This window comes from Streptomyces sp. NPDC048331, assembly GCF_043201215.1.
Taxonomy (GTDB): domain Bacteria; phylum Actinomycetota; class Actinomycetes; order Streptomycetales; family Streptomycetaceae; genus Streptomyces.
This window is the reverse complement of record NZ_JBICYT010000020.1, coordinates 110,174-160,271: the sequence shown is the minus strand read 5'-3', so window position 1 is coordinate 160,271 and position 50,098 is coordinate 110,174. Positions and strand designations below refer to the sequence as shown.

The following is a 50,098-nucleotide window of genomic DNA, read 5'->3' as shown; positions in this document are numbered from 1 at the left end:
CCGTGTACCGGACGTACTCGGGTGCCCCGACAACGCGGCGAGGTGCCGTGCCGGGCGGGCCGGGCCCGGCAAGATCCGGAAGAGACGGCCTAGCGCCAGCACCTGGTCACGACGCAGATCGGTGCGGTCGGTCAGATCGTGGAGGAGTTCGTCGGCGTAGTCCCGGTCGAGGCAGGTCCCCGCCTCCTCCAGCGCGCGCGTCAGCAATCGGTCGACCAGTTCGGACGGCAGCGCCGGATTGGCTGCCAGTCCGCACAGAAGATGGTTCAAGGGCGCTCTCCGGTCGGTGTGCGGGTCGTGGTGGCGGCAGCGGTCAGGGCTGCGGCCAACGTCCGGGTAGGGGGGTGTGGACGCCGCCGACGGGGGAGGACCAGCCCGATGTGCCGGGCGGGACGCGGGGGGTCGATGCGGACTGCGGTCGACTCCCCTGTCGTGGACAGCGAGACGTGCGGGACCAGGGAGACCCCGACGCCGGCCGCGACCAGGGTCTGCGCGAAGAAGTAGTCGGTGGTGGAGGCCGCCACCCGGAGGTCGAATCCTGCGAGCTCCGCGTACCGGCGCAGGTAGGCCTCCGTCCTGAGACAGCCCAGCACCCAGCGCTCGGCGCCCAGTTCGGCCAGTCCCACCGAGGCCCGGTCCGCGAGACGGTGACCACGCGGCAGCACCAGCCACAGCGGATCCTCCATCAGCGGAACCCAGTCGAGCCCCGGTCGCTCGTCCGGGCGCACCGGCGGCGGCCCGTCGAAGTGGTAGGCCAACGCGAGATCCGCCGTGCCGTCGCGCACCATCGCCACGGCGCCCTCGGGCTCGCTCTCCCGCACGGTCAGCTCCACCTCGGGGTGCTCCGCCACGAACCGGGCCAGCGCCGCGGGCAGCAGGTGCCGGCCCCCGCTGGTGAAGGTGGCGACGGTGAGGCGTGGTCGCTCCGCCGTGAGCCGGTCGATCGCGTGGCGGACCTGGTCCAGCTCGGCGGCGATCGACTCGGCCGCCTCCACCAGCAGCCGGCCGGGTTCGGTGAGGGTGACCCCGCGCGTGCTGCGCACCGCCACCGGGTGGCCGACCGTACGCTCCAGCGCCGCGATGTGCTGGGAGACGGCCGACGGGGTCAACAGCAGGGCGCCGGCGGCCCGGTTGAAGCTGCCGTGCTCGGCCACGGCCCGAAGGATGCGCAACCGATGCACATCGATCATCAGTTTTCCTTACGATGCGTTCAGCGGCTGGTCCGTTCCGCTGGGGACGATACAGCGGCACAGTCGCACGCATGAAGCGGATTCTTGTCATCGGCGGCAGCCGGTATTTCGGAAAGACCCTGGTCACCCGGGTGCGTGACGCGGGCGACGAGATCACCGTCCTCAACCGCGGCTCCGGTGCGCCACCGCCCGGCGTCGGCCGTCTCGTCGCCGACCGCGACGACGAGGCGGCACTGCGGGCGGCGCTCGGCGCGCGGGACTTCGACGTGGTCGTGGACCAGGTCTGCTACACACCGCTCCAGGCCGCCGTCGCCCGACGCGTCTTCGCCGGGCGGACCGGGCGCTACGTCATGACCTCGACGATGGAGGTCTACGACCCGGCCACGTTCCCCGCCGGTCCGGTGGACCGCGCCCCCGCCCCCGCCTCCCCCTCCGCACCCGCAACCGCCCCCGTGACCGAGGCGTCGCTCGACCCCGTCCGGCTGCCGCCCGCGGGCGCGGCGGGCCGCCCGCCCGGGCCCTGGCCCGCGTACGTCTACGCCGAGGGGAAGCGGCAGGCCGAAGCCGTCTTCCTGCGGGACCCGGCCTTCCCGTACGTCGGCGTGCGCGCCGCGCACGTGCTCGGCGGCGGCGCGGCGGAGTTCACCGGGCGGCTCGCGCACTACGTGCGGCGGATCGCCGCCGGTACCCCCGTCGACGTGCACGAAGCCCCGTACGCCACCTCGTTCATCCATCACCAGGAGATGGCCGAATTCCTGCACTGGACCGCGGAACAGACCTTCACCGGGCCGGTCAACGCGGCCTCGCACGGCGCGACGGACGTGACGGCGCTCTGCGAGGCGGTCGCGGCGCGGGTCGGGCGCGCCGTGCGGTACCGGGTGGTGGGGGAGGGCGCCGAGGCCTCGCCCTTCTCCTTCGACCGCGCCTACGCCATGGACAACGGCCGGGCCTCGGCCCTGGGCTTCGGCTTCGGCCACGTCGCCGACTGGCTGCCCGGGGCGATCGCCGAGACCCCGCGCGCCGAGGGTTGACCCGGTCACTGGTCTCCGACGCGCCGCTCCAAAGGAGTCGCTACCGACGAGTTGCTCACACTGAAGGTCACGCTGCCGGCCCGGTAGCGATCGTCGGACCACTCGATCGGGCGGCCGGTGGCCGATCGTGAGACGTGCCGCTGGCGCAACAGCGGGCTGCCGCGCCGGATCTGGAGCAGTCGGGCGTCCTCGCTGCCGGCCGGCAGGGCGTCGATGAGGTGCTCGCCGTAGTGGGCGGTGACCCCCGAGTCCTCGGCCAGGCTGTCCATGACGGAGCGGCAGTCCACCGGCAGCGCCTCGACGGCCGCCGCGACCCAGTCGGCGTAGGCGGTCCGCTCCACCATGGTGGGCTCCCCGTCGAGCAGCCGCAGCCGCAGTACGGCCAGGATCTCCGTACCCGACGCCAGCGCGAGCCGCTCCGCCTCCTCGGTCGTGGCGGGCCTGCGGGTGCGGGACAGGAAGCGGCCGGCGGCCCGGTGCCCGAGCCCCTCGGCCCACTGGGCGAAGCTGTTCAGCTCGGCGAAGCTGTGTCGGCGCTCGCGGCGCAGGACGATGCGCCGCGCGCCCTGGCGGGAGCCGATCAGCCCCTCCGCGGCGAGGGTGGCGACCGCTTGGCGGACCGTCCCGCGCGATGCGGACCATCGCGTGGCCAGGTCGCTCTCCGAGGGCAGGTGCGACCCCACCGGGAGCTCGCCCGAGAGGATCGCCCGCCGTAGTGCCTCGGCGATCTCCAGGTACCTGGCCGTGCCCGCGTCCCTGCTCATGTCCTTCGCCCCCTGATCGCCGTTCGCCGGTCTCCCATGATCATTCCAACAGGCTCTGTCACGGCTTCTTCCGGTCATTCTTCTCTCTTCTTCGAGTCGTGCTCCCGGGGACAGGCGCCGTTCACCGTCCGTACAGCGCGCCCGGGCGAACTGGAGCCAACTTGTTCAGACAAGTGAAACCACCCTCGTCTCCGGGAGAGACCGTGCTCAGTTCCTCCGCCCGTCGCGGTGCGGCCGTTCTGCTCAGCGCCGCCGTACTCACCACGCTCAGCGCGTGCGGTGCCGCCCCCGACCCGAAGTCCGGCGGCGCCGACGGCGCCAAGAACGCCGTGCGGCCGGGCGCCGCGACCTCGGTCGCCGACTTCGGCTCCTTGGAGGCCCTCACCGCCGCCGCGCGGAAGGAGGGCGAGCTCAACGTCATCGCGCTGCCGCCGGACTGGGCGAACTACGGCGAGATCATCAAGGCCTTCGAGGCCAAGTACAAGATCAAGGTCAACAGCGAGAACCCGGACGCCTCCAGCTCCGACGAGATAGCCGCCGTCAAGTCCCGCAAGGGCCAGAAGCGCGCCCCCGACGTCCTCGACCTCGGGATCGCCTTCGCCCGCAGCGGCGCGGCCGAGAACCTCTTCGCCCCGTACAAGGTCACCGGCTGGGACAAGATCCCCGCCGCCCAGAAGGACGCCGACGGCCGCTGGACCAACGACTACGGCGGCTACGTCTCCATCGGCTGCGACGCCGCCCGGATCCCCACATGCCCGCAGACCTTCGCCGACCTCCTCAAGCCCGAGTACAAGGGCAAGGTCGCCCTCAACGGCAACCCCACCAAGTCCGGCTCGGCCTTCGGCGGCGTCTACGCGGCCGCCCTCGCCAACAAGGGCTCCTTCGCCGACATCCAGCCCGGCATCGACTTCTTCGGACAGCTGAAGAAGAGCGGCAACTTCATCCCCGTCGAGTCCACCCCGGCCACCGTCGAGAAGGGCGAGACGCCCATCTCCATCGACTGGGACTACCTGAACGCCGGCTACGCCGACCAGTTCAAGGGCAAGGGCGTCGACTGGAAGGTCGCCGTCCCCACCGACGGCGTCTACGCCCAGTACTACTCGCAGGCCATCAACAAGGAGGCCCCGAACCCGGCCGCCGCCCGCCTGTGGCTGGAGTTCCTCTACAGCGCCGAGGGCCAGAACCTGTGGCTCAAGGGGTACGCCCGCCCGGTCCTGCTCCCCGGCATGACCCAGGACGGCACCGCCGAGGCGGCCGCCGTCGCCAAGCTCCCGCAGGTCCAGGGCACCCCGGCCTTCCCCGCCTCCGAGGAGCTCGACAAGGCCAAGGCCACCCTCGCCGAGAAGTGGGACAAGGCCCTCTCCTGATGCCCTCCACCACCGCCCTCCGCGCCGCCGACGGTACCCGCCGCCGGCGGCGCGGCCCGCGCACCTGGCTCGCCGCCCTCCCGCTGCTCACCTTCACCGGGCTGTGCTTCGGCATCCCGCTCGGCGCCATGGCCTACGGCGCGGTCACCCGCACCGACCCGGCGAGCGGCACCACCCGGGTGACCGGTGAGCACCTCGCCCGCTCCCTCCAGGGCCCCTACCTCGGCTCCCTCGTCGGCAGCGTCCAGCTCTCCGCCCTCACCGCACTCGTCGCCGGCGTCCTGGGCGTGGTGATCGCCCAGGCCGTGGTCACCTCCCGGTCGGCGGGACTGCGCGGCGCCGCGCTGACCGCCTCCGGGGTGCTCGCCAACTTCGGCGGCGTACCGCTCGCGTTCGCCTTCATCGCCACCGTCGGGATCTCCGGGGTCGTCACCCAGCTCGCCGACCTCACCGACCTCGGCTGGAACCTGTACTCCTTCACCGGTCTCACCGTGGTCTACCTGTACTTCCTGATCCCCCTGATGGTCCTGGTGATCGCCCCGGCGCTGGACGGACTGCGCCCGCAATGGCGCGAGGCCGCCCAGAACAGCGGGGCCACCGGTCGGCAGTTCTGGCGCCACGTCGGGCTGCCCGTGCTCGCGCCCTCCCTGCTCGGCGGGTTCGTCCTGCTCTTCGGAACCGCCTTCGCCGCCCACGCCACGGCCGCGGCCCTCGTCGGAGGTTCCGTCCCCCTGGTCACCCTCAAGATCGCGGACGCACTGTCCGGGAACGTGCTCACCGGCCAGGAGAACGTGGCGCTCGCCCTCGGCCTCGACATGATCCTGATCGCCGGCCTGGTCATGGCGGTCTACCTGCCCCTCCAGCGACGGAGCGCCCGATGGCTGCGATGACCCCGACCACCCGGTACCCCGACGGCGCCCCGGACACGCGGACTTCGGACACCGGCGCCCCCGCGCGGACCCCGGCCCGCCGGCCCCGCCCCCGGATCTGGCGCGGAGCCGTCCTCGGCCTCGCCGGCGCCTACTTCCTGATCCCGCTCGTCGCCTCCTTCGTCTTCACCGTGCACGTGCCCGGACAGGGCGTCACCTTCGAGGCGTACACCGAACTGCTCTCCGCCGACGGATTCACCGAGAGCCTGCTGCTCTCCCTCGGCCTCGCCGCCGCGACCATCACCCTGTCGCTGCTGCTCGCCGTGCCCGCACTGGTGGCCGTACGCATCGGCTCCCCGCGACTGCGCCCGATCGTCGAGGTCGTGTGCATGCTGCCGCTGGTGGTGCCGCCCATCGCGCTGGTCACCGGCATCACCACCGTGCTGCGCTGGGGCCCCGAACACCTGTCGCGGACACCGCTCTACCAGACCTTCATCGCCGTCCAGAACGAGAAGTTCCCCGTCGTCCTGGTCCTCGCCTACACGGTCCTGGCGCTCCCCTTCGTCCACCGCTCGCTCGACGCGGGCCTGCGCGCCGTCGACGTACCGACCCTCGTCGAGGCCGCCCGCAGCTGCGGCGCGGGCTGGCCCCACGTCGTCCTGCGCGTCCTGCTGCCGAACCTGCGTGCCTCCCTCGCCGGCGCCGCCTTCCTCACCCTGGCCCTGGTGCTCGGCGAGTTCACCATCGCATCCCTCCTCGGGTTCCAGCCCTTCGCGGTATGGATCGTCTCGATCTCCGGAGCGCAGGCCCGGATGTCGGTGGCCGTGTCCATCCTCAGCCTCCTGATCACCTGGCTGCTGCTGATCGCCCTCTCCCGGGCCGGGACCTCCCCCTCCACCACCGCGGCCGCACCCGCCACCACCTCCCGCAAGGAGCCCTGAGCCCATGTCCACCACGCCCACCACCCCGCCCGCGGCCAGGAAGCCGGCGGACCCCGCCCGGCCCGCGGGCGCGCGCGTCGAATTCAGAGGCCTGCGCCGGGCGTTCGGATCCACCGTCGCCCTCGACGGGCTCGACCTCACCGTCGAACCCGGTGAACTCCTCGCCCTGCTCGGCCCGTCCGGCTGCGGCAAGACCACCGCCCTGCGCGTCGTCGCCGGCTTCGAACAGCCCGACTCCGGCGAGGTCCTCGTCGACGGGGCGGACATCACCCGGGTCCCGGCCAACCGCCGCGACGCCGGCATGGTCTTCCAGTCGTACAGCCTCTTCCCGAACCTGAGCGCCCGCGACAACGTGGCCTTCGGCCTGCGCGTACGCAAGGTCGGCGCGGCCGAACGCCGCGAGCGCGCCGCAGAACTGCTCGACCTGGTCGGCCTGCCCGACCACGGCGACCGCTACCCGCACCAGATGTCCGGCGGCCAGCAGCAGCGCGTGGCCCTCGCCCGCGCGCTCGCCCTGCGCCCGCGCGTACTCCTGCTCGACGAGCCGCTCTCCGCGCTCGACGCCAAGGTACGGGCGAACCTGCGCGAGGAGATCCGCCGCCTCCAGCTCTCCCTCGGCATCACCACCGTCTTCGTCACCCACGACCAGGAGGAGGCCCTGTCGATGGCCGACCGGGTCGCCGTCCTGAACGCCGGCAAGCTGGAACAGTGTGCCGCCCCGGCCGAGCTGTACGACCGCCCGGCCACCCCCTTCGTCGCCGAGTTCGTCGGCACCATGAACCGGCTGCCGGGACGGCTCGCCGGATCCGGCCTCGTCGAGGTGGCGGGAGTCCGCCTGCCCGTCGACGGCCCGATCCCCACGACGCCGGAGGTACAGGTCCTCGTGCGCCCCGAGAACCTCACCGTCACCGCCGACACCGAGGGCGCGGCCACCGTGGTCTCGGCCTCCTTCCTCGGCTCCGTGACCCGGCTCCACCTGGAACTGCCGGACGGGGTGCGCGTCAAGGCGGACCTGCCCTCGCGGGACGCCGGAGCCCTGGGGCCGGGTGCGCGCGCCACCGTCGGACCGACCGAGCGACCCGTGCTCGTCGTGGCCGGGCCCGCGTGAGCGCCCTCGCCGCGGTCCTCTTCGACATGGACGGCACCCTCGTCGACACCGAGGTGCTGTGGTGGCGCGCCACCGAGGAGACAGCCGCCGGCCTCGGCCACCGGCTCACCGACGCCGACGCACCCGAGGTCGTCGGCCGGGCCGTCGAGGACACCGCCGCCCACCTCGTACGGGTCTCGGGAAGCGGAGACCCGTCCGCGGTGGCGGCGGCGCTCACCGAGCGCTTCTTCCGCCGGGTGGAGGCCGGCGCGCCGATGCGACCCGGCGCCCAGCGGCTGCTGACCGCACTGGAAGCGGAGGGCGTGCCCTTCGCCCTGGTCAGCGCGTCACCGCGGGTCGTCGTCGACTCGGTGGTCGGGGGCTCCCTGGCCCATGTCCCCTTCGCCTTCACCCTGTCCGCCGACGACACCGCCCGCACCAAGCCGCACCCGGACCCCTACCGGGCGGCCGCCGGGCGCCTCGGCCTCGCCCCACGGGCCTGCGTCGCGGTGGAGGACTCGCCGGACGGCGCCGCCTCCGCGGAGGCCGCCGGCTGCGCGGTCCTGGTGGTCCCGTCCCTGCTGGCGGTACCGGCGTCACCGCCGCGGACCTTCGCCGACTCCCTGGAGGACGTCACCGTGGCACGGCTGCGGAGCTGCCTGACCCCGGCGTGACCCCGGCCCGATCCCGGGGCGGACTCAGGCCGGTAGGCCGAGGATGTCCAGGATGCCCTCGGCATAGGCGGCGGTCCCGGAACCCGGGGCCGTGGCGACCTCACGTCGGAAGCCGTCCACACCCGTTCGGATGAAGGCGGCGCACTGCCCGTGCAGTCCGGCCTCGTGGGTGCCGCCGTCGTCCACCGTGCAGAGCAGGGCGAGCAACGTCCACAGCAGGGCCTCGCGGGTCGCCCGCCGGGGCGGGTGCGCGGCCCACACGGCCATCAGGACACCGCACACCGCCGGGGCGGGCGGCTTCAGGTGCTCCGCGAAGAAGACATGCCCCTCCAGCGCGTGGAACGCGGACGGATGCCCCTCGGCGGCATCCCGTACGGCGTCCATCAGATGGCCCGCCGACCGGCCGCAGCCGCACTCGATGGACTCCCAGTCGTGCCGCGCGATCTCCGCCGCCACGGCATCCGGAACCAGCGGGCTGCGCAGCACCGCGGACCGGCGCAGCAGAGCCTGCTGCCGCTTCTCGCTCCCCGTCATGGGGCACAGTATGAGGCCAGGTCGGAGTGGTCGGCGAGGGGGGTCGGAACCGGATCACAGGGGCCGTCGTCTGAGACCCCGTGTGGATGAAACGAAGAATTGTGGCACTGCTGTTCGCCCTGCTCGCGACCCAGCTGGGCGCACTGGTCAACCCCGCCTACGCATGCGGGTGCGGGGCCATGATCCCCGACGGGCAGTCCCGGATCGGAGTCGACCGGGAGACCTCCGTCGTGCGCTGGGACGGCCGTACGGAGCAGATCGTCATGCGGTTCTCCGTCGGCGGGGACGCCCACCGGGCCGCCTGGATCATGCCGGTACCGAGCCGGGCCACGGTGGAGCTGGGCGACGGCGCGATGTTCGACGAACTGGGCCGGCTCACCCTGCCCGAGCACAAGACCCGCGGCTACTTCTGGCCGCGCGAGCGCGACTGGCCCTTCTCCTCGAACAGCAGGGACAGTGCCGGCGCCCCGATGCCCGGCGCCGCGGCCCCGCCGGTCGGCGTCGTCGGCCGGGAACAGCTCGGCGACTTCGACGTCGCCCGGCTCACCGCCACCGACCCGGCCGCCCTGAGGAACTGGCTGGAGAGCAACGGCTTCAAGCTCCCCGACCGCCTCGCCACCGAGGTCAAGCCGTACGTGGACCAGAACTGGGAGTACGTGGCCGTCCGGCTCGCCCCGCGGGAACAGGGCAAACCGCTGCGCGGCGACCTGGACCCGCTGCGGATCCGCTTCGACAGCGACCGGCTGGTCTACCCGATGCGGCTCTCCCGGATGGCGAAGACCCCGCAGTCCCTCGGCCTGTACGTCCTCGCCGACCACCGCATGGAGCCCGCCTCCCCGATCGGCGGGTCCGCACCCGAGGTGACCTTCGCGGGAACCATCCACCCCGAGCGCGGCCCGCTCGCCGAACTGGCCGGGGCCGAGCCCGTCTTCCTCACCGCCATCGACCAGCGGTTCCCGGTACCGGAGCACATCGACGCCGACCACGAACTGCGCGCCACCGCCGAGGACACCCCGTACCGCCGGGCGATCTACCACGACAAGCTGCTCACGGTAGGCGGGATACCGGTCTGGCTGCTGACCCTGGGGGCCGTCGTGGTGGCCCTGACCGCCTCGGCCGTCGTGGTGCTCCGTATCCGAGGCCGCCGGCGGAACATCGCCGCGACGGCGGCCTGACCCGCACGGGTCACGTCGGACCGGGCGGGTACTCATGCCGAGGTGAGTACCCGCCCCGATGGGGCGGGCCGGCCGAGCCCGTACCGTCCGAACCATGCCTTCCGTACCGTCCTCCGCCTCCGCCCCGGCCTCCGCCCCTGCGGCGCCGCTCCGCCCGCGGCCGCGTCCACGCCCGCGCCCGCGGTACGTGGCACTGGTGATCGGCGCGGTCGCAGTCCTTCTGGCCACCGGCTGGGGTGCGTACCGCCTGTGGAACGGCGCACCGTACCCCGAGGTCGATCCCGCGATCGTCGCCACCCGGCTCGGCGCGGAGGCCGAACGCGTCCAGGACGATCTGGCCCTGCCCGCGGGGGCCGACGCGCCGCCCGATCGGCTGGAGACGGGTGCCTGCTCCTACCGGGGGCTGCGTTCCTTCGCCCACATCGACCAAGGCCGCCCGGACGTCAGCAGCTTCGCACTCACCTGGCAGACCACCGACGTTCCGGAGGAAACCGCCCGGTCCGGCCAGGAGCGCGTCCGCGCCCGCCTGTCGCAACAGGGCTGGAAACCCCTCCACGAGATCGTCTCCGACAGGGGCTTCCGGTACGAGGACCCGAGCACCGGCGACCAGGTCGACGTGCGCTGGTACGAACCCACCGGGACGCTTGCCGTCAGCATCTACGCTCCGTGCGGGAAGACCCCCGACGGCTACACCCCGTAGAAGCACGCCCCGACCCACCCGATCCGCGCACCCGCCGCCACCCTGACGGGGTTGACGCGCGAGCGCCGGGACACCAGCCTTGCACCGGAGTTACCGACAGGTAAGGGGAAAAGGGTGGTTTCCATGGCGGAGGACGGCGCACGACGGCGGGAACAGGACGAGGAGGACGCCGAGTTGATGTTCCAAGGGGTCGCACGCCAGGCCGAGCTGGTCCGCACCGGCAAGACCACCTCGCGCGCCCTCGTCGAGGCCGCGCTGCGCCGCATCGCGCGAACCGACCCCGCCCTCGGAGCCTTCCGCGTCGTCCTCGCCGAGCAGGCCCTCGCCGAGGCCGACGCCCGTGACGCGGCGCAGCCGACCGGTCCGCTCCACGGCGTCCCCGTCGCCGTCAAGGACGAGCTGGACCTCGCGGGTCAGGTCACCACCTTCGGCGGCTCCGCCAACCGGACCCCCGTCGCGGCGGACTCCGAAGCGGTACGCCGCCTGCGCGCCGCCGGAGCCGTCGTCATCGGCAAGACGACCATGCCCGAGTTCGGCCAGTGGCCCTTCACCGAATCCGCCGCCCACGGTCACACCCGCAACCCCTGGGACACCACCCGCACCCCCGGCGGCTCCAGCGGCGGCAGCGCCGCAGCCGTCGCGGCCGGACTGGTCGCAGCGGCTCTCGGCGGCGACGGCGGCGGATCCATCCGCATCCCGGCCGCCTGCTGCGGCCTGTTCGGCCTCAAGCCCCAGCGCGGCCGGGTCTCCACCGCCCCGAACGCGCACCTCTGGTACGCGCTCGGCACCGTGGGTCCGCTGACCCGCGGCGTGGGCGATGCCGCCCTGCTCTACGACGTCCTCGCCGGGACCACCCCGACGGACCGCTGGAGCGCCCGCCCCACGACCACCAGTTGGGTGGGGGCCCTGGAGACCCCGCCGGGCCGCCTGCGCATCGGCTACTCGGTCAAGCCCGCCGTGCCCGGGGTGCGCCCGCATCCGGAACACGTCGGGGCCGTGCTGGAGTCCGTACGGGCCCTGCGCGAACTGGGCCACGACGTACGGGAGGTCGACCCCCGCTACCCCGACGCGACGGCCCCGTTCGCCGCGCAGTTCTGCGGCGGCGTCCGCGCGGAGGCCGACGCCGTCGAACGTCCCGACCTGCTGGAACGGCGCACCCGGCGTACCCTCGCGCTCGCTCGACTGGTCCCCGAATCCGCCGTGGAGCGCGGAATCCTGGCGGGGGAGCGACTGGCGGAGCGCGCCGACCGCATGTTCACCACCATGGACGTGCTGCTGACCCCGGTCGTCGCCGAGCGCCCGCGCCCGGTGGGCGCACTGGACGGAGCCGGGCTGCTGACGGCGCTGGCACGCTCGCGCCCGATGGTCGCGTACACCGCACTGTGGAACGTCACGGGGCACCCGGCCGCCTCCGTACCGGCGGGCCTCGGCGAGGACGGTCTGCCGCTCGCCGTGCAACTGGTGGGCCGCCGGGACGACGAGGTGACCCTGCTCCGGGTGGCGGCCCAGCTGGAAGAGGTCCGGCCGTGGTCCCAGCGACGCCCTCGGCCGCCGGTCGCCTGACGGCAGGACGCCCCTGCCCGGATCCGGGCAGGGGGCGGAGCACGTGATGGGTCAGGGTTCCTGGGGGGTGAGCAGGCAGAAGGGATGGCCGACGGGGTCCGCGTAGACGCGGTAACCGATCGGCTTGTCCGAACCGTCCAGCAGGGTCGCGCCGAGGGCGAGCACCTGGGCCTCGGCCGTATCGAGGTTCGTGACCATCACGTCGAGGTGCATCTGCTGAGGACGCGCGGGATCCGTCCACCGCGGCGCGCGGTGGTCGTCCACCCGCTGGAAGGCGACCACCGGTGCGCCCGCCGCGTTCCGGAGCATGACGAACTCGCCGGTGTCGGCCTGCCGGGAAAGCGTCAGCAGCTTCTCGTAGAATCCGGCGAGTTCATCCGGGTCGGGGCAGTCGATGACAACGGTGCACAGGTGTCCGATCATGAGGCTCACTCTGCCACCGGCCCGCGAGCGCCCCCACAGGGGTCGTCCGGACCAGGGTCGGGCTTCGGACCCCGCCCCACCGGACGCACCACGAGAACGACAGACCGGGGCCCATGGACTCAGGACTCGCCGCACTGCTGGGTGCCGCCGTCGGCTCCGCCACAACCCTCGGGGCCGCGATCGTGAACGGCCGTGCCCAAGCCCGCTCCCAGCACGCCCCATGGAGCCGCCGGCACCGCCACGACGCGTACGCCGGCTGTCTCGACGCACTCCACCGCCGCGACATGGCCATGGACGCCGTCCTGGAAGCGCTTCGTCCGGAGCGACCCGATCTCCCCGACGTCGACGAGAAGATCGGCCGCTTCATCACTCTGGCCCGCGAGGTCCACCGCGCCGGCGAAATCGTCATCCTCGAAGGACCGGCAGCCGTCGCGGAGGTCGCGGAACGGGTCGGCCATGCCTCCAGCGATCTCTCACACGTCGTGCGACGCATGGCCGAGCGCGCCCACGCGGGAAACACCACCCACAAGGCCGAGGACACCGCCCTCGCCACCGAGCGCGAGCGAACCCTCTACCAGGCGGTCAAGGACTTCCGGCTCGCGGCCCGGCGCACGATCGGAAACACCGACTGACCTACCCAGGGGCCCTCGATCCAAGGGCACCCGGAGGGTCGCGGAGACCGAGGCGTTCGTCCATCCCGCGAGGGTGGCGCACGCCTCAGAGCGACCGGGGAGGCTGCGTCCGCCAGAACGCGCACTGGTGCTCCGCCGCGAACGAGGTCGTCGTCCGCGTCACCGCCGGATCGAGGGTGAGCACCGCGCCACCCCCGGCTCCGACACCCGTCGGCGGCCACGGGGTCTGGCCCGCCACCACCGGAGCGCCGAACCGGGCGAACGCGGCCCAGTAGCGCTTCATCCGGTTCCCGAGCGCGATCTGCACCGGGGTCAGCGGGCGTTCACCCATCGTGAAGTCGTGCAGGTAGGCCAGCTCCGCACTGTGGGCGTTGGACTCGTCCAGGCCCGGCACCTGCGCCCCCGCGAGCGTCGGCGACCGGGGGTCGTCGAACTCGTAGACGTACGTGGGGACCTGGGGCGCGAACAGCTGCGCCGTCCACGCCGTATGGCACGCGAAGGTCGAGTCCGTCATGACCGCCGACAGCGCCAGATACGGCGAGCCGTACCTCGCCACCGGGTAGCGCGCGAGCACCTCGGGACCCGCCGCCCCGTGACCCGCCAGGATCTGCGCCGTGTACTGCTCGGCGGTCAGGTACGGCTGCGTCAGGGCGACGAAGAAGCGGGCCTCGGAGCGGGTGCTCCCGATCAGCACCGGCACCTTGTTCCAGGCGCCGCTCGCGATGGCCCGCGCGGGAGCGACCGGTAGGAGCCCGTCACCCGAGGCCGGACCCCGCGTGGGCAGCGTACGGGCCGCCTCGACCAGCGCAGCTCCGGAGGCGCCGCGCAGGCAGGCGGCCACCTCGGCGGACACCGTGCAGCCCGCCGCGGCGGCGAAGGCCCGCGCCTGCCCCTCCGCTTCCGCACGGTCGGGCGTACCCAGCAGCGTGCACGGACCGCTCTGCAGCACGGCTCGGTGGAACAGGCCGGCGGCCGCCGGGGCGGTCAGCAGCGCGCAGACGGAACCGCTGCCCGCCGACTGCCCGGAGATCGTGACGCTGCCCGGATTCCCGCCGAACGCGGCGATGTTCGCCCGGGTCCAGCGCAGCGCTTCGAGCTGGTCCATCAGCCCGAAGGACCCGGAGTGCAGGGCGTTCTCCCGACCGAGCTCGGGCAGCTGGAGATAACCGAGCTGCCCCAGGCGGTAGTTGATGCTGACCACCACGCTCTGGGTGAGGTCGGCCATGGTCCGCCCGCCGAACTGGGTCCCCGTTCCCTGGCTGTACGCACCCCCATGCATCCAGACGATCACCGGGAGCCGGGCTCCGGGGCGGGCGGTCCGGGGCCGGTAGACGTCGAGGTACAGGCAGTCCTCGCCGACGGCCGCCGGATCGCTCAGGCCGAACGGCGAGAACTGCAGACACGCGGGGGACTGCCGGGTTGCCTCCCGTACGCCGGTCCACCGGGGCGGGGGCGCGGGGGCCCGTAGCCGAGCGTCCCCGACCGGGGGAGCGGCGTACGGGACGCCGAGGAACTCCTGCGCGCCGTCGTGGGACCTGCCGCGCAGGGCGCCCTGCGCGACGGTGACCACCGGGCGCGGCGATCCGGCGGGCGACGACGGCGGCGACGCGGTCGCGGGTGGTACGGAGGCGAGCAGCGCCACCAGGGCGAGTGCGGTACCGAACAGGGACCTTGCCGAGGGCAGCCGTTTGCCGGGCCTTCTCATCCGTCCTCCTGGAGTGTTGCCGGTGCGTGCCGATGGGGTGCCGATGCCGTGCGGGGGTGGAGCCGGGTGGGGCAGATGGCAGATGGCAGATGGTCCGGCCGGCGGCGGAGCGGGGTGCGGGCTCCGCCGCCGGCCGGGAGCTGTCAGGGGCGGAGCCCGGCGATCAGCGCGGAGGTCACGGCTTGGTCGACCGGGCCCGTGTTCCAGTTCGGGCTCATGGGACTCACGGCGATCCGGTCGGCGGTGACGGCCTCGATGTCACCGCCCTTGGCCGCGGGGCGCAGGTCCACCTTCACGGTCACCTTCCAGGTGCCGTCGCCCGCGTCGGTGAAGTCCGGTTCGAGCAGGGTCTGCGGATCCTGGAAGGTCGCGGCCACACCGGCGGCCCTTCCCTTGCCGTCCGCGCCGACCACCGGATGGTTGACGTTCAGGCCGACGCCCTTGGGCAGCAGTGGCCCGGACCGGGCCCGCGTCCGCAGCCGGTCGATCAGCTTGACCGCGAAGTCGAGCGTCGGCCCCATCGCGTTGACCGTGGTGACCGGGTCGGGCGCGGCGACGCCGCCGGTGCTCAGCGCGATGGCCGGTACGCCGTGCTCCAGCGCGGCGACGGCGCCGCCGACCGTACCGGAGTGGGTGGCGAGGCCGGCGACGTTCGGGCCGAAGTTGGTACCGGAGACGACCAGGTCGGGGGCGTCGCCCTCGAACACCTCGGCCAGCCCGAAGGCGACGGAGTCGCCGGGGGTGCCGTCGACGGCCCAGACCTTCGGTTCGGGGTGCTTCACCGTGATCGACGGGCCGCTCAGCATCTTCGTACCGGTGCCGCTCTGGTTGGTGAGCGGGGCGACGATCGTGACGTCGTGCCCGGCGGCGGTCAGCCGCTCGAAGGCCTTGCGGATGCCCGGGGCGTTGTAGCCGTCGTCGTTCGTGAGCAGGATCCGCAACGGGCCGGCGGGCGCGGTCCGCGGCGCGGCGACCGCCGGCGCCGTGCCGGCCAGCGCCGGTGTGCACAGCAGCAGCGCGGCCAGCGGCAGAACTCGCTTGCGTCTCACAGATTGCTCCTTGGGAGGGGAGGTGGTGGAGGGTGAGCAGGTGTGGGACCGGCAGGCGCACGACCCTCGGCGTGCGCCCGCCGGAGCTGCGGACGGGCGGGCCCGGGGGAGGCGCTCAGCGCACGCTGCGGATCGGGAGGATGGCGAGCGCCCCGACCAGCGAGAGGGCCCCGCCGACGAGGAAGAGCGGGGTGTAGCCGCCCAGGCCGGTGACGACGGCCGAGGCGACGAACGGGGCGATGATCTGCGGCCCGGCGTTGGCGATGTTGAGGACGCCCATGTCGCGGGCGGCGTCCTCGGCCCGCGGGAGGACCAAGGTGACGAGCGCGGTGTCGACAGCCATGAAGCAACCGAAGGCGAGTCCGTTGAGTGCGCTGAAGACGAGCATGCCGGTCCAGGTCGGGCTGATGACCGGGACCACCATGACGAGCCCCGCGAGGGCCGCCGACACCCCGACGAACACCTTGCGGCGGTTCCAACGGTCGGACAGCAGACCGCCCACCACCGTGGACACCGCCATCGCGACCATCGACACCGGGGTGAGGACGGCCATCGCGGCGGGTGGCGTCAGTCCGTCGGGCAGCGCGATGTGGTCGTCGAGGATGTACAGCTGGTAGCCGACCACGGAGAAGTAGCCGAGGACCATCAGGGCGCGGCCGATGAAGGCCCAGCGGAAGTCGTGGTTGGCCAGGGCCGAGAGGAACGCGGCCAGTTGGGCGCCCTTGGGTCTGGCGGGCTTCTCCGCGGCGGGCTCGGTGCGCGTGACGTCCCGACAGAACGCGCTGAGCAGCAGGGCGGATCCGGCGACGATCGCGCCGAGGATCAGGTAGCCGGTGCGCAGTTGGTCCGCGGTCTGTGAGGCGATGAGTACGCCGGCGGTCCCGCCGATGGGCAGGCCGAGGCCGACGAGCGCGGACGCGGTGCCCCGGCGGGCGGCGGGGATCCGGTCGGGCACGATCGCGGTGACCGCCGCCTGGAAGACGTTCATGGTCGCCTGGATCAGGCACCAGACGATGCCGACGAGCAGCGCCGTGCTCACGCTGCCGAGCAGGGCGAGCAGGGCGAGCGAGGCCAGACCGCCGCCCACGATCCAGGGGTTGCGGCGCCCGCTGCGGTCTGAGAGGGCACCCGCGATGGGGTTGAAGGCGGTGGCGAACACCGCGCTGACCCCGCCGATCAGGCCGAGGACGGCGACCTTGTCGTCGGGGGCGATCGCGGCGACCTGGGTGGGCAGCAGCACGGAGCCGACGCCCATGTAGAGCGCCATCATCGCCGAGTTGGCGACCAGCAGGAGGGACAGGAGACCACGCCGGGGGGCGGGCTCCCCGGTCGGGGGTACGGACGGTTCGACGACTTCGGGCGTGGCCATGACGACTCCTCGGGGGACGGAGCGGGGAGGTGGCGTGCGAGGGAGGTGGCGTGTGAGAGAGGTGATGTGCGGGAGAGGTGATGTGCGAGGGAGGTGCGTGCGACGGAGTGAAGGGGCGGCCCAGGAGCGGGCGCCGGACGGCGTCGTCGCCGGTACATGCGGTGGACGACACCGTTCGTCACGTGATGTTGTTACACGTGTCACCAACTGCGGTGGACACTGTGTAGCACCCATTTCCGGCCTCCGCCAGGCCCTACGACGCGTCGTTGTGCAGATCGTGACCGTCGGGGGAGTCCGGCGAGCGCACGCGTGTAACCATCCCGTGCGGCCGGCGGGCGGCGTGGATGTGACGAGAAATCCACTTGCCCTTGTGGCGATCGTGAGGTGTCCGCAATACTCCGTGCCGCACCGCGACGTTCCCGTCGCCGGCGGGCCGGCGGCCCATCCCCGGCATCACCGGGTGCGGTGCGCCCGGTGACGCCGTGTCGCCGGGGCGCCGTGTGGCCGGCTCGCCGTGTGGTCATGTCGCCGTGCGGCCGCCTCGTCGGCCGGTCGCGTCGCCGCGTCGCCGTGGCTTCCGGTCGCACCTCGATGCCGCAACCCGATTCCCCGGCGCTCTTCCTCGCGTTTCCCCGTCCCGTGCCTGCTCTCCGCGTGCCCCCACCGCTTGGGGAGACGACCGTGAAAGGCCCGCCATGTTCCCCTCGTCCTCCTTCGTGCCGCCGTCCCGGCCACCCCTGTCGGACCCACCGCTCCGGCACCACCTTCCGGCGGCCCCGCCGCGTCATGCGCTCGGCGTCGGGGTCGCCCTCCTGGTCCTGGCGCTGCTGGTCGGGCTGCTGCTCCGGCTGGACCGGCGCCCCTTCTTCCAGGAGCTCGACGACCGCTGGGCGGCCTCGGTGAACGACTCCGCCGTTGCGGCGTCCCCCGATGGTGACGGCCTCGGCGGCTTCACCACGGTCCTCGACCGGCTCGGCGGCCCGCTCGGCATGGTCCTGCCCCTGCTGGTCATCGGTTGTCTGTCCGTCTACGGGCGCTGGCGCTCGGGGCTGTTCGTCCTCACGGTCACCGTCGTCGCCAACCTGGTCGTGCTCCTGCCCCTCAAGCGGTTGGCCGACCGGCCGCGTCCGCCGCACCCGTGGGTGCTGGTCAGCGACGGCTCGTACCCGTCCGGGCAGGTGTTCAGCGCGGTGACGCTCGTCGTCTGCGTCGCGGTGGTGGTGTTCCCGCCGCGTGCGCGACGCTGGTGGTGGGTGTTCGGAGCCTCGTACGTCCTCGCCATGATGGGCAGCCGCACCTGGCTCCACGCCCAGTGGCTCAGCGACACCGTCGCCGGGGCGCTCGTCGGCGTCGGTACCTGCCTCGTCCTGTGGCGGGCCTTCGCTCCGCTGCTGGAGACGGAGTCGGAGCGGATGGCCTCCAACAGCCTGTGGCTGTGAGGCGCGTGCCATGCGACGCAAATTATCGAACAACATTGACGTTCGACGAATTTCCTCCATATTCTCGATCGGGCGGCGCGCACCTGGCGCGCGGCAGTGCGGAAGGAACGACTCATGCCCCATCCCCCGGCCCAGAACCGCACGGTGGTGGACCTGCCGGCGGGCCGCCTGCGCGGCGCGACCGCCGACGGGGTCACGGTCTTCCGTGCCGTCCCCTACGCCGCCCCGCCGGTCGGCGACCTGCGCTGGCGCCCCGCCCGGCCGCACGCCGGCTGGAGCGGTACGCGGGACGCCACCGCGGACGGTCCGAGCGCGCCGCAGATGTACCTGGAGGGTGGTGACCCCGTGCTCGGCGGGCACGGGGAGCCCCCCTTCGACGAGGACTGTCTGACCCTCAACGTGTGGACGCCCGCCGCGGACGACGCTCGACGCCCGGTCCTGGTCTGGATCCACGGCGGCGGTTTCGTCTCCGGTTCCGGCTCGCTGCCCGGCTACTCCGGCGAAACCTTCGCGCGCGACGGCGATCTTGTCGTCGTCAGCATCAACTACCGCATCGGGCCGTTGGGTTACCTCTACCCGGGTGAGGGCGAGGGCGGCGACGCGGGCGGCAACTTCTGGCTCACCGACCAGCTCGCGGCCCTGCGCTGGGTGAAGGAGAACATCGCCTCCTTCGGCGGCGACCCGGACGCCGTCACCGTCGCCGGACAGTCCGGCGGCGCGGTGTCCACCGCCGCCCTCGCCGGTCATCCGCAGACCGAGGGCCTGATCCGGCGCGTGATCCTGCAGAGCCCGCCCTTCGGCCTGGACCTCCCCGACCCGGCCTCCTACCTGGAGCGGACCGCCGCCTACCTGGAGCTGGCCGGCGCCAAGGACCTGGCGGAGCTGCGTACGCTTCCCTGGCCGGAGTTGATCGGAGCGGGTGGCGGACTGTTCGCGCGGACCATGCGGTGGGGGTACTGGCCGACACCGTTCCTGCCCGTGATCGACGGCGTGACCCTCTCCGGGCATCCGGCGCGGGCCCTGCTGGGCGGGGCCGCGGCCGAGGTCGACGTGATGATCGGCTGGACCCGCGAGGAGGCCAACTTCGGCTTCGCCCTGGACCAGGGGTACGCCGCCGCCACGCGCGAGCAGGTGATCGACCGGATCGCGGAGACCTTCGGGAGCGCCGCCGCGGAGGGCGTGTACGCCGCGTACGAGCGGGCCCGGCCCGGAGCCCGTCCCGTGGACGTCCTGATGGACCTGATCACGGACGAGCTGTTCCGGGTGCCCGCCCTCCGGCTGGCCGAGGCGCGGGCCGAGGCGGGGCGGCCCGTGTGGGCCTACCAGTTCGACCTCCCCACTCCCGCGTACGAGGGCCGGCTCGGCGCCGCACACTGCCTCGAACTGCCCTTCGTCTTCGACAACTTCGACCGGTGGTCGCACGCCCCCTTCCTGGCCGGCCTCGCACCCGCCGTCCGGGACGGCCTCGCGTACGCCATGCACCGGGCCTGGATCGCCTTCGTCCGCACCGGCGACCCCAACCACCCCGACCTGCCGCGGTGGCGGCCGTACGACTCGCGCACCCGCACCACGATGCGCTTCGACTCGGTCGTGACCGCCCTCGACGACCTCGCGGGCGCCTCCAGGCTCCTGCACACCCCCGCCCCCCTGGCTTAACTCGTGTAACCTGAGAAGGAAGGAGCCACCGCCACCCGAACAGCCTGAGCGGCCTGAACACGAGAAGCGTCGAGGGGCGTCATGACCAGAGACACTCACGTCCCCGCATCCATCACCAGCGCCGACGTGGCCCGCCTCGCCGGGGTGTCGCGTGCCACGGTGTCCTTCGTCCTCAACGACACCCAGGGCCACCGGGTGAGCGCCGGCACCCGTGCCCGGGTGCTCGACGCGGCGAAGCAGCTCGGCTACGTACCGCACGCGGCCGCCCGATCCCTGCGCGCGGGCCGCAGCAACCTCGTCCTGATGCCCTCGTCGATCTCCGCCATCGGCCGCCTCGTCAGCGACTGGGTCGACGATCTGCACAGCGAGCTCGACCGCTTCGGCTACACGGCCGTGCTGCACGCGGGCCGCTTCACGGACCCCCTCGACGCAGCCCGGGCCTGGGCCGAACTGCGCCCCGCGGCCGTCGTCGCCCTGGACGGCGACCGCTTCACCGCCCAGGCGGCCGAGGTCCTGGCCCGCGCCGGAGTACGCGGCATGCTGGCCTTCGCCTCCCACCCCGTCGAGGGGGTGCACACCATCGGCTTCGACCACACCCGCATCGGCGCCACCGCGGCCGAGCACCTCATCGCGCGCGGCCGGTCCCGGATCGGCGTGGTCATGCCCCAGGAACGCGGCCTCGGCACGCTGGCCGAGCCGCGCCTGGCGGGAGCCGAGTCCGTCGCGGCCCGCCACATGGCCACGGTCGCCCCGGTGGAACTGTCCTACACCCGGGAGTCCGCGAGCGCCCTCGCCCGGCGCTGGCGCAGCCTCGACCTGGACGCCGCCTTCACCTACAACGACGAGTACGCGGCCCTGCTGCTGCACGCGCTCCAGGCCGAGGGCATCAGCGTGCCCGACGAGGTCGCCCTGGTCGGCTGTGACGACCTGGTCCTCGCCACGCTTCAGCAGCCCGCCCTCACCACGGTCCGGCTGGACATGCCGTCGGCCGCGCAGATCGCCGACGCGGTGCACGAGCTGATCGAGACCGGCACGGCGGCGCCGGTGCCGGCGGTGACCCCGGTCCTGGTCCACCGCCTGACCTCCTGAGCCGGGCAGGTGCGGTCCCGGCCCCGGTCAGCGGCGTCGGAGCCTCATCCTGACCGGTCCCGCCCGGCGATGAGGGTCAGTACCTCGGAGGTCGTCCGTACGTCGCCGAACGACCGGTAGACGGTGTGCAGCGCCGCGTTGTGGTCCTGATCGCGGCCGGCCGCGTTGGCATCGGCGACCATCACCACCCGCAGGCCCGTGGTGGCCGCGTCCCGGGCCGACGATTCACAGCAGACGTTCGTGAGCGTGCCCGTGATCAGGACGGTGTCGACGCCGCGCTCCGCCAGCAGCTCCGGGAGCCGGCAGCGGCCGGGGAAGAAGGCGCTGTGGGCGCTCTTCTCCACCACCGGGTCCCCCCTCCCGACATCCAGGTCGTGCCACAGCCGCGAGCGCGGCGGACCGTCCCCGCCGGTGGCCGCGAAGAGCGCGCTGACCGCCGGGCCGTAGAACTCGCCGCTCACACTCCCGAGCGGCGCCACGTTCGCCGGTACGACCCAGGCCACCAGGCCCCCGGCCGGGCGTAGCGCCGCGGCGATCCGATTGATGGGGGGCACGATGCCGCGGGCGTACGGATTCGTCCCGACGAAGAAGGGCACCATGTCCACCACCACCAGCGCGGTGCGCGCCGGATCGACACGGGTGTACGCGTGCCTCCTGCCGCGCCGCGCCTCCTGCCGCGCGTACTCCCGCGGCTCGATCCGCCAGTCGTGCAGGGTGGAGTCGATATGCATGCGCGTTCCCCCGTACCGCCCGTGAGGCCCGTGACGGCGGGAGCCTGCCCCGCGGTGACCGGGGCAACCCGGCCCGGGGGGTCGGTCTCACCAGTACGCGCCGGTGTCCCACGCGGCGAGCCCGGCGCATTCCACGGGGTCGTCGCTCAGGTCGAGGCCCGGCAGGCCCGCGGCCGTGAGGGTGCCGCGCTGCCGGGCGAGCAGGGTGTCGATCAGCCCGCCCTCCAGCGGCGGCCCCCCGGTCGGCGTGGCGGGGCCACACCACCCGTGGTCAGGTTTCGGGGTCGGCGCCTTCGGCGAAGAAGCGCAGCCGTCGGCCCCAACTGCCCGGCCCGTACCGCTGCATGAGCGTGACGTACTCCCGCGGCAGGACGGTCCCGAGCTCCGCGAAGAGCGCATCCCAACGGTCACCGCCCAGATACGGCTCGGCCGGCGGGGGAGACAGCAACTCCAGAGCCTCCAGGCCGGTACCGGTCCGCAGGGCGACGCGCCGCTGCGCCTCGGTCAGGCGTGGGACCACGGGCGCGGGGGGTGACCAGGGCCGGGCGTCCGGCAGGAACGCCGTGCGGGCGAGCGAGCCGGGCAACGGGCCCGGCGGCGAGGGGAGTTCCCAACCGTCACGGACCGTGTGGCGCAGGTACTCGGTCAGGGTGAGGTCGTAGGCGTGCCAGACGCGCAGCCCGCTGCCCGGGGCGGCGCCCCGGTGGTGCACCACCACACCCCACGCGTCGGGGTCGGTGGAGCCGGAGGTGTCCCGGAACAGTGTGTCCCCACCGCGGCTCGCGCCCCAGGCGAGCAGCCCTCCGGGCTCGGGGTGAACGGCGTACCGCTCCTCTTCGGGCAGATGGTGCAGCTGGATGCGCGATCGCCGGCCGGTCGGTGGGGACGGAGAGGGCGGACGCGCGGGGTCCACGGTCGTGAAGTCCGCTGGACCCGGGTTCATGATCCCCGATGCCGTCCAGCGGCCGGGCGCGGATGACGGTCGAGCGGGACCGGCCCGTACCGGGCGCGGGTTTTGGCCGGGCCGATCCGCGGGCCCGGCCGCCGGGTGCCCGGGTCAGGCCGTGCCCGCCCCCGCGGCCGCCCCCCGGCGGTCGTGGGAGCGGGCACGTTCGCGGGCGAGTGCCGGGCCGAACAGCCACCACGTCACCAGGCCCACCCCCGCGCCCGCCGCGGCCCCGGCCACCGTGTCGCTGAGCCAGTGCGCGTGCAGCCAGGTACGGCTCCACATCATGGCCAGGGTGAAGACCGTGCCCCCGATCCACCATGCCCGCCGCCGGGCGACCGGGACCAGGAGCACCCCGAGGAGTACGACCAGGAGAGCCGCCGTGGCCGCGTGGCCCGAGGGGAAGGAGCCGTGGTCGACGCGGACCAGCGGGTCGGCCGGGCGCGGCCGGTCCACCAGGTGCTTGAGGCCCTGGATCACGAGCATGTTGCCGCCGAGGACGGCGGCCGGCAGGAAGCCGGCCGAGACCCAACGCCTCCGGATGAGCAGCAGGACCAGCACCGACAGCGGTATCAAGGAGCCGACCGGACCGCCGATCAGGTCCAGGACCCTGGCGGCGGCCAGGTAGATCCCCTCGTGCGGGCCGCCCATCCAGCGCAGCCAACGGTCGTCCAGCCCCTGGAAGGGCGGATCCGTGACGTCGGAGCGGACGACGAGCGCCGGCAGTACGGCTGCGGCGAGGAGCAGGAGACCCACTACGAGGACGCCACGGCGGCGCGGCACCCCGGTGTCGGTCTCGGCACGTCGGTCGGTACCGGCGGAGCGGTGGGGTCCGCGGAGGCCGCCGGATCTGCCGTGCGGGGTGGTGGTGGTCGGGTTGCCGGACATGACTGCCTCTCGTGACCGCGGCGGGGGCCCGCGGCCGGGTGTGCTGTGAAGGGGAACTCGGGGGCGCGGCCGGCGGGGCCGCGCCCCCGTGGTGGAACAGGGGCGCGCGGCCGACGCCGTCAGGCCCCCGCGCCGAGGTGCAGGGCGAGGAAGGCCACGCCCCCCGCGACGATGGCGGGGATGTCGGAGGAGCCGAGGAAGATGTGGTCGGCGCCCTCCACGGGCTGCAGGGTCACCTCGCCCCCGGCGCTCTTCAGGGCCGCGCCGAGGGACTCGCTCTGGCTGTACGGGACCAGGGCGTCGTGGGTCCCGTGGACCAGCAGGAACGGCGGCGGGTTCGAGCCCGCCGCGTAGGTCACGGGGCTCGCGGCCCGCGCCAGGTCGGGCCGCTCGGCGACGGTGGCGCCGAGCAGGGCCACGTAGGGGTCGGGGAAGTCCGTACCGGGCATGACCGGCATGGGGTGTTCGGCCAGGGTGACGAGGTCGGAGACGCCGTACCAGTCCACGACCGCGCGGACCCCCGTCTCCCCGGAGCCGACGCCCTCCGTGCCCTCCATCGCGGCGCCCCGCGGGCTGTCCGGGCCGACGAGACCGGCGAGAGCGGCCAGGTGACCGCCCGCGGACTCGCCCCAGACACCGATCCGGTCCGGGTCGATGCCGAGGTCGCCGGCGAACGCGCGGACGTAGCGGAGGGCGGCCTTCACGTCGTGCAGCTGGGCCGGGAAGGGCGCTTCGAGGCTGTGCCGGTAGTCGATGGAGACGAGGGCGAGGCCGGACGCCAGTACCGCCCCGTGCAGCAGGTCGGCGGGGACGGTCGGCGGCGGGTAGCGGCGGTCGCCGTCCAGCCAGCCGCCGCCGTGGATCCAGACGACCGCCGGGAACGGGCCTTCGCCGGCGGGTACCTGGACGTCGAGCAGCCGGGGGCGATAGCCGGGGGTGGTCGCGTAGGTGATCCCGTCGAAGCGGCGGACGCCGTCCGGGCCCGTCACGGGCGGTACCGGGGACCGGTACGGCGGGGGTGGCCAGGTCATGTCGGCGATGTCGATCTCGGCGGGAGGAGATTGCGTCATTGCGGCCCTTCCAATTCGGCGCTGTCCCGGTGGGGCGGCGATGCGGTGATGCGGTGGCGATGTGACCGGTGGGGCGGACGCAGGCTTCGCGTCGTTTGTCCGGAATGCTTGCGCGACTCACCGGGGGAGGCGTAGCGTGTTACACGTGTAATCAAGGACTCTAGCGACGCGTTTCCGCTGACTACAAGCCCATGAACGATCCAGATTCCGGATCAGTTACACGAGCTACTCCAGTGGCGGCGCCGCCTTCCCCCTCCGGGAGCACGTCATGCTCACCATCGCCGACACCTCTGCGGTTCCCGCGGTCCGAAGCTACGTCCACTGGGTCGCCGACCCTGTCGCCGCGAGTGTTCCGCAGGTCAGGGCACGGGTGCGTGCCACGCTCGACGGCTGGCGGGTCCCCGGCGAGGTGGTCGACGCCCTGCTGCTGGCCGTCAGTGAACTCGTCGGCAACGTCGTCCGGCACGCGGGCGGCGCCGGCCGCATGCGGGTCGCCGTGGCGGCGGGTGGTGGCTGGTTGCGGCTGGAGGTCGCGGACCGGGGTGTCGGGGTGCCGCGGCTGCCCGCTCCTCGGTCGGAGGTCGACCCGGAGTCCGAATGCGGGCGCGGGCTGCTGATGGTGCAGCTCGTGACGGCCGAACTGGGTGGCGAACTCTCCGTCGTGGCGCACGAGTTCGGTAAGTCGGTCCGGGTGCGCGTCCCCGCCCCCTGACGCGTGTCGCAGGCGCTGCGGAGATGCCCGTCGGACGCCCCGACCGGCCCCGACCGGCCCCGGAGTTGCCCCGACCGACCCCGGAAGTGCCCCGAGCGTCCCCGAAGGACCCCCCGTCGATCCCGGAGGCGCCCCGAAGGTGTCCGGACGGGCGCTCGGGAAGCGCCCGGAGGCCTCCCCCCCGTACGACGTGATATCGCGAGATGTTGACGGACGCTAAATTTTCGACATACGGTGCAGCCATCTCCCCGCTGCTCCCTGATCGAGGTGCCGCCCCATGGAGCTCTCCCCTTCCGCGTACGCCGATCCCTTCTGTCGTGATCGGCTTCCGCCCTTCCCCCTCTGGCCCGAACTCCACTTCGAACTACCCGAGTTGGAGTACCCGGACCGTCTCAACTGCGCCCAGCGCCTGCTCGACGACGCCGTCGAGCGGCACGGCCCCGACCGTCCCTGTCTGCTCACCCCGAGCGAGCGCTTGACCTACGGCGAACTGCTGCACCGCGCCAACCAGGTCGCCCAGGTCCTCACCGAGGACCTCGGCCTGCGACCCGGCAACCGCGTTCTGCTGCGCGGCCCCAACAACCCCTGGCTCGTCGCCGCCTGGTTCGGCGTCCTGAAGGCCGGCGGGGTCGCCGTCACCACCATGCCGCTGCTGCGCGCCGGGGAACTCGCCGAGCTCACCGACATCAGCCGGCCCTCCCTCGCCCTGTGCGACCACCGCTACGCCGACGAGCTCGACCCGGGCCACCGCCCCGGTCCGCCCGACCTGCCCGTCCTCACCTACGGGGGCCCCGGGCCGGACGACCTGGCCGCGCGCTGCGCCGCCAAGGACGGCCGGTTCGACACCGTGGTCACGGCCGCGGACGACGTGGCGCTGATCGCCTTCACCTCCGGTACCACCGGCCGCCCGAAGGCGACCCTGCACTTCCACCGCGACGTCCTGGCGAACGCCGACACGTTCTCCCGGCACGTCCTCAAACCCCGCCCGGACGACGTCTTCACCGGCACACCACCGCTCGCCTTCACCTTCGGGCTCGGCGGACTCGTGGTCTTCCCGCTCCACGTCGGGGCGGCGACCCTGCTGATCGAGCAGGCGACCCCGCCGCAACTGGCCGACCTGGTCGCGGAGCACGGTGTGACCGTGCTGTTCACCGCCCCCACGGCCTACCGGGCGATCATGGAGGCCGGGGCGGTGGACCGGCTGGCCGGGCTGCGCCGCTGCGTGTCCGCGGGGGAGACCCTTCCGGCCGCGGTGTGGCACGAGTTCCATGCCGCCACCGGTCTGCGCATCATCGACGGCATCGGCGCCACCGAGATGCTGCACGTCTTCATCTCCGCGGCCGACGAGGACATCCGGCCCGGTTCCACCGGCCGGCCCGTTCCGGGCTACCGCGCCGCCGTGGTCGACGAGAACGGCGACCCCGTGCCCGACGGGCAGCCCGGCCTCCTCGCGGTCACCGGTCCCACCGGATGCCGGTACCTGGAGGACCCGCGCCAGGCCTCGTACGTCAGGAACGGCTGGAACATCACCGGCGACACCTACATCCGCGACGCGGACGGGTACTTCTGGTACGTCGCCCGCAGCGACGACATGATCGTCTCCTCCGGCTACAACATCGCGGGCCCCGAGGTCGAGAAGGCCCTCGTCACCCACCCGTACGTCGAGGAGTGCGCGGTGGTCGGTGCCCCGGACGCCCGGCGCGGCATGCTCGTGAAGGCCTACGTGGTCCTGGCCGCGGGGGTCCCGGCCGACGGGGCGACCGTCCGAGAGCTCCAGAGTCACGTCAAGCGGACCATCGCCCCGTACAAGTACCCGCGGGCCGTCGAGTTCGTCGGTGCGCTCCCACGCACCGGAACCGGCAAGCTCCGGCGCGGTGAACTGCGCGAACGGGCCCGAACCGACGCCGTCCCCACCCCCGTGCCCGCCGTCCCGGTACCCGCCGTCCCGGTACCCGCCGTCCCGATACCCGCCGCACCGGCCCCCGCCGAGCCCGCCGCCGTCGTCGTCGAACGCCGCGTGGAGTGGACCGACACCGACGCCGCCGGCCACTACCACCACTCCACCGTCGTGCGCTGGGTCGAGGCGGCCGAGGCCGTCCTGCTCCACCGCCTGGGCCTCTCGCACCTGTTCGGCAGTACGCCCCGGGTGCACTTCGAGGCCGACTACCGGGCCCGCCTCTGGTTCGGGGAGTCCGTGCGCACCGAGCTCAAGGTCACCAAGGTCGGCACGGCCTCCCTGCACTACGCCTTCACCGTACGGGGCGCACAGGGCGGCGAGGCGGCCACCGGCCGCATGGTCATCGCCCACTCGGCCGCCCACGCCACCGGGTCGACCCCCTGGCCCGCCGAGGTACGGGACCTGCTCGCCACGGCCGGACCGCAGCAACCGGAACTACTCACCACCGCACCATCAGCAGGAGGCACGCCGTGCGCGTCGCAGTCATAGGAGGAGGGCCCGGCGGACTGTACTTCGCGGCCCTCACCAAGCAGCTCTCCCCGCACTGGGAGGTCACCGTCTGGGAACGCAACGCCCCCGACGACACCTTCGGCTTCGGGGTCGTCTTCTCCGACGAGACCCTCGACGGCATCGCCCAGGCCGACCGCGTGATCTCCGAGGCCATGTCGGCCGAGTTCGCCCGCTGGGCCGACATCGACGTCCGCCACCGGGGGAGCACCCTCACCTCGGGAGGCCACGGCTTCGCCGCCCTGGGCCGGCAGCACCTCCTGCGGATCCTCCAGCGGCGCTGCGCCGACCTGGACGTGGACGTCCGCTACCGCACCCAGGCCCCGCCCGCGGCCGAACTCGCCGCCACGTACGACCTGGTGGTGGCGTGCGACGGCGTACGGTCGGCCACCCGCGCCGCCTACGCCGACACCTTCGCCCCCGATCTCGACGAGCGCTCCGGCCGTTACATGTGGCTCGGCACGGACAAGGTCTTCGAAGCCTTCACCTTCATCGTCGACGAGCAGGACTTCGGCACCCTCCAGGTGCACGCGTACCCCTACGACGCCACCCGCTCCACCTTCATCGTGGAGATGACGGAGGACGCCTGGCGGCGCGCCGGGTTCGCGGAGTTCGCCGACCGCGACCTTCCGCCCGGCTCCAGCGACGAGGACAGCATCCGGCGCTGCGAGGAACTCCTCGCCGGCCATCTCGACGGCCACCGCCTGATCCCCAACAACTCCAAGTGGCTGCGCTTCACCACGGTCCGCAACACGACCTGGCGGCACGAGAACGTCGTCCTGCTCGGCGACGCCGCCCACACCGCGCACTTCTCCATCGGCTCCGGCACCAAACTCGCCATGGAGGACGCCCTGGTCCTCGCGGCGAGCCTGCACGAGCACCCGGACGTGCCGACCGCGCTGGCCGCCTACGAAGGTGAGCGCAGGCCGGTGGTGGAATCCACCCAGCGCGCGGCCCAGGCCAGCCTGGAGTGGTTCGAGCACATCGACCGCTACACCGGCCAGGACCCGCACCAGTTCGCCTTCAACCTCCTCACCCGCAGCCGCCGTGTCACCTACGACAACCTGCGCGTGCGCGACGAGGGCTTCACCAGCGCGGTCAACCGTTCGTCGAGCGTGCCACCGATGTTCCGCCCCTACCCGCTCGGCGGCCTGCTGCTGCGCAACCGGGTCGTCGTACCGCCCACCGCCCTGCACACCGCGCGCGACGGGGTCCCCGGCGACTTCGACCTCGTCCACCTCAGCACCCAGGCCATCGGCGGCGCCGGGCTGGTGCTCGCCGGGATGACGGCCGTCAGCGCCGACGGCCGGGCCACCCCCGGCTGCCCCGGCCTGTGGAACGAGGAGCAGGAGGCGGCCTGGCGGCGCCTCACCGACTTCGTCCACGGCCAGACCGACACCTGCCTCGGCATCCAGCTCACCCACGCCGGCCGCCGCGCGGCCACCCACGGCGGCGGGCAGCCGGTCGCCGCCTCGGCGCTGCCCTGGGACGAGCGCGGCCCGGTGCCGCGCGAGGCCGACCGGGCCGACATGGACGCCCTCGTACGGGACTTCGTGGCCGCGGCCCGGCGGGCCGACCGGGCGGGCTTCGACGCGCTGGAACTCCAGTACGGGCACGGGCACCTGCTCTCGGGCTTCCTGTCGCCGCTGACCAACCTGCGCACGGACGAGTACGGCGGCGACCTGACCGGCAGACTGCGGCTCCCGCTCGAAGTGCTGCGCGCCGTACGGGAGGTGTGGCCGGCCGGCAAGGCGCTCCTCGTGCGGATCTCCGCCGCCGACTGGGCCGAGGGCGGCACCACCGAGGCCGATGCCGTGGCCATCGCCCGCGCGCTCGCCGAGGCGGGGGCCGACGCCATCGACGTCTCCACCGGCGAGGTCGTCGCCCACGAGAAGCCCCGCTACGGCCGCAGCTACCAGACCCCCTACGCGGACCTCATCCGCAACGCCACCGGGGTGCCCACCATCGCCGTCGGCGCGATCTCCACGTACGACGACGTGAACTCGATCATCCTGGCCGGCCGGGCCGACCTGTGCGGGGTCGGCCGCGCCCAGCTCCACGACCCCCTGTGGACCCTGCACGCCGCGGCCGCCCAGGGCTACCAGGGCCCGGCCGCGCCCTGGGCGCGCGCCTGGCGGGCGGGCAGCGGACGGCCCCCGTCGGCGCGGACCGACCGGATCCCGCCCCGCCTGGAACTCCTGCGCAAGCCCGCCGAGTCCGTCCACCGCCGCTGGCTGCCCCGCGCGGCCGTTCCCGCCCACCGATAGAGCCGGAGGTGCCCACCCCCATGGACAGGGACCACCTGCCCCGCTTCACGGCGGCCGCGGTCCAGGCCGCGCCCGTCTACCTCGACCCCGGCGCCACCGTGGACAAGGCCGTCGCACTGATCGCCGAGGCCGCGGCGAACGGCGCCGAACTCATCGTCTTCCCCGAGGTGTTCGTCCCCGGGTACCCGTACTGGAACTGGACGATGAACCCGATCCAGGGGTCCCCCTGGTTCGAGCGGCTCCAGCGCGCCTCCGTCGACATCCCCGGCCCGCACGTCGACCGCCTGCGCGCGGCGGCCCGCCGGCACGGCGTCGTCCTCGTCGTCGGGGTCAACGAGCGGGCCGCGCACAGCCTCGGCGTCCTCTACAACACCCTGCTCACCATCGGCCCCGACGGCGAACTCCTCGGTGTGCACCGCAAGCTGGTGCCGACCTGGGCCGAGAAGCTGACCTGGACCGGCGGCGACGGCAGTTCGCTGAAGGTCCACGACACCCCGATCGGCCCGCTGGGCGCGCTGGCCTGCGGGGAGAACACCAACACGCTGGCCCGGTTCGCCCTCCTCGCGCAGGGCGAACTCGTCCACGCCTCCTGCTACATCGCCCTGCCCGTCGCCCCCGCCGACTACGACATGGCCGACGCGATAGCCGTCCGCACGGCCGCCCACAGCTTCGAGGGCAAGGTCTTCTCCGTCGTCGCCTGCTCCACCGTCTCCCCGGAGATCGTGGACGTGCTGGCCGGCGACGACGCGGAGCTACGAGAGCTGTTCGGCCGCCCGCGCAGCGCCCTGTCCGGGATCTTCGGCCCCGACGGCCGCCCGGTCACCGAACCCCTCGTCGACGAGGAGGGCATCGTCTACGGGGAGATCGACCTCGCCCGGTGCATCCAGCCCAAGCAGATGCACGACATCGTCGGCCACTACAACCGCTTCGACGTCTTCCGTCTCGAGGTGGACAACCGTCCCAGGCCGCCCGTCACCTTCACCGTGTCGCCCGTGGTTCCCCCACCCGCCACCCCCGGCACCCCCGCCACCCCTGCCGCTCCCGCCGCTCCCGAGGAGGACGTATGACCATCGAGCAGGACGACACCGTGCTCGGCCGTGCCCGGGTGTCCGACACCCCCGAACTCACCCGTTACTACGAGGAGCTGGGCACCCTCGACGCGGGCGCCCTGTGGACCGTCGCCAACGACATCGAGCCCTGGTACCCGCAGCCGAAGTCCGTACCCGTGCTGTGGCGCTACAGCGAACTCCGCCCGCTGGTCCACAAGGCCCTCGGCCTCGTCAAGGGCGACGACGCCGGCCGCCGCGTCGTCATGCTGGTCAACCCGGGCCGCAAGGACGTCAGCGCCGCCGCCGGCCTCCTCTACACCGGACTGCAGATCATGGGCCCCGGCGAGGCCATGACCGCCCACCGCCACCAGGCGGCCGCGCTGCGCTTCGTCCACGAAGGCACCGGGGCCTGGACGATCGTCGACGGCCAGAAGCTGAAGGTCGGCCCCCGGGACTTCGCCATCACCCCCAACGGCACCTGGCACGAGCACGGCAACGACGCCGCCGACGCCCCCGTCATCTGGCAGGACGGACTCGACATCCCCCTGGTCAACGCCCTGGACGCCGGGTTCTACGAGGTCCACCCCGAGCTGTACCAGGCCCCCGGCAAGGTCATCAACTCCTCGGTCCTGACCTACGCGGCGAACCTGCTGCCGTACGGCGTCGAGAAGTGGACCCGGCCCTACTCACCGCTCCTCGCCTACCCCTGGGAGCCCACGTACGAGGCCCTGCGCGGCCTCGCGAAGGCGACCGAGGGCTCCCCGTACGACGGGATCATCGCCGAGTACACCAACCCGGTCACCGGCGGCTCCGTCATGCCGACCATGGGCGCCCACATGCAGCTGCTGCGCCCGGGCCAGGCCACCCTCGCCCACCGCCACACCGGCTCGGTGATCTACACGGCGGCCAAGGGCCGCGGCGTCTCGGTGATCGCCGGACAGCGCTTCGAGTGGCAGCAGGGCGACATCTTCTGCGTCCCGTCCTGGGCCTGGCACGAGCACCACAACCTCGACGGGTCCGAGGACGCCTGCCTGTTCTCCTTCGACGACTTCCCCGTCATGCGCTCGCTCGGCTTCCACCGTGAAGAGGCGTACACCGACAACGGCGGCCACCAGCCCACCCCCTGAACCGCTCCGCCGTACCGGACGCCGCCGGCCCTGACACCGGCCCCGGTACGGCGGAGCCCCGGACCGGCTCGCCACCCACCCCCTCCCACGCAAGGAACCCCATGCGGCTGCTCAGCTACACCCTCGACGATGCCTCCGTGCGCCTCGGCGCGCAGGTCGACGACCTGGTCGTGGACCTCACCACCCTGGCCCGGCGGGCCACCACGCACCTGCCGCCGGACCTGCTGACGTTCATCCGTGCCGGCGCGCCCGCCCAGGAGACCGCGCGCGGCCTCCTGGCCGGCGGACCCGCGGCCTGGCCCGCCGAGGCCGTGCACCGCCTCGACGACGTGTCCCTGCGCGCACCCCTGCGCCCCGGGAAGATCATCGGCGTCGGCCTCAACTACATCGAGCACGTGGAGGAGTCCAGCCGGAGCCTCGACACCGACAAGGACCTGCCGCCGCGCCCCGTCCTCTTCGGCAAGCCCGCCACCGCCGTCACCGGCCCGGGCCGGCCGATCCTGCACAACGCCGACCTGACCACCCAGCTCGACTGGGAGTGCGAACTCGCCGTCGTCATCGGCCGCCCCGCCTTCCGGGTGAGCGAGGAGCGGGCGTACGACCACATCTTCGGCTTCAGCATCATCAACGACATCAGCGCCCGCGACCAGCGCCGTTCGGGCCAGTGGTTCTTCTCCAAGGGCCAGGACTCCTACGCCCCCTTCGGCCCGGTGGTCGTCACCCGCGACGAGATCCGGGACCCGATGGCCCTGGACCTCTCACTGCGTGTCAACGGGGTCACCAAGCAGAAGTCGAACACCCGGCACATGCTCTTCCCCATCGCCCGCCTGATCGCCGACATCAGCTCCGGCATGACCCTGGAACCCGGCGACGTCATCGCGACGGGCTCGCCGTCCGGGGTCGGCGCCGGCATGGTCCCGCCCGAGTTCCTGCGCCCCGGCGATACCGTCGAAGCCACGGTCGAAGGCATCGGCACCCTGACCAATCCCGTCGTCGACGCCCGCTGAGGAGCGATCATGTCCCCCCGTACCTACCGCATCGGCCAGATCGTGCCGAGCTCCAACGTCACCATGGAGACGGAGGTCCCGGCCATCCTCCGGGCCCGCCAGGCCGTCGCACCCGACGAGCGCTTCACCTTCCACTCCAGCCGGATGCGCATGACCCATGTGACGCCCGAGCAGCTCAAAGCCATGGACGCCGACTCCGACCGCTGCGCCGTGGAACTCTCCGACGCCCGGGTCGACGTACTGGGCTACGCCTGCCTCGTCGCCATCATGAGCATGGGCCTGGGCTACCACCGCACCGCCGAGCAGCGCCTGCACACCCGGACCGCGGAGAACGGTGCCCCCGCCCCGGTCGTCACCAGCGCCGGCGCCCTCGTGCACGGGCTGCACACCATCGGCGCCGAGAAGATCGTGCTGCTGGCCCCCTACATGCGCCCGCTCACCCGCACCGTCGTGGAGTACCTGACGCACGAGGGCATCGAGGTCCTCGACCACCAGGCCCTGGAAATCCCCGACAACCTCGACGTCGCCGCCCACGACCCGGCCCGGCTTCCGGGCCTCGCGCGGGCCCTGGACCACGCGGACGCCGACGCGGTCGTGCTCTCGGCCTGCGTGCAGATGCCCTCCCTCGGCGCCGTCGAGGAGGCCGAGCAGCTCCTGGGCAAGCCGGTGGTGTCCGCGGCGGTGTGCACGGCGCACCAGCTGCTCCGGGCATTGGATCTCGACGCGGTCGCCCCGGGGGCAGGCCACCTGCTGTCGGGCAGGTACGCCCGCACCCCGTTGCCGGGGTAGCCGGTACGTCCACGGGAAGCGTCGGCACCGAGCGGCCCCCACGGCTCCGCCCGGTGCTGTCCGCCCCGAGCGGGCGCTCGCGGCTCAGGTCCGGGCGCCCGCTCCCGGAAGGATGATCGTGACCCCGCGTCCGACCGCCGTGCCCATCGCGGCCAGCGCCGCCGGGGCCGCGTCCAGCGGGATCGTCGAGGTGACCAGCAGGTCCGGCCGCAGCGCCCCGCCCCGGACCAGCTCCATCATGGGCGGGTAGGCGTGCGCCGCCATGCCGTGGCTGCCCAGGATCTCCAACTCCCATCCGATCACCCGCTCCATCGGCAGAGCCGGCGCGCCGGTCGCCGCCGGCAGCAGCCCCACCTGTACGTGCCGCCCGCGCCGGCGCAGCCCGGCCACCGAGGCCGTCGCCGTCGCCGGTGATCCCAGCGCGTCGAGGGACAGGTGCGCGCCCCCGCCGGTCACCTCCCGCACGGCCCGCGCGGTGTGGGCGGTGTCCCGGGCGTCCACGCAGTGCACGGCGCCGAACTTCCGTGCCAGTTCCAGCGCCCCCGGCGCCGTGTCCACAGCGACCACCCGGGCCCCGGCCGCCGCCGCGATCATCACGGCGGACAGCCCCACCCCACCGCAGCCGTAGACGGACACCCACTCGCCCGCCGCCACCCGGCCCCGCGCCACCACCGCCCGGAACGCCGTCGCGAAGCGGCAGCCGAGACCGGCCGCCGTCGCGTACGACAGCTCCTCGGGCACCGCCACCAGATTCACATCGGCGTGGTCCAGGGCCACGTACTCGGCGAAGGACCCCCAGTGCGTGAACCCGGGCTGCGTCTGCCGCGCGCACACCTGGTGGTCGCCGGCCGCGCAGTCGGCGCAGGTGCCGCAGGCGCACACGAACGGCGCCGTGACGCGGTCACCGACCCGCCAGTTCACCACACCGGCCCCCACCGCCTCCACCACACCGGCGAGTTCGTGCCCGGGCACGTGCGGCAGCACGATGTCCGGGTCGTGCCCCATCCAGCCGTGCCAGTCACTGCGGCACAGCCCGGTGGCCTCCACCCGCACCACCACCCCGCCCACCGGCGGACTCGGCTCCGGCACCTCCCGTACCTCGGCCGGCTCGCCGTACCGCTCGAAGACCACCGCTCGCATGGATCCCGCCCTCCGCTCGACTGCCCGCACGGTACCCGCCGCCGAGGCCGCCGCTCAGGGCGCGCCCTCCCCGGCCCGGGCCAGGGCCAGCACACCCCCGCAGATCAGGGCGATGCCCAGCAGTTGGGGGAGCAGCCACCAGCCCGAGCGCAGGTGCTCCTCGTACAGGACCACCCCCAGCGCGATGCTGATGCTCGCGTCGCCGAGGGTCAGCGCGGGCTGTGAGGCGACCAGCGGGCCGCCCTGCATCGCGTGTTCCAGGAGGAGCAGCGCGCAGATGCCGCTCGCCCCGAAGGCGTACGTCTCCCAGGTCGTCAGGAAGGCGACGAAGCCGCTGTCGTCGAGGACGTGCACCGCGGACTTCATCAGCGCGGCGGTGAGCGCGTAACAGACGGCGGTGGCGGCGCCGAGACAGCCGGCCCGGGCGCGGCCGGGCGACAGGCGCAGCCCGACGACCGCCAGGGCGGCCACGACGAGGGCGCACGCCGGCAGGGCCACCACCCACCGCTCGAACGGCACGTCCGTACGGTTGCCCACCGGTGAGGCGGCCACCATCGCGATCCCGAGCCCCGCCACCACCCCCGCCACGGCCAGCCACAGCGCTCCCGGCAGCCGCTGTCGCGTCATCAGCGAGGCGATCAGCAGCGCGAGCGGCAGCTCCAGCACGAACAACGGCTGTACGAGGGCCAGCGCACCCGTGGCCAGCGCCGCGGCCTGCCCCGCCCCGGCCGCGATCACGGCCAGGATGCCGCCGATCCACACCGGCCGGCGCAGCAGATCGAGGACCAGACCGAAGCGGAAGCCGTCGCTCTGGGGCACGGTCAGCGCGGCCCGCCGCTGCAGGACGGTGGCGAGTGCGTTGCTGAACGCCGCGAACAGCGCGAAGAGGACCGGCAGGACGACGCCCATGCCCCGATCCTCACGGCGCCCACGGCCCCGTCGCGGCACGACACCGGGCCGCGCCCGTCGAGCCCCGCGCATTCCCCCGTCCGGACCTGCCCGACACCCCCTGGTGCTGTGCCGCGGCCCGGCTCAGGGCCAGCGCCGCGAGGGCCTCCGGGGCGCCGGCCTGGCCCCGGACACCGGGGAAGGCGTTGATGTCCACGATGAGCGGCGACCCGCCGCCCACGTCGATGATGTCCACGCCGTAGACGTCGAGGGCGAAGACCGCGCCCACCTCGCGCACCAGATCCGCCCAGCCGGACGGCAGTTCCGCGAGCGGCAGGGGGCGGGTGGGGCCACGGCCCCCGGGGGAGAGCTCGGACCGGCGCAGGGCCGAGAAGACCTGGTCCCCGATGGCCCACAGCTTGTGGTCCCAGCCGTTGTTGGGCGCGTACTCCTGCACCACGACCGGCTCGTGCGGCCACTCCCGGGCCAACTCCCCGAGGCGCGCGTCGTCGTTCACGCGGGCGACCAGGTCGCCGCGGCGGCTGCGCCGGCTCTTGACCACCACGGGGGCGTCGAGCCGGGCCCCGGCGGCCCACGCCCCGAGGGAGTCGTGGGTACGGGTCGCGGCGAAGGGCAGTCCGGCCCGCAGGGCGAGCTCGGCCATCTGGGTACGGTCCTGGCACAGCTCGGTGGCAGCCGCGGAGTTCACCACGGCCGCTCCCCGCCGTTCCAGGTGGCGGGCCAGACCCAGCGCTTGCGGTGTCCGCGACTTCAGCAGGTACACCTCGGCGAGCGGCAGCGGTACCTTCACGACGGTGAGCGGATCGAGAGCCTCCACCGTGTGCTCCGGGGACAAAAGCGCGGTGGTGTCCGCGAGCAGCGGATGCCCGGGCTCCGGGGTGATCAGGCCGATCCTCACGCGCCGTCACCTCCCACGGCGGAGACCTGCGCCGGGATCGACAGGGGCAGCGTGTACGCCGGCGCCACGGGCGCCGGCGGGGGTGCGCAGCCGCCGCCCGCCCGAGCGAGGTCGAGGACGGCGCGGGCCACCCGCGCGGCCGCGTCCGGCACCTGCCGGAAGCTCGGGAAGTCGTTCACGTCGACGACCACCGGGCCGTCCGGGCCCAGCAGCACGTCCACGCCGTACAGGTCCAGCCCGTAGACCGACCCCACCTGGGCGGCGATCGCCGCCACCTCGGCCGACAGCGGTACGCGGCGCTCCCGTACCGAGGGGTCGGGGTGCAGCGGGGAACACCGCTCGGTCGCGAACAGCTCGCCGCCGACCGCGTACACCTTGATGTCCGTGCCCGAGTTGGGTACGTACGGCTGGGCGATGAGCAGGCCCTCGCCCGCGAGTACGGGTAGCAGCGAATCCAACCGCTCCGGCGAGGACACCAGGTGCACGGCCCGACCGGAGCTGCCGTCGGCGGGTTTCACGACGAGCGGGTACTCCGTCTCCGGGATCTCCCTGAGCAGCTCGGGGCGGGCCACGGCGTAGGTGGGCGGCAGCGGGAGCCCCCGGCCGCGCCCGAGGGCGGCGGCCAGCGCCTTGTCCCGTACGCCGCGGATCGACCGCGCGTCGTTGAGGGTGGTCGTCCCGGCCGCGGCGGCGGCTTCGAGGAGCGTCAGACCCGGGCCGCCGGACACCGTCTTGAGCACCCAGGCGTCGTGCGCACCCGCGTCCACCACCTCCGTCATGCGCAGGAGCGAGCCGCCCGGCCGCACGACGTCCACCTGGTGCCCCCACGCGGTCAGCTGCCGGATCACCTCGTTCGGCATGCCGTCGTGGCGGTAGTGCTCCTCCACCAGGAAGCAGAGCCTCATGGACCTTCCCCATATCCCCGGACGTCCGCCGATACCGTCCGGCGAGTTGTGACGTCACAGGATGTCATGGACCGCAATGTGATGATCGGTCCGCGTGTGGGCTTCCTTGCTACGCTGCAAGATCGGGATCACCGGGGGAGGGGTCTGGACAGCATGGCCGATCGGTGGATGGAGCTGTTGCACGGGCTCGTGTGGAACAAGGCCGCACCGGCGGACGTGCTGCTGCGGCTCCTCGGGCACGAAGACGAGTGGCTGCGTCGAGCGGTTGCGCGGCGCGCCGTGCTGCCGCAGGAGGTGGTCGAGGCCGTTCTCGTCCACCCGGATCGCCGTGTGCGGGCCGCTTTCGCCGAGAACGGCGCCGCCGACCCCGCCCAGCGCGCGCGGCTGGTGGACGACCCTTCCCCGGGGGTCCACCTCGCCCTGGCGTGGGGCCCCCTGGCCTACCGACAGCCCGTGCCCCCGCTGCCCGACCGGGCGTACGAGAGGCTGCTCGACCACCCGAGGAGCCTGGTACGCCAAGAACTGCTCGTGGGGAGCGTTGTCCCGGCCCACATCCTGGTGGGCCTCGCGGACCATGAGGATCCGGTGCTCCGCAAGGCGGCCTGCGGCGCATGGGACCGGCTCGCGGACGACGCCCGGGAGCGGCTCCTCCACGACGAGGACCGAAATGTGCGGCGGGCAGCCGCCGTGCAGGTCTGCCCCGAGGACGAGGAACGGACCAGGTGGCTGGTCGGGGAACTCTCAGGGCAGCCGGAGGATCTGTGGACGCTGCACGAAGTCCTCAACTCCGGTCGGCTGGACCGGGACCTCGCCGAAGCCCTCGTCGAGGAGGACGAGTACCGCGCGCAGATCGCCTCCAACCCCTCCCTCCCACCCGACCTGGTGGCCCGGCTGGCCGTCGACCCCGAGCCACAGGTCCGGCTCCAGGTCTCCGCCCGCCCCGAACTGACCGAGTCCGAGCGTGCCGCCGTCGAGTACACGGTGGACGCCGAGGACCGGCTGCCCGCCCTCGGGTGGGTGTGGGAGCGCCGGGCGGACGCCGCGTTCCTGCGCCGCTGCGCGCGGTCCGTGCACACCTGGCTGCGGCGCAGCGCCGCGATCTGCCCCGGCCAACCGGCCGACGCCGTCGAACTGCTGGCACAGGACGAGGACTTCGCCGTGCGCCTGCTGCTCGCCGAGTTCCACCCGGAGCCGCCGCCCGAGCTGCTCCTTGACCTCTACCTGAACGGCACCCACCGCGCCGTACGCATGCTGATCACCCGACCTGGCTTCCCCACCGCAGGCCTCGCCGCGCGCTTCGGCGACTCTCCGGACCCCGAGCGCCGGCGCCTCGCCCTGCGGGACCCGGAGCTGGAGCCGCAGTTGCTCGACCGCCTCACCCGCGACCCGCAGACCCGCAACGAGGCCGCCCGTGACCCCCGGCTCCCGGTCGCCAGAATCCGGGAGTTGCTCGCCGATCCCGACACCGAGGCGGCCGGAGCCGCGGCGGCCAATCCCGCACTTCCCGCCGCGGACATGCGCCTGCTCCTGGACCGGGCGCAGGTGCCGGAAATCCCGGTGAATGATCGGACAATCGACTGCTAGGTTGAGCGCGTGCCGAAGTTGAATCAGATCATCGCAGTGGAAAAGGGCGTCAAGTCCAAGTCCCTCCAGGAGCTCACGCAGGCTCACCACGACGTCCAGAAGCCCGCCCTGCTGGCCGGCATCTCCCGGACCTACCAGCCCAAGGACGAGGAGGGCGAGCAGCTGCCGCCCGAGTCCACCCGGGTCCAGGTCAAGGCCGAGGACGTACTGCGGGCGACAGCGGGCACCCTGACGCGACTGTTCGACGTGACGGCGACCAAGGACTGGGCCAACCGCACCGCGGCCGCCGATGTCGTCGTCGACGGAACGGTCCTGCTGGCGCAGGTGCCCGTGCCGTACCTGCTCTTCCTGGAGAAGCAGCTCACCGACATGCACACCTTCGTGCGGAAGCTGCCGGTACTGGACGCCTCCGAATCCTGGAACCTGGACCCGTCCACGGACTCGTGGAAGACGGACCCGGTGCGCACCATCCGTACCAAGAAGGTGCCGCGCAACCACGTGAAGGCCGAGGCCACCGAGAAGCACCCGGCGCAGGTCGAGGTGTACTACGAGGACATTCCGGTCGGGTACTGGACGACCGTGAAGTTCTCCGGCGCGCTGCCGGCCCGCCGGGTCAACGAGCTGCTCGACCGTGTGGAGAAGCTCCAGCAGGCCGTGAAGTTCGCCCGCGAGGAGGCCAACAGCGCCGAGGTCACCGACCAGAGGGTCGGCGACGCGGTGTTCGGCTACTTGTTCAAGTAGCCCATCGAACTCCCTCTGTATGTCTGCAGGGGGTGCGCGAGAGCGCAAGCTGAAACTGATGTTGAAGCTGAAATATGGGGTGTCAGTCGGGGGTTCGAATCCCTCACCCGGCATGTACGCGCCGGGTTGGCCCAAGCTGGTAGAGGCGGCCCCGTCAATCTCAGATTATCGCTCCAGTCTCAGTATTCGCCGCCGAACACCGGATCGACCGAGCGTGGACGATCATCGATGGATGGGGGTTCAAGTCCCCTCTGCGCCTCTCCTCATGGCGCGGTAGTTCAAAGGTAGAACACGTCGATCTAAGAATGATCCGCGACTCTTAAACGTGCCGGTGTGCGCAATTGGGTGGCACACAGGAGCCCGGGAGCTGGATATGCTCCCGGGCTCCGTCACGTTCGCGCCCGCCGCGCGGTTCCGGTCAGACCGGTACGGACACGAACGTCCGGCCCGACTCGTTCTCGACCAGGATCGCCTTGACGTCCGACGGGTCCACGGCCGCCGAACCGTCCAGCCCCGCGCCCTTGCCCTCGCCGTTCTCCTGGCTGCCCACGACCCAGCTGCCGGCGGTCGTGCGCGTACCGTTCTTGGAGACCACGACCAGCCGGCACCGCTCACCCGACGGAACTCCCGTGACCGCGGCGCGCACCCGTACCCACTTCGTCGCGGGCGTCATCTGTACGGTCATCCGCACGCCCGAGGCCTGATCCGTCCCGGAGAGCGTCTTGGTCCCGGCGGGCGGCGGCGAAGGGTTCGCCGTGGCCGTCGGGGACGGCGGTTCGGGGCGCGCGACCACGTCCGGATCGGCCGTACCCAGCTGGGTGCCGGCCCAGAACACGGCGGCCAGCGAGGCCGCCACCGCCAGTCCCGCGAGGCCCGCGCGCCGTCGCGAGTCACCGGCCCGCTCCCCGCGCATCTGCCGCAGGGTGCGCTGGAGCAGCAGGTCACCGCCCTGCGGCGGTCCGTCGAGGAACGCCTCGTCGGGCACCTCGCCCAGAGCCGCCTCCATCTCGCGCAACGCGGCCACCTCCTCCCGGCACTGCACGCATCCGCTCGTGTGTTCCTCGACCCGGCGGATCTCCTCGGCGTCCAGGACACCGAGCACATAGGGGCCGAGCAGTTCCTCCTCGTGCCTCTGCCGGTTCATGCCACCACCTCACGCAGTCCGGCGGGCTGCTGGGGCGGCCTGCCCGATCGCTTTCCTTCTCTGGAACCGATGTCCCTGAATCCGTCGCTCTTGAAGACGTCGCGCAGCGCCTTGAGGGCGTAGTGCGAGCGAGATTTGACCGTACCCGCCGGGATGCCGAGGCTGTCGGCCGCCTCCGCCACGCTGAGCTGCCGGTAGTACAACTCCTTCAGTACGTCCCGATGTTCCGGCGACAGCTGATCGAGGGCCCCCAGGACCGTCATGCTGTCCACCACGGAGTCGGCGTGGTCCGCCTCCACCGGGGGAGCGGACGAGGCACCGGACACCTCGGGCGGTCGGGCGGCCTTGGCCCGGTAGCGGTCGGTGATGATGTTGCGGGCCACCGTGAGCAGCCAGCCGCGCACCGAGCCCTTTCCGTTGACCAGCACCTCGGAGTGGCGCCAGGCCCGGATCAGCGTCTCCTGTACGACATCCTCGGCGGCGGCCCGATCCCCGGTCAGCCGGGTGGCGTACGCGAGCAGGGCGTGACCGTGCTCCTCGTACACCGACTTGATCAGTGCCTCATCGGTCGAGCCCCGCCGAGTGCGGGGCCACAGTGGTCCGGCCATCTCACCCTCTCCGTCTTCCTCGCATATGTGGTGCGGTCGGAACACGCCACCGGGACGGATTCGGTTCATGTGACCTGCGTCACGCGGGTCGGGTCGCTCAGGTCCGGCAGGCACGGCCCTTGTTGAGGCAGTCGACGACCGCGGCCATCTGCCGGTCGGTCATCGCGTTCACGAACATCGCGTGATCCGTCTTCGGGCTGTGCCGCTGCTCGGGGAAGGAGTCGAGGGCCACGTTCAGCCCCGGGGGGATCTCGTAGGCGAGGGAGACGCGCAGCTCGGGCACCGGGAAGGTGTCCTTCGGGCAGACGCCGTTCGCGGCGGTGAACAGCAGATGCGACCGGTGCGTGGCGCCGACGGTGTCGAGGCCGTTCCAGCAGCTCGGGAAGACGAGGGTGCGGGTGACGCGCTCGCCCACCGGGCAGCGCGGATAGCGGGTGGTGGCCCGGTCGGGGGAGCCCGAACACCCCCAGCGGGCCCGGACGTCGGCCTCGCTGCCCGCCGTGTACGCGACGGCGTCGCCGGTCATCCCGCGCAGGAAGCGCGGCATCGGCACCACTTTGCTCACGGGATTGCCGCGGAACTCCACCCGGACCGAGGCCTCCGGCACGATCTCGCCGACGTTCCCGTGCCCCGCCGAATCCTCGTGCGCGTGCGCGCCCGGGCGGTCGGGGCGACGGAGGACGGGCCAGTAGTACGTGGACCGGTCGCCGCCCGCACAGCTCGTGGCGGCCGCGCCCAACGAGGCCTCCGTCGACAGCGCGTCGGTGGAGAGGTTCCCCACGTAGGCGTGCGTGTGATGGGCGCCGCCCGGCAGGCCGGGCGAGACCACGAGATTGTCCTCGTTGTAGTGCCGCTCCTCGTTGCGGCCGCAATCGACCACCATCGAACCGGCCGATCCCTCGGACCCGGAGACGGGAGCGGCCGCAGGAGCGCGCGGGACCTCGCGGATGTCCACGTAGTCGGACGCCACCGGCCGACCGTCCGCTTCCCCGGCGCGCGGACCGACCGTCCGCCACGCCCCCAGTACCGCTGCGATCAGCACACCGCCCAGGACCAGGCAGAGGGCGAGAGTGAGCAGCGGGCGTTCGTTCTCCATGCCGGTCACCGTTGCCGGTGGCGTCCCCGTCGTCAACCTGGCGTCCGCACGGCGGTCCGCGGGAAGATCGATAGGCTGCCTCCACGACCGAGGGCGAGGGGGCCGAGGGCATGGGTGTCGATCCTGACGGCGAGGACTGGGGTGCCACGCGCTCCTGGGTGGAGAAGGAGTTACCCGAGGCCGAACGCATCGAAGGGGTCGTACGGCTGCGCGGCGGCTGGACCTCACGGATGCGCCGTCTGGACCTGGGTGGCCCCGACGGTCGGCGCCGCTCACTCGTGCTGCGCTCCTTCGTCGAGCCCTTCTATCTCCGGCACGCGGAGGGCCTGCTGACCCGGGAGGCGACGATCATGCGCCTGCTCACGGACACGGACGTGCCGGCGGCCGAGCTGGTGGCCGTGGACGCCACGGCGCGCAACTGCGACCACCCTTCCTTGCTGATGTCCCTGCTACCGGGAACCGTGCGTCTGGACGATCGGCAGGCCGACGAGCGCGCCGATCTGCTGGCCCGCCAGCTGGTGCGCATCCACCAGCTGCCGGTGGCGGCGCAGCGGCGGCCGCGCACCTACCAGGCCTGGACCTCCCCCGAGCGGGTGCGGCCGCCCGCGGACACGGAGCGGCCCGAGCTCTGGCGGCGGGCGGTCGACGTCATCCGCCGCGATCCCCCGGACCATCAGGGCCGCTTCCTGCACCGGGACTTCCATCCCGGGAACGTCCTCTTCACGGGCACGGGCGGGGATCTTCGGATCAGTGGTGTCGTCGACTGGGTGGAGACCTCCTGGGGTCCCGCCGACCTGGACGTGGCGCACTGCTCGACGGCCCTCACCCTGCTGCACGGTGTTCCGGCCGGGATGCGCTTCGCCGACCGCTACACCGCTGCGGGAGGAACCCTGACCGAGGACCGCACCGCACATCTGTACTGGCGACTGCTGGACGCCCTGGGCTTCGCGCCGGAGGCGGAGAAGGTCGCCGTGCCCTGGCGCGAGCTGGGCCGCGTCGACCTGACGGCCGGTGTCCTGAGCCGGAGGCTGGAGGACTACGTCCAAGCCCTCTTCGAGAGGTACGCCTGAATCGCCGATGTCCCGGCCACCCGCCGGCGCCGTTCGCCGGAGACGGCCGGGACACGGCCGGCGCTCAGTCGAGGGCCTCGGCCCGCAGGATCCGGTCGACGACGGCCGTGGCCTGCTCCGGGTTCTCCTCCAGCCAGGCGCCGAGGTGCTCCCGGACGGCCTCGCCGACGCAGCCGCGCACCGGGGCGTTGCCCAGTTCTCGGCGTGTGGCGCCGACGAACTCGGGGCGGTCCAGCTTGACCGACACGACCGCCGTGAGGCCTTCGGTGATCCGGTCGGCGTCGAGGTCGGGTCCTTCCGCCGACAGCATCCGTCGCCCGCGCGCGTACGCGTCGAGTGCGGCCGCCACCCCCTCGCGCAGGCCCACCTCATGCGTGCCGCCGTAGGGCGTGGCCCCGCTGTTGGCGAAGCCGCGGATCCGCTCCTCGGAGGAGCCGCACCACCGCAGGGCCACCTCCATCGTCCCGGCCATCCGCGGGTCCTCCCGCTCGAAGCCGATGACGTCCGTGTGCACCGGGGTCCCTGCCCGTGCCGGGAGCGAGAGGACGAAGTCCCGTACCCCGCCCAGAAAGCGGAACCTCGCCACCTGGGGGCCGCCCGGAGGGCGCTCGTCGGTCAGTGAGATGTCCAGACCCCGGTTGAGGAAGGCCAGCTCCCTGAAGTACTCCGCCAGGACGGCGAACGAGCACTGCGCCTCCCCGAAGACGGTGACGTCGGGCTGGAAGGTGAGGGTGGTGCCGCTGCCGGTCGCCGGACCCGCGACGGTGGGCGGGGCGACGGCGACGCCGCGCACGTACTCCTGGACCCAGCGGACCCCCTCACGCCGCACCTCGGCCGTCAAGCGGCTCGACAGGGCGTTGGCGACGGCAGGACCCAGGCCGGACAGCGTCATGGCCACGGCGTGGCGGTCGTCGGGCCGCCCGCCGAAAGAGGACTCGGTCAGCAGGGCTTCGAGGCCCGGGCCCTCGGTGTTCCCGGCGGCCGTGAAGGCGACGCCCGGCCCGTCGTCGGTCACCCGTACGCCGCCGTCCGCCAGGAAGGTCACGCCTACGGAGCCGGCGCGGCCGCTCAGTACCTCGTGCACCGCCCGGTCGGCGACCTCGAAGAGCAGCTGGTGCACGCCGCGTTCGCCGGTCGAGCCGATGTACATCCCGGGCCGCATCCGAACCGCTTCGGGCCATTCCAGCACCTTGATGTGGCTGGCATCGTACTCGCGTGCTTCGTTCCCCACGAGATCCCCCTCGGTGGTGTCCGGCAGATGTCCCCAGCCTAGGTGAATCCCAGGAAAAGGCCAGGTCAGAGGCGGTTTGTCGAGTGTGTGGGCGGCCGGCTGACGGGCTGTCGGACGCCGGTTCGCGCAGGGGGAGCGCACCGCGACCGAATCGCGGCCGCGGGCCCGCCGAGGGCGCGTACGGGCCCGTTCTCGGCGGCTCCCAGGTGCCGGATTCCGCGGTGTGCCCCGGCCCGGTGTGAGGCACCGCGTCAGCGCGGCCCGCTGCCGCTCGGGCAGGGGAGCGCCCTCACCATGCCGTCATCGTCACCCGTCGGCACGGGCCCGGACGGGCTGCGTACGATTCGCTGATGATCACTTCCGTCACGCTCCGGGCCACGGCCACACCGACCGCTCCCGCGCTCGCCCTCCGGCCCTGGTGCGTGGACGACATCGGCGCGTTGGTCGGGGCCGCCCCGGATCCCGGACTGCGGTCCGAGGAGGGCGCGCTGAGGTGGGTGCGGGCCCAGGAGCGGGGCTGGACGGACGGGGTCCGGTTCGCCTTCGCCGTCCTGGAAGCGGGCCCGGGCGCGTCCTCGCCGACGCGGCTGGTGGGCAACGTCGTCCTCAAGGAGGTCGCGCCCGGCAAGGCCGCCGCCGAGGTCGGCTACTGGACGGCGGCCTGGGCTCGGGGCCGGGGTGTGGCGCCCCGAGCTCTGGAAGCCCTCACCACCTGGTCCCTGGACGTCTTCCGGGCCGACGGCCTCGAACGCCTCGAACTGCTCCACCAGGTGGACAACCCCGCGTCCTGCCGCGTCGCGGCCAAGTGCGGCTACCCGTACGACAGGACCCTGGCCGCTCAGCCCCCCGCCTTCCCGCTCGACGGCCACCTGCACGTACGCCGCGCGGCCGTCTGACCGGTCACCGGCGGGGCCGAGGTTGTCCGTGGGGACGCTTGTCCGGCCGTGCGGCGACCGCGCACAGTGGGGCGTATGACATCAGAGCTGACACCCGCCGAGCTCCTGCACGCTTTCGCCCGCACCCGCGCCTCGCTCGACGGCGCCGAGGTCACCTACTGGTGGACCGGGGACGTCCACTCCTGGTCCCCGGGCGAGCCCTACCGGCGCCTCTTCGGCTTCGAAGGGCTCAACGTCGCGCGCCTCGTGGCGGACGAGGAGCTCGGCGGCTACCAGCTCCTGTCCAGGGAGGCCGCGTTCTACCTCGACCCCGTGACCCGGGAGATCCTGGAGACCTGGCAGGACAAGCCCGTGGTCCACGTCTGGAACGATCCGGCCAACCAGAAGTGGCGCCCGTTCCCGGTGCCCATGACGGCACTGGGCGACCAGGTCTGCTTCAGCCTGGAGATCCCGCTGGCCTACCCCTCACCCCTGCCCGTCGAGGAGTACCCGGCGCAGTCCGCCGACGACACCTACCGCGCCCTGGAGCTGTTCCAGTTCTTCGCGCCCGCGGCCACCCTGACCACCGACGCGGTGAGCGTCCCCGCCACGATGTCCTGGACCCGGATGTCCCCGTGGCTGCCCTGGATGGAACAGGGACAGCGCCCCGGCGGCCTCACCTTCCACTGCCGCGGTCGCAAGCTGGACTCGTACACGCAGGTTCCGGAGCGCACCCGCGCCTACATCGCCGAAAAGCAGCCTGAATTCGCCCATGCGCCGGAGAAGTGGAGCGAGCCGAACGAGACCAGCTGGACGTACTTCCGCAAGCTGTTCCCGCCGCGGTAGACCCGGCCCCCGCCGCGGTCCCCGGTACCGCGCGGCGCCTACCCGGTCACCGAACATGCCTGGTCAGAGCCCTGCCGAAGGGACCCTGGGGGGAGCCGCAGGGGGTGGACAAGGGTTTTCCCCGTATCGAGTTCATCCCCGTGTTGCCTACTGTCTGCCCACCGGCGATCTTCTCCTGGCCCTGCGGCACACACGCCAACCCCACATGGCGTGAAGGCGGCATCGGCCAGGGGAAGAGCCGGGACCGCCGTTGCCCGGCCCCGCCGTTGCGGCTCGGGCGACGTGGCGCGCGGCGGAGGCCGGGGCGAGCTCGACCAACTCGCTCCCGGTCCCGCGGCCGCCGGAACCTCCCACACTGCACTGACCGGTCGCTCCGGCATGCCCGGAAGTGGCCCTCGAAGGGGAACACGTGCACGCTTCCAGACGTAGGCTCATATCTGTGGTGGCCATGTCCGTCACCCTGCTCGCCGGCTCCGCGACCGCCTCCGTGGCCCTGGCCGCCGAGACCCCCGCCGCGGCCCCCGCCGCCACGGTCGCCCCCACCGCGCCGGTCGAGAACCTCATCGTCGGATACAAGTCCTCGGCCACCGAGGCCAGCTCGAACACCGCGGCGGCGGACGACGCCACCGCCAAGGGCAAGAAGGCCGGCAAGAAGGCGAAGTTCGACCGCCGCCTCGGCACCGGCGCCGCTCTCGTCAACCTGGGTGGTGCGACCGCCCCGGCCGACGCGGCGAACGTGATGGCCCAGTTCCGCGCGGACCCGGACGTCGCCTACGTCGAGCCGGACACCCGCGCCTACGCCATGGCCGTCACCCCGAACGACACCGAGTACGCCAAGCAGTGGGACCTCTTCGAGTCCACCGCCGGCATGAACGTCCCCGCTGCCTGGGACAAGACCACGGGCGCCGGCGTCACCGTCGCCGTGATCGACACCGGCTACGTCGCCCACTCGGACGTCGCGCCGAACATCGTCGCCGGCTACGACTTCATCTCGACCTCCTCCGAGGCCCGCGACGGCAACGGCCGCGACAGCAACCCCGCCGACGAGGGCGACTGGAACGCCACCGACGGCGAGTGCGGCGTCGGCTCCAAGGCCAGCACCTCCTCCTGGCACGGCACCCACGTCGCGGGCACCATCGCCGCGGCCACCAACAACTCCAAGGGTGTCGCCGGCATCGCCTACGGCGCGAAGATCCAGCCCGTCCGCGTCCTCGGCAAGTGCGGCGGTGCCACCTCGGACATCGTCGACGCGATCACCTGGGCCTCCGGCGGTTCGGTCGCGGGCGTTCCGGCCAACGCCACCCCCGCCAAGGTCATCAACATGAGCCTCGGCGGCTCGGGCACCTGCGGCACCAGCTACCAGAACGCCATCAACGCCGCCGTCGCCCGCGGTACGACCGTCGTCGTCGCCGCCGGCAACAGCAACGCCAACGCGTCCGGCTTCTCGCCCGCCAGCTGCAACAACGTGATCAACGTGGCGTCGACGAACCGCGCCGGCGAGCGCTCGTACTACTCCAACTTCGGCACGATCATCGACATCGCCGCCCCGGGTGGTGAGACCCGCCGCGCCACCGACACGCCCGGCACCGTCACCACCCCCGAGAACGCGATCCTCTCCACCCTGAACGCCGGCACCACCACCCCCGGTGCCGAGTCCTACAAGCCCTACCAGGGCACCAGCATGGCCGCTCCGCACGTCGCGGGTCTCGCCGCCCTGCTGAAGTCGGCCAAGTCCTCGCTGACCCCGGCCCAGATCGAAGCGGCGATCAAGGCCAACGCCCGCCCGCTGCCCGGCACCTGCACCGGCGGCTGCGGCGCCGGCCTCGCCGACGCGGCGGCCACCGTCGCCGCCGTGACCACGACGACCCCGCCCACCGGCGGCTTCGAGAACACCACGGACGTCGCCATCGGCGACAACACCACCGTGGAGAGCTCGATCACCGTCAGCGGTGTCACCGGCAACGCCCCGGCCACCCTCAAGGTCGGCGTGAACATCGTGCACAGCTACATCGGTGACCTCAAGGTCGACCTCGTCGCCCCCGACGGCACCGTCTACACCGTGCACAACCGCTCCGGCGGCAGCACCGACAACATCAACCAGGTCTACACCGTGAACGCCTCCTCCGAGGTCGCGAACGGCACCTGGAAGCTGCGCGTCAACGACAACGCCGGCGGCGACACCGGCAAGATCGACTCCTGGAACCTGACCTTCTGATCACGAGCCAACTCGGCCTGACGACCAGATAGTACGGACCAAAGCGAGCCCGCGGACCTGCTGATACACCTCGTATCGGCAGGTCCGACGGGTTTTCCCGGGACGTGACTGATTTCTGCGTCACAATCCGTGGTCGCCCGCCACTCGACCTCGTATTGTCGCCTCTCACAGGAAGGGCACAGGAGCTGGGGATCGAGAGGCTGGTGGCTGTGCGTGGTGGCGGCGACGGGGCACGCTGACACAAGTGTCGGACAGGGAGAACTGGTCAAGGCGGTCGACCGCGCGTTGACCGCGCACGGCCGGGCTCTGCTGATCGGGCCCGCCGGCGCGGGCAAGACCGAGGTCGTGCGCGCCGTCGCGGCCGCGGCCGAATCGCGCAGCGAGACCGTGCTGTGTCTCGCCCCCGAGGCCGCCGACCAATGGATACCCGAGGCGTCCGCCGCCGCCCTCCTCGCCTCCGTACCCGGCGGCGCCCTGGAACAGCTCTCCGGCCCCCAGCGCACCGCCATAGCCCTCCTTCGCCGCGAAG

General features: G+C 72.8%; 46 protein-coding genes and 2 pseudogenes (1 of these 48 only partly in view). 28 read left to right on the top strand and 20 right to left on the bottom strand.

Annotated features, from left to right (window positions below; genetic code table 11):
* Both ACGFYY_RS26900 and ACGFYY_RS26895 read right to left on the bottom strand, forming a co-directional pair.
* Positions 1–270 (bottom strand): annotated as a pseudogene (locus ACGFYY_RS26900) (hypothetical protein); the annotation flags it as partial.
* Positions 267–1,190 (bottom strand): LysR family transcriptional regulator, encoded by a 924-nt coding sequence (locus ACGFYY_RS26895; RefSeq protein WP_393713137.1) that lies wholly within the window; start codon positions 1,188–1,190, stop codon positions 267–269. The pseudogene ACGFYY_RS26900 and the gene ACGFYY_RS26895, both read right to left, overlap by 4 nt.
* A gap of 71 nt (positions 1,191–1,261) precedes the next feature.
* On the opposite strand from ACGFYY_RS26895, the gene ACGFYY_RS26890 reads away from it, so the two are divergent.
* The gene (locus tag ACGFYY_RS26890; RefSeq protein WP_393713135.1) at positions 1,262–2,221 is read left to right on the top strand and encodes a reductase; all 960 of its coding nucleotides are present in this window, start codon (positions 1,262–1,264) and stop codon (positions 2,219–2,221) included.
* 5 nt (positions 2,222–2,226) lie between these two features.
* Here ACGFYY_RS26890 and ACGFYY_RS26885 read toward each other — a convergent pair whose 3' ends face one another.
* The gene (locus tag ACGFYY_RS26885) at positions 2,227–2,985 is read right to left on the bottom strand and encodes a GntR family transcriptional regulator (RefSeq protein WP_393713133.1); all 759 of its coding nucleotides are present in this window, start codon (positions 2,983–2,985) and stop codon (positions 2,227–2,229) included.
* A 203-nt stretch (positions 2,986–3,188) separates the two neighbouring features.
* Between ACGFYY_RS26885 and ACGFYY_RS26880 the strand changes: the two genes are divergently transcribed.
* From ACGFYY_RS26880 to ACGFYY_RS26860, 5 genes are read left to right on the top strand one after another with little or no spacing between them, the layout of a single operon-like run.
* On the top strand, positions 3,189–4,352 hold the full coding sequence (locus ACGFYY_RS26880; protein WP_393713131.1) for an ABC transporter substrate-binding protein: 1,164 nt from the start codon (positions 3,189–3,191) through the stop codon (positions 4,350–4,352).
* The gene (locus tag ACGFYY_RS26875) at positions 4,352–5,242 is read left to right on the top strand and encodes an ABC transporter permease (RefSeq protein WP_393713129.1); all 891 of its coding nucleotides are present in this window, start codon (positions 4,352–4,354) and stop codon (positions 5,240–5,242) included. Before ACGFYY_RS26880 ends, ACGFYY_RS26875 begins: the two co-directional genes overlap by 1 nt.
* Entirely contained in the window at positions 5,230–6,162 is a 933-nt protein-coding gene (locus tag ACGFYY_RS26870; protein ID WP_393713127.1) for an ABC transporter permease, read from the top strand. The genes ACGFYY_RS26875 and ACGFYY_RS26870 overlap by 13 nt, the downstream gene beginning before the upstream one ends.
* A 4-nt stretch (positions 6,163–6,166) precedes the next feature.
* Positions 6,167–7,270 carry an ABC transporter ATP-binding protein gene (locus ACGFYY_RS26865; RefSeq protein WP_393713125.1) on the top strand — a complete coding sequence of 368 codons (1,104 nt, stop codon included), beginning with the start codon at positions 6,167–6,169 and terminating at the stop codon, positions 7,268–7,270.
* Complete coding sequence (locus ACGFYY_RS26860; RefSeq protein WP_393713123.1) at positions 7,267–7,923, top strand: HAD family hydrolase; 657 nt, start codon at positions 7,267–7,269, stop codon at positions 7,921–7,923. The genes ACGFYY_RS26865 and ACGFYY_RS26860 overlap by 4 nt, the downstream gene beginning before the upstream one ends.
* A 24-nt stretch (positions 7,924–7,947) precedes the next feature.
* On the opposite strand, the gene ACGFYY_RS26855 is transcribed toward ACGFYY_RS26860, so the two are convergent.
* Positions 7,948–8,457 (bottom strand): hypothetical protein, encoded by a 510-nt coding sequence (locus ACGFYY_RS26855; protein ID WP_365275606.1) that lies wholly within the window; start codon positions 8,455–8,457, stop codon positions 7,948–7,950.
* An 86-nt stretch (positions 8,458–8,543) separates the two neighbouring features.
* Here ACGFYY_RS26855 and ACGFYY_RS26850 point away from each other — a divergent pair, with 86 nt between their 5' ends.
* The 3 genes from ACGFYY_RS26850 (at position 8,544) to ACGFYY_RS26840 (ending at position 11,895) form a co-directional block, all read left to right on the top strand.
* Positions 8,544–9,632 (top strand): DUF2330 domain-containing protein, encoded by a 1,089-nt coding sequence (locus tag ACGFYY_RS26850; protein ID WP_393713120.1) that lies wholly within the window; start codon positions 8,544–8,546, stop codon positions 9,630–9,632.
* A gap of 94 nt (positions 9,633–9,726) precedes the next feature.
* Positions 9,727–10,332 (top strand): hypothetical protein, encoded by a 606-nt coding sequence (locus ACGFYY_RS26845; RefSeq protein ID WP_393713118.1) that lies wholly within the window; start codon positions 9,727–9,729, stop codon positions 10,330–10,332.
* Between the two features lie 123 nt (positions 10,333–10,455).
* Positions 10,456–11,895 carry an amidase gene (locus ACGFYY_RS26840; RefSeq protein ID WP_393713116.1) on the top strand — a complete coding sequence of 480 codons (1,440 nt, stop codon included), beginning with the start codon at positions 10,456–10,458 and terminating at the stop codon, positions 11,893–11,895.
* Between the two features lie 51 nt (positions 11,896–11,946).
* On the opposite strand, the gene ACGFYY_RS26835 is transcribed toward ACGFYY_RS26840, so the two are convergent.
* Positions 11,947–12,318 carry a VOC family protein gene (locus ACGFYY_RS26835; protein ID WP_393713114.1) on the bottom strand — a complete coding sequence of 124 codons (372 nt, stop codon included), beginning with the start codon at positions 12,316–12,318 and terminating at the stop codon, positions 11,947–11,949.
* Between the two features lie 113 nt (positions 12,319–12,431).
* On the opposite strand from ACGFYY_RS26835, the gene ACGFYY_RS26830 reads away from it, so the two are divergent.
* Complete coding sequence (locus tag ACGFYY_RS26830) at positions 12,432–12,950, top strand: proline dehydrogenase (RefSeq protein WP_393713112.1); 519 nt, start codon at positions 12,432–12,434, stop codon at positions 12,948–12,950.
* 85 nt (positions 12,951–13,035) lie between these two features.
* On the opposite strand, the gene ACGFYY_RS26825 is transcribed toward ACGFYY_RS26830, so the two are convergent.
* The 3 genes from ACGFYY_RS26825 to ACGFYY_RS26815 form a co-directional block, all read right to left on the bottom strand.
* Complete coding sequence (locus tag ACGFYY_RS26825) at positions 13,036–14,655, bottom strand: carboxylesterase/lipase family protein (protein WP_393713110.1); 1,620 nt, start codon at positions 14,653–14,655, stop codon at positions 13,036–13,038.
* A 143-nt stretch (positions 14,656–14,798) separates the two neighbouring features.
* Positions 14,799–15,704, bottom strand: coding sequence for a 5'/3'-nucleotidase SurE (gene surE, locus ACGFYY_RS26820; protein ID WP_393713108.1), 906 nt, complete (start codon positions 15,702–15,704; stop codon positions 14,799–14,801).
* 115 nt (positions 15,705–15,819) lie between these two features.
* The gene (locus ACGFYY_RS26815) at positions 15,820–17,073 is read right to left on the bottom strand and encodes an MFS transporter (protein WP_393713106.1); all 1,254 of its coding nucleotides are present in this window, start codon (positions 17,071–17,073) and stop codon (positions 15,820–15,822) included.
* A gap of 695 nt (positions 17,074–17,768) precedes the next feature.
* Here ACGFYY_RS26815 and ACGFYY_RS26810 point away from each other — a divergent pair.
* The 3 genes from ACGFYY_RS26810 to ACGFYY_RS26800 all read left to right on the top strand — a co-directional run bounded on the left by ACGFYY_RS26810 (position 17,769) and on the right by ACGFYY_RS26800 (position 21,257).
* Positions 17,769–18,512, top strand: coding sequence for a phosphatase PAP2 family protein (locus ACGFYY_RS26810; RefSeq protein ID WP_393713104.1), 744 nt, complete (start codon positions 17,769–17,771; stop codon positions 18,510–18,512).
* Positions 18,513–18,626: 114 nt separating this feature from the next.
* Positions 18,627–20,168, top strand: coding sequence for a carboxylesterase/lipase family protein (locus tag ACGFYY_RS26805; protein WP_393713102.1), 1,542 nt, complete (start codon positions 18,627–18,629; stop codon positions 20,166–20,168).
* An 81-nt stretch (positions 20,169–20,249) separates the two neighbouring features.
* Entirely contained in the window at positions 20,250–21,257 is a 1,008-nt protein-coding gene (locus ACGFYY_RS26800; RefSeq protein WP_393713100.1) for a LacI family DNA-binding transcriptional regulator, read from the top strand.
* 44 nt (positions 21,258–21,301) lie between these two features.
* Here the strand turns inward: ACGFYY_RS26800 and ACGFYY_RS26795 are convergent, their stop codons facing one another.
* From ACGFYY_RS26795 to ACGFYY_RS26780, 4 genes are all read right to left on the bottom strand, one after another.
* Positions 21,302–21,988, bottom strand: a complete 687-nt coding sequence (locus ACGFYY_RS26795) for an isochorismatase family protein (protein ID WP_393713097.1) — start codon at positions 21,986–21,988, stop codon at positions 21,302–21,304.
* 271 nt (positions 21,989–22,259) lie between these two features.
* Complete coding sequence (locus ACGFYY_RS26790; protein WP_393713095.1) at positions 22,260–22,931, bottom strand: hypothetical protein; 672 nt, start codon at positions 22,929–22,931, stop codon at positions 22,260–22,262.
* A 114-nt stretch (positions 22,932–23,045) separates the two neighbouring features.
* Positions 23,046–23,822 (bottom strand): phosphatase PAP2 family protein, encoded by a 777-nt coding sequence (locus ACGFYY_RS26785; RefSeq protein WP_393713093.1) that lies wholly within the window; start codon positions 23,820–23,822, stop codon positions 23,046–23,048.
* 119 nt (positions 23,823–23,941) lie between these two features.
* Positions 23,942–24,892: an alpha/beta hydrolase fold domain-containing protein gene (locus ACGFYY_RS26780; RefSeq protein ID WP_393713091.1), complete on the bottom strand. Its 951-nt coding sequence runs from the start codon at positions 24,890–24,892 to the stop codon at positions 23,942–23,944.
* A 268-nt stretch (positions 24,893–25,160) separates the two neighbouring features.
* Here ACGFYY_RS26780 and ACGFYY_RS26775 point away from each other — a divergent pair, with 268 nt between their 5' ends.
* The 8 genes and pseudogenes from ACGFYY_RS26775 to ACGFYY_RS26740 all read left to right on the top strand — a co-directional run bounded on the left by ACGFYY_RS26775 (position 25,161) and on the right by ACGFYY_RS26740 (position 34,307).
* Positions 25,161–25,604: an ATP-binding protein gene (locus ACGFYY_RS26775; RefSeq protein WP_393713089.1), complete on the top strand. Its 444-nt coding sequence runs from the start codon at positions 25,161–25,163 to the stop codon at positions 25,602–25,604.
* A 277-nt stretch (positions 25,605–25,881) separates the two neighbouring features.
* Positions 25,882–27,492 (top strand): annotated as a pseudogene (locus ACGFYY_RS26770) (AMP-binding protein); the annotation flags it as partial.
* Between the two features lie 30 nt (positions 27,493–27,522).
* Positions 27,523–28,050 carry an acyl-CoA thioesterase gene (locus tag ACGFYY_RS26765; protein ID WP_393713155.1) on the top strand — a complete coding sequence of 176 codons (528 nt, stop codon included), beginning with the start codon at positions 27,523–27,525 and terminating at the stop codon, positions 28,048–28,050.
* The gene (locus ACGFYY_RS26760) at positions 28,032–30,335 is read left to right on the top strand and encodes an FAD-dependent monooxygenase (RefSeq protein ID WP_393713087.1); all 2,304 of its coding nucleotides are present in this window, start codon (positions 28,032–28,034) and stop codon (positions 30,333–30,335) included. The genes ACGFYY_RS26765 and ACGFYY_RS26760 overlap by 19 nt, the downstream gene beginning before the upstream one ends.
* A 20-nt stretch (positions 30,336–30,355) precedes the next feature.
* Entirely contained in the window at positions 30,356–31,402 is a 1,047-nt protein-coding gene (locus ACGFYY_RS26755) for a carbon-nitrogen hydrolase family protein (protein ID WP_393713085.1), read from the top strand.
* A complete protein-coding gene (locus tag ACGFYY_RS26750; RefSeq protein WP_393713083.1) occupies positions 31,399–32,511 on the top strand; it encodes a cupin domain-containing protein in 1,113 nt (370 codons plus the stop codon). Before ACGFYY_RS26755 ends, ACGFYY_RS26750 begins: the two co-directional genes overlap by 4 nt.
* A 101-nt stretch (positions 32,512–32,612) precedes the next feature.
* Positions 32,613–33,518 (top strand): fumarylacetoacetate hydrolase family protein, encoded by a 906-nt coding sequence (locus tag ACGFYY_RS26745; protein ID WP_393713081.1) that lies wholly within the window; start codon positions 32,613–32,615, stop codon positions 33,516–33,518.
* Positions 33,519–33,527: 9 nt separating this feature from the next.
* The gene (locus ACGFYY_RS26740; protein WP_393713079.1) at positions 33,528–34,307 is read left to right on the top strand and encodes an Asp/Glu racemase; all 780 of its coding nucleotides are present in this window, start codon (positions 33,528–33,530) and stop codon (positions 34,305–34,307) included.
* Positions 34,308–34,391: 84 nt separating this feature from the next.
* Here ACGFYY_RS26740 and ACGFYY_RS26735 read toward each other — a convergent pair whose 3' ends face one another.
* The 4 genes from ACGFYY_RS26735 to ACGFYY_RS26720 are packed head-to-tail and all read right to left on the bottom strand — an operon-like array spanning position 34,392 to position 38,159.
* Positions 34,392–35,447 (bottom strand): zinc-binding dehydrogenase, encoded by a 1,056-nt coding sequence (locus ACGFYY_RS26735; protein WP_393713076.1) that lies wholly within the window; start codon positions 35,445–35,447, stop codon positions 34,392–34,394.
* A gap of 54 nt (positions 35,448–35,501) precedes the next feature.
* Positions 35,502–36,356 carry a DMT family transporter gene (locus tag ACGFYY_RS26730; RefSeq protein WP_393713074.1) on the bottom strand — a complete coding sequence of 285 codons (855 nt, stop codon included), beginning with the start codon at positions 36,354–36,356 and terminating at the stop codon, positions 35,502–35,504.
* A 10-nt stretch (positions 36,357–36,366) separates the two neighbouring features.
* Positions 36,367–37,254, bottom strand: a complete 888-nt coding sequence (locus tag ACGFYY_RS26725; protein WP_393713072.1) for a RimK family alpha-L-glutamate ligase — start codon at positions 37,252–37,254, stop codon at positions 36,367–36,369.
* Positions 37,251–38,159 carry a RimK family alpha-L-glutamate ligase gene (locus ACGFYY_RS26720; protein WP_393713070.1) on the bottom strand — a complete coding sequence of 303 codons (909 nt, stop codon included), beginning with the start codon at positions 38,157–38,159 and terminating at the stop codon, positions 37,251–37,253. Before ACGFYY_RS26720 ends, ACGFYY_RS26725 begins: the two co-directional genes overlap by 4 nt.
* A 153-nt stretch (positions 38,160–38,312) precedes the next feature.
* Here ACGFYY_RS26720 and ACGFYY_RS26715 point away from each other — a divergent pair, with 153 nt between their 5' ends.
* Complete coding sequence (locus ACGFYY_RS26715; RefSeq protein WP_393713068.1) at positions 38,313–39,743, top strand: hypothetical protein; 1,431 nt, start codon at positions 38,313–38,315, stop codon at positions 39,741–39,743.
* Positions 39,744–39,752: 9 nt separating this feature from the next.
* The gene (locus tag ACGFYY_RS26710) at positions 39,753–40,484 is read left to right on the top strand and encodes a hypothetical protein (RefSeq protein WP_365277429.1); all 732 of its coding nucleotides are present in this window, start codon (positions 39,753–39,755) and stop codon (positions 40,482–40,484) included.
* A gap of 418 nt (positions 40,485–40,902) precedes the next feature.
* On the opposite strand, the gene ACGFYY_RS26705 is transcribed toward ACGFYY_RS26710, so the two are convergent.
* The 3 genes from ACGFYY_RS26705 to ACGFYY_RS26695 all read right to left on the bottom strand — a co-directional run bounded on the left by ACGFYY_RS26705 (position 40,903) and on the right by ACGFYY_RS26695 (position 43,332).
* On the bottom strand, positions 40,903–41,628 hold the full coding sequence (locus tag ACGFYY_RS26705; protein WP_393713065.1) for an anti-sigma factor family protein: 726 nt from the start codon (positions 41,626–41,628) through the stop codon (positions 40,903–40,905).
* Entirely contained in the window at positions 41,625–42,236 is a 612-nt protein-coding gene (locus ACGFYY_RS26700) for a sigma-70 family RNA polymerase sigma factor (protein ID WP_030725819.1), read from the bottom strand. The genes ACGFYY_RS26705 and ACGFYY_RS26700 overlap by 4 nt, the downstream gene beginning before the upstream one ends.
* A 97-nt stretch (positions 42,237–42,333) precedes the next feature.
* Positions 42,334–43,332, bottom strand: coding sequence for a DUF1996 domain-containing protein (locus ACGFYY_RS26695; protein WP_393713062.1), 999 nt, complete (start codon positions 43,330–43,332; stop codon positions 42,334–42,336).
* Between the two features lie 110 nt (positions 43,333–43,442).
* Between ACGFYY_RS26695 and ACGFYY_RS26690 the strand changes: the two genes are divergently transcribed.
* Entirely contained in the window at positions 43,443–44,402 is a 960-nt protein-coding gene (locus ACGFYY_RS26690; protein ID WP_393713060.1) for a phosphotransferase family protein, read from the top strand.
* Between the two features lie 64 nt (positions 44,403–44,466).
* On the opposite strand, the gene ACGFYY_RS26685 is transcribed toward ACGFYY_RS26690, so the two are convergent.
* On the bottom strand, positions 44,467–45,633 hold the full coding sequence (locus ACGFYY_RS26685; RefSeq protein WP_393713058.1) for a DNA gyrase subunit B: 1,167 nt from the start codon (positions 45,631–45,633) through the stop codon (positions 44,467–44,469).
* A gap of 350 nt (positions 45,634–45,983) precedes the next feature.
* On the opposite strand from ACGFYY_RS26685, the gene ACGFYY_RS26680 reads away from it, so the two are divergent.
* From ACGFYY_RS26680 to ACGFYY_RS26665, 4 genes are all read left to right on the top strand, one after another.
* Complete coding sequence (locus ACGFYY_RS26680; protein WP_393713056.1) at positions 45,984–46,529, top strand: GNAT family N-acetyltransferase; 546 nt, start codon at positions 45,984–45,986, stop codon at positions 46,527–46,529.
* A 75-nt stretch (positions 46,530–46,604) separates the two neighbouring features.
* Positions 46,605–47,354: a DUF1838 family protein gene (locus ACGFYY_RS26675; RefSeq protein WP_365277411.1), complete on the top strand. Its 750-nt coding sequence runs from the start codon at positions 46,605–46,607 to the stop codon at positions 47,352–47,354.
* Between the two features lie 448 nt (positions 47,355–47,802).
* Entirely contained in the window at positions 47,803–49,569 is a 1,767-nt protein-coding gene (locus ACGFYY_RS26670) for a S8 family serine peptidase (protein WP_365277456.1), read from the top strand.
* A gap of 213 nt (positions 49,570–49,782) precedes the next feature.
* Positions 49,783–50,098: the 5' portion of an AAA family ATPase gene (locus ACGFYY_RS26665; protein WP_393713054.1), read on the top strand. Its footprint extends 2,453 nt past the window's final position; the window shows 316 of its 2,769 coding nt (coding positions 1–316); its start codon is at positions 49,783–49,785; its stop codon lies beyond the right edge, outside the window.

What these genes read in the sequence shown, in the direction of transcription:
- ACGFYY_RS26895 (WP_393713137.1), bottom strand. Translation starts at nt 1,190, where the DNA reads ATGATCGATGTGCATCGGTTGCGCATCCTTCGGGCCGTGGCCGAGCAC.
- ACGFYY_RS26890 (WP_393713135.1), top strand. Translation starts at nt 1,262, where the DNA reads ATGAAGCGGATTCTTGTCATCGGCGGCAGCCGGTATTTCGGAAAGACC.
- ACGFYY_RS26885 (WP_393713133.1), bottom strand. Translation starts at nt 2,985, where the DNA reads ATGAGCAGGGACGCGGGCACGGCCAGGTACCTGGAGATCGCCGAGGCA.
- ACGFYY_RS26875 (WP_393713129.1), top strand. Translation starts at nt 4,352, where the DNA reads ATGCCCTCCACCACCGCCCTCCGCGCCGCCGACGGTACCCGCCGCCGG.
- ACGFYY_RS26870 (WP_393713127.1), top strand. Translation starts at nt 5,230, where the DNA reads ATGGCTGCGATGACCCCGACCACCCGGTACCCCGACGGCGCCCCGGAC.
- ACGFYY_RS26865 (WP_393713125.1), top strand. Translation starts at nt 6,167, where the DNA reads ATGTCCACCACGCCCACCACCCCGCCCGCGGCCAGGAAGCCGGCGGAC.
- ACGFYY_RS26855 (WP_365275606.1), bottom strand. Translation starts at nt 8,457, where the DNA reads ATGACGGGGAGCGAGAAGCGGCAGCAGGCTCTGCTGCGCCGGTCCGCG.
- ACGFYY_RS26850 (WP_393713120.1), top strand. Translation starts at nt 8,544, where the DNA reads ATGAAACGAAGAATTGTGGCACTGCTGTTCGCCCTGCTCGCGACCCAG.
- ACGFYY_RS26845 (WP_393713118.1), top strand. Translation starts at nt 9,727, where the DNA reads ATGCCTTCCGTACCGTCCTCCGCCTCCGCCCCGGCCTCCGCCCCTGCG.
- ACGFYY_RS26840 (WP_393713116.1), top strand. Translation starts at nt 10,456, where the DNA reads ATGGCGGAGGACGGCGCACGACGGCGGGAACAGGACGAGGAGGACGCC.
- ACGFYY_RS26835 (WP_393713114.1), bottom strand. Translation starts at nt 12,318, where the DNA reads ATGATCGGACACCTGTGCACCGTTGTCATCGACTGCCCCGACCCGGAT.
- ACGFYY_RS26830 (WP_393713112.1), top strand. Translation starts at nt 12,432, where the DNA reads ATGGACTCAGGACTCGCCGCACTGCTGGGTGCCGCCGTCGGCTCCGCC.
- ACGFYY_RS26825 (WP_393713110.1), bottom strand. Translation starts at nt 14,655, where the DNA reads ATGAGAAGGCCCGGCAAACGGCTGCCCTCGGCAAGGTCCCTGTTCGGT.
- ACGFYY_RS26815 (WP_393713106.1), bottom strand. Translation starts at nt 17,073, where the DNA reads ATGGCCACGCCCGAAGTCGTCGAACCGTCCGTACCCCCGACCGGGGAG.
- ACGFYY_RS26810 (WP_393713104.1), top strand. Translation starts at nt 17,769, where the DNA reads ATGTTCCCCTCGTCCTCCTTCGTGCCGCCGTCCCGGCCACCCCTGTCG.
- ACGFYY_RS26805 (WP_393713102.1), top strand. Translation starts at nt 18,627, where the DNA reads ATGCCCCATCCCCCGGCCCAGAACCGCACGGTGGTGGACCTGCCGGCG.
- ACGFYY_RS26800 (WP_393713100.1), top strand. Translation starts at nt 20,250, where the DNA reads ATGACCAGAGACACTCACGTCCCCGCATCCATCACCAGCGCCGACGTG.
- ACGFYY_RS26795 (WP_393713097.1), bottom strand. Translation starts at nt 21,988, where the DNA reads ATGCATATCGACTCCACCCTGCACGACTGGCGGATCGAGCCGCGGGAG.
- ACGFYY_RS26790 (WP_393713095.1), bottom strand. Translation starts at nt 22,931, where the DNA reads ATGAACCCGGGTCCAGCGGACTTCACGACCGTGGACCCCGCGCGTCCG.
- ACGFYY_RS26785 (WP_393713093.1), bottom strand. Translation starts at nt 23,822, where the DNA reads ATGTCCGGCAACCCGACCACCACCACCCCGCACGGCAGATCCGGCGGC.
- ACGFYY_RS26780 (WP_393713091.1), bottom strand. Translation starts at nt 24,892, where the DNA reads ATGACGCAATCTCCTCCCGCCGAGATCGACATCGCCGACATGACCTGG.
- ACGFYY_RS26775 (WP_393713089.1), top strand. Translation starts at nt 25,161, where the DNA reads ATGCTCACCATCGCCGACACCTCTGCGGTTCCCGCGGTCCGAAGCTAC.
- ACGFYY_RS26755 (WP_393713085.1), top strand. Translation starts at nt 30,356, where the DNA reads ATGGACAGGGACCACCTGCCCCGCTTCACGGCGGCCGCGGTCCAGGCC.
- ACGFYY_RS26750 (WP_393713083.1), top strand. Translation starts at nt 31,399, where the DNA reads ATGACCATCGAGCAGGACGACACCGTGCTCGGCCGTGCCCGGGTGTCC.
- ACGFYY_RS26745 (WP_393713081.1), top strand. Translation starts at nt 32,613, where the DNA reads ATGCGGCTGCTCAGCTACACCCTCGACGATGCCTCCGTGCGCCTCGGC.
- ACGFYY_RS26740 (WP_393713079.1), top strand. Translation starts at nt 33,528, where the DNA reads ATGTCCCCCCGTACCTACCGCATCGGCCAGATCGTGCCGAGCTCCAAC.
- ACGFYY_RS26735 (WP_393713076.1), bottom strand. Translation starts at nt 35,447, where the DNA reads ATGCGAGCGGTGGTCTTCGAGCGGTACGGCGAGCCGGCCGAGGTACGG.
- ACGFYY_RS26730 (WP_393713074.1), bottom strand. Translation starts at nt 36,356, where the DNA reads ATGGGCGTCGTCCTGCCGGTCCTCTTCGCGCTGTTCGCGGCGTTCAGC.
- ACGFYY_RS26720 (WP_393713070.1), bottom strand. Translation starts at nt 38,159, where the DNA reads ATGAGGCTCTGCTTCCTGGTGGAGGAGCACTACCGCCACGACGGCATG.
- ACGFYY_RS26715 (WP_393713068.1), top strand. Translation starts at nt 38,313, where the DNA reads ATGGCCGATCGGTGGATGGAGCTGTTGCACGGGCTCGTGTGGAACAAG.
- ACGFYY_RS26705 (WP_393713065.1), bottom strand. Translation starts at nt 41,628, where the DNA reads ATGAACCGGCAGAGGCACGAGGAGGAACTGCTCGGCCCCTATGTGCTC.
- ACGFYY_RS26700 (WP_030725819.1), bottom strand. Translation starts at nt 42,236, where the DNA reads ATGGCCGGACCACTGTGGCCCCGCACTCGGCGGGGCTCGACCGATGAG.
- ACGFYY_RS26695 (WP_393713062.1), bottom strand. Translation starts at nt 43,332, where the DNA reads ATGGAGAACGAACGCCCGCTGCTCACTCTCGCCCTCTGCCTGGTCCTG.
- ACGFYY_RS26690 (WP_393713060.1), top strand. Translation starts at nt 43,443, where the DNA reads ATGGGTGTCGATCCTGACGGCGAGGACTGGGGTGCCACGCGCTCCTGG.
- ACGFYY_RS26680 (WP_393713056.1), top strand. Translation starts at nt 45,984, where the DNA reads ATGATCACTTCCGTCACGCTCCGGGCCACGGCCACACCGACCGCTCCC.
- ACGFYY_RS26675 (WP_365277411.1), top strand. Translation starts at nt 46,605, where the DNA reads ATGACATCAGAGCTGACACCCGCCGAGCTCCTGCACGCTTTCGCCCGC.
- ACGFYY_RS26670 (WP_365277456.1), top strand. Translation starts at nt 47,803, where the DNA reads ATGTCCGTCACCCTGCTCGCCGGCTCCGCGACCGCCTCCGTGGCCCTG.